We start from the raw sequence: 57,671 nt of genomic DNA, 5'->3' as shown, positions 1-57,671 counted from the left end.
CAACTACGTCCAAGTATACATATCTATTTCCACAAAGCCACTATGCACTGAGAGTAACGTCACTTGACTCCGCATGAGAATGCCAGGGCCGAGAAAAATCCTTGAATCTGTGCGGATTTGTAATCTCAGGCCAGTGACACGACAGTCAGTATTCATCTTTTGTTTACTGAACATGACGCTCGGTCTGGCCCAACATGGGCGGATCCCGGATCGGGCACTTCGGGCGAGGCCCAGATTCCCGTAGACCAGATTCCCCTAGACCAGGAAACAAACACCCCCCCCCGGCCGCCTCCCATATAGCTGACGTATAGTGGTGAAAATATGCCGAGAATCGGCCTAGCCAAGCCCCACGATGCTCCGTGATGAAAGGACCATGCATGCCAAAGCCTGCCTCACTGCTCAGCTTTGTCACCCATGCGGTTCTTTTGGCCCTCACCGGGTTGATGCTTGTGATCGTGGGTTGCACCGGCGCTCAGGCCTCTTCGGGAAATCCGGCAGCCTCCGGCAGCACCTACGAACTCACTTCCACTGCTTTGGATATACACGCGGTAGCGGTACCTGTTTTAGCCGTAACCACGGGGCTCTCCTTACCCAGCACCGCTCAGTTACCCAACACCGTACTGTCACCCGGCACTGATGCACGCCCGGCGTGGACCACCTGTGTACCGGGGCGAGACAAAGTACGGCTGGAACAAAACGCTCTCACTCCTGTCTCGGCACATCTACAACGCCCGCCTTCAGCCCTGGAGTCCGATCTTCTGACGCCTGCGCGTGCTGACGGTGGTGCTGACCAGTTCGCTGATAGGGTTCCAGCGGCGTTGACGCACCTAGATCTTGGGATTGTGCGGACTTAGACCTGAGGCAAGCCGCTTTACCCTGCCCAGAAACTACGGGCTAACAAGCGGCATCCAAGGTGTCCTCTTTATATACGAATATATGCAAGTGCTCTGCCGCCGGTTTGTCTACTGCCGCGGAAGTGCTGCCCTTGCACAAGCTTGAAAGATTATTGATGAAGACGAAGAAGACCAGAAATATCATTATGCTGCTGGCACTGGGTGTTGTCATTGTTCTAGCCATAGTCTTTGTGGGCGCCGCTGCAGGCAAAGACCGTCTAAAGTCCGCGGAAAACCCTGCCAGTCAGAACTCGTCCTCCTCCGGTGGCGCAGCGCCCGCCCCGGAACTGAACCTGGAGCGACGCACACCTTCGGATCCGCAAGCTCTAGGAGACGTGGATGCTGATGTTGTTCTAATCGAGTACTCCGATTTCCGTTGCCCCTTCTGCGGGGTTTACTCCCGCAAAACCCAACCGGAAATCATCAAAAAATATGTTGACTCCGGTCAGCTGCGCATTGAATGGCGTGACCTGCCCCTGTTCGGCGAAGGGTCAATAAACGCTGCCGTGGCAGCACGTGCTGCAGGAGTGCAGGGTTTATTTTGGGAGTTCAATGAGACGCTCTACGCTGCCGCCCCAGAAAAAGGCAAAGCAGAGCTCTCCGAAGCGGAATTATTGAAGTTCGCTGAGCAGGCAGGGGTGCCTGACATGAAAAAATTTGCTGCGGATATGAAAAGTCCGGAGCTTTTAGCCCTGGTGAAAGCGGATGTGGCCGAGGCAACGGCGCTGGGACTAAACAGCACGCCCACTTTTGTCATCAATAATCAAGCGATCCCGGGCGCTCAGCCACTGGAGGTCTTTACCCAGATTATTGATGGCGAACTGGCCAAGGTGAAATAGCCCATGGACATCGGATACACCGGGGCCTTCCTGGGCGGGATACTTACGCTTCTCAGCCCCTGTTCGGTGATGCTGCTACCGGCATTTTTTGCCTACGCGTTCGCCAGCCCTACTAAACTCTTGGGCCGTACGGCCCTGTTTTACGCCGGCCTATTGACAACGCTTGTACCTCTTGGACTGTTGGCCGGGCTGGTTGGTTCCCTGATCACACAAAACCGGTCAGTGCTGATCAATATTGCTGCAGCCGTGGTCATTGTCATTGGAATTTTACAAATCAGTGGAGTGGAGTTCCCTGGTCTGAGCCGCCGCGGAGGCACTGACGGGACCTCAGCAATATCGGTTTTTGTTCTCGGCTCCGTGTATGGAGTGGCCGGGGTATGCGCCGGTCCCATTCTTGGATCGGTGTTGGCCGTGGCTGCCGCTGGCGGTAATCCACTGTATGGCGGGATCATGCTGGCAATTTTTGCGCTCGGCATGGCGCTGCCGTTAGGAATTTTATCCCTGTTCTGGACACGCTTGCGGTTGGGTCAGCGTGGTTGGTTGAAACCACGCCGTTTCCGGCTGGGACCGTGGGAGAACTCGGTGTGGATGGTGGTCTCCGGGGTGCTTTCCATCGGTATTGGTGTCCTACTGCTACTGACTCAGGGCACGGCTTCCTTGGGCGGTCTGCTGACTATTGATGCTCAGTACGAGGCGGAATCCTGGGTTGTTGGGATCTCATCAAAGATCTCCAACGTAGGCTTCGGTGTCGCCGCGCTGCTGGTTCTTCTTCTTGCGGGCGGACTCTATTTGTGGCGTTCACGCCGCGCAGAGCAGGCTTCCCGAACCGCCAGATTCCACACCGTCTTCAGAGAGTAGCTAGCGTGTTTGCCACTATTGTCTCTAATTTGCGTCTGTGGCCGCTGCGGCGCTGGTCGGCAGGTGCCGCCACGGCGCTGCTGGTCTACGTATTGGTCGCCATTCCCACGGTCCTTATTCCGAACACCTTCTTTAGCCGTGAGATCCCGCCAACGTGGTGGTCTTACGCCGCGCTGGGCATCAGCTCGCTACTGACGGGGCTGCTGGTAGCCACCTATGTGGCCTCACCGATCACCCGCGCGGGAGCAACCAATAAAGCGGGCGTCTTCGCCTCATTTTTGACCTTCTTTGCCGTGGGCTGCCCTGTCTGCAACAAAATTGTGCTGTTGGTGTTGGGTTCGGCAGGCGCGATGAAGTTTTTTGAGCCCGTGCAGCCTATTCTGGCGGTGCTCTCCATCGGACTGCTGGTGTGGGCTTTGCTGCGCAGAATCTCTCAAGAGAATTCGTGCAAGGTACCTGCCGCGGTTTAGGCTCGCGTGAGTATCCCCCGCTAAATCGGACGACGGCGAGAGGTTGCCTTAGTTGAACGAGCGGTCCGGTCCCAGCCGGGAGAGAACAAACGCATCGGATACTGCGGCTGGGTCGAACCTCAGCAGCAGCGAGGCTTGCAAGGCAAGCGCCAACTTTTCCACCACGTTGCGGGCCTGCCCGGCAAAATCCTGTGGCGTCGAGTGCATAGGAGCCACCTCTTCCCTGAGCCGGGCAGTGAAGTCATCAAAAATCGGGTGCGTGCTTGACGCGAACCGCAGCTCCTGGAAAAACGCATCCACAGATTCGGGTTCGGTGGCCATCGCTCGCAGTACATCCAGGACAATACATCCAGGGCAATCACATTGCCCGTACCCTCCCAGATCGCCATGACCGGTTGTTCCCGGGAGCGCATAGCCAAAGGGAAGTCCTCAATATAGCCGTTGCCGGCCAAATATTCCATGGCTTCGTAGGCATGATTGGGACCTCGCTTGCACACCCAGTATTTGGTCAGTGCAGTCCCAAGGCGCCGGAAGGCGCGTTCGGAATCTCCGGCGTCGTCATCACAAGCAGAGGAAAGGCGCATGCTCACTGCGGTAGCGGGCATGCCATACGGCCTCGGCCACCGATTGGCGTATGCCACCGATTGGCGTACGCCGCCGGCCGTGCCGAGAATAGAGTCAAAGCGGGCTTGGCCCACCATTGTCAGGATGGCGCGCACCCCGCGGCCCGGCTCGCCCACCCGCCACCCGACGGTGTTGGCAAATTCAAGCTCGGCGGAAGCGTTGGATCTGTTGCCCAGCTTGTCCTTCAGGCGCTGGATCAAGAACGTGTTCCTGCTCGCATCCGGCAGTACTCTGGGCACCAGAAAGCAGCCAAGCCCCGCCTCGTCCCGCGCTAACACCAGAAACGCATCCGACATAGGCGCCGAACAAAACCACTTGTGGCCGGTCAGGCGGAAATGATCCCCCTGAGGCACGGCGCGGATGGTGTTGGCCCGCACATCCAAGGCAGCCACTGCCCCGTTTCACCTGCGCAAAAAGCATAAATTGTGCAGCTCGCAGTGCGCTGGCTTCCTTGCCCGGGAACTCCCATACGGGAGTATGCGCACCAGCAGCGACGGCCTGGGAAATGATGCGATGGTAGAAGGGGTGGCAATCCACCTCATCGATCCGTTGCCCGTATTTGCTGTGTGCGCGTAGAATCGGCGGATTCTTGTGGGCCAGTCGAGCATCTTCCTGAAACTGTGCGGAGCCGACGGCGGCGAGGGATCCGGCGTCGTCTGCGGTCATGGCTACAGGCTATGCCATCTGTGTTGCGGCCCGGTCTAGGAACTGGGCAACCTCTCGCGGGCGCGATAACACGGGGGCGTGACTGGAGGCTATCTCCGTCACGGACGCCCCCATGCGCTCAGCCATTTCGCGCTGCAAAACCGGTGGGACGCAACAATCATCCGTGGCCACAAGATAATGGGATGGCAGCTCCAACCAGGCAGGGGATCCCACCTTCACACGGTCGAGCCCAATCCGAACCATTCCCTGAGTCGCCGCGGCCACGGCGACCAGCTCGGCTGGGGCATCTGCTGCCAGCACTGCGCCAAAATACGGCCGGTCAATATAGGTGTAATCTCCCGCCACCACCACGTGGGCAGGAACAAGACTGCCTGGGTGACGCCGGGACAGCCCGCTGACGGATTCGCCTTCTACTGGGGCAAATGCTGCAACATAGGCCAGCGCTTTCACGGCCTCAACACCGCGAGCAGCTTCTCCGATGACCGCTCCACCATAGGACCACCCCGCCAGTAAGACCGGGCCCGTCACAGTGGCCAGTGCCCGGCGCACGGCAGCGACGTCGTTCTCAAATGACTCAAGTCCCAGCTGAGCGGCAATAGGGACATGCCCCATTGCTTGCAGTTCGGTGATGACCTTGGCCCAACTGGAACCATCAGACCAAAGGCCATGGACCAAAACGATATTTGTCATGTGTGCACCTCTTCTTTGAAGTTTTGCTCAATGTATCAGGACAGAATCCGGCCTATCAGACAGCCCACGAGGGCACGCCCGCAACTACAGTGCTAACAGTTACAGGCACCTTGGTTACAGGCCCTTTGGCTACAGGCACTTTGGTTCTAGGGCCCTAGGTACACAGGAACACTCCGGCGCGGTACCCGTACTGCCGTTCCAAGTTATCGATGCCCTCTGGGTCATGCCCGGTGAGTGCTTCTTGGATGGCTTCTGGCGGCGCCGGGAATTCCGCGTTGAGGTGTTTCAGGGCCCACGTGTTGCTTGTAAATGCCCACTCAAAAACCAGCAGGGCGCCAATCACGGCAGCCCATGTAAGTACGTGTGCCGGTGTCCAAGGAATTTCGCGGTTCAACGGGGCAAACACCATCGTGTGTGTGGTGAGCATCGAGAAACCTGCGGCAAAGAAGCCGGTAAAAACTGCCGCTTCCGTAGCTCCGAACGATACCCCGGAACGGATAAACCAGCGCCTGCGCAACATGAATTGCCAATACACGCCAGCATTGATGATAGTTAGAACCGTGTAGAGCCATAGTGCCGCCAATGTCCACCATGGAACATGATCAATCATGGAGGGAACCAGTAAGGTCCCGGCCAGCGCCAAAAGAGCAATCAAGTTTGGTGGAACACCAATCAGGAAGCGGGTCCGCCGGGCTGACTTAGGTGTGGGGGCGCCCTCTGAGTGAGTTTCATCAGCCATCCACTGCGGAATATGTTCCATGCCAAGCGCCGCGCTGCCCGCAGCTGTCCCGTCTGAGGTTGGTTCCACCTTGGCGGAGGCTTCATCGCCGCTGATGTGATCCGCTGGAAACGGTTCGTCGTCAATGTTCACGAAACTCTGTCCCACGTATCGGCGTTCAAGCAATATTCGCTCCTGCACAAAGGGACGTTCCGGATCAGTCCACACGTCAAATTCGTTGCCTATGGCCGGCGCCCACACTGGATAGTCAAAGAACCGGATCCGGAGAGTTTGTGTCTGATCTTGCACAGGGTATTCCAAATCCACGTGGAACATCGCCCGGCCATCAACAATGAACCTCTCATTGGTCACAGCCACCACAGTGCCGGTTACGTGGTCCCCGCTTGAAACTATGTCCCGATGGATGCGCTGTTCCGCCCTGGCCTGAAGCCAGATTATTTTACCCAGTTTAAGCAGTTTGATGGTGGGCACAATCAGCAGGACCGCCACCCCAGTCAACAGCAGGAAGCCAAGCCCATCTCCAGCAGCAGCACGGATAATCGCAGCCAAGACACATCCAGCCAAGAGCCCGGTGAGCATGGAGGCATAGACCAGACGCCTACCCCGCGGTGGCACCACTGTGTGCCCGTGATGTTCGGAAGTGCGCTTGACTACCCCGTAGCCCATCACATGTTTGAAGTCCTTACCTATCTCTTTGCCCAAATTCAGCGCACCCACCAGCCCAATAACGAACAGCAGGGCAGGCACAAAGTGGGCTACGTCCTCAAACACGCGAGCAACTTCAAGGGGTGAGAAGAAACCGAGCATGGCCACAGCCATGGCCCAGAGGAAAGCCACCAGAGAACAGGCACGGATGGTCTTGCGCACATAGCCACCCCAAATAATCGGGGACGTTGGCAACGGCACACATTCCGAACCCGGCACGGCCCGAGACATCGGATACGCCATTACTGCCCCTTCGTGATAGCTGAACTTTCATTGTGCCCACGGGGGACTGCGATGTCGAGCTACGCCACGCCCGTACCCCCTCCGGGTCCGCCCTGGGCACCTCAACCTCCTGGGCACCTCAGACCACCGTCGAGATTGGAGATGATGACACCCCGGAGGGATGAACTGGCGTCATTATCTCCAATCTCAACCGCCGAGGCTCAACCACCGAGCCGGTAAATCCCATCCCGGTCCTTTGTACATACGCCATTGCGCTGACAGCGGTAAAGGGATTTACTCACGGCTGCCTGAATCTCCGGTCCGCTGCGCGCCCACGAAAAAATCGATCGCAATGCTGTGAGAATTTGCTCCCCGGAGAGGCCCACGGCGTCGCGCAGCACTAAACGAACGGCCTCGTCAAGCTCCTCGGGTGGGATCGCTCCGGCCTTCCGATTCACCCCGGAGGCGCCAGGATGCCGAACACGCACAGCCCCGGGTGGCCCCAAACGGATGAAATCGTCGTTGTCTAAGCGAGCCCTCTCATCCGCAATGATGGATTGTGCCACCGCTTCGAGCAGGTTCTCCTTGATTCGGGATCCCACTCGTCCCATCCCCCAGGTCTCACGCAGCCGTGCTTGGAGCGTATCCAGATGCAGGGGCGCTTCGGCGGCAATCACTTTTTGGCAGAATTCTACGAGCTCCGGCAGTGCCTCAGGTGATCCTGCGGCCACATCATGGCTGGTTCGCAAGTGCCGTGCCTGTTGGTAAGCAATACTCCAACTGGGTGCGGCTAGGAGATCCACGGCCTCAAAATCAAGTCCAGGTTCCTCGCTGTCAGCCAGTTGCTGACCGCCTTTCACAGGCGACCCCATCAGAGCCTCCTCGAGTGCTTGTTGAAGTCTGCCCGCTTGGCCAACCGGATCCCGGTACCAACCCAGGCCCCACACCCGGAACATATTCCAGCCCAAATTTTGCAACACCGAGCCACGCAAACGATCGCGGTCCCTGGCCGTTTTCGCAGAACTGTACGCCACGCCGTCGCACTCCACACCTAACAAAAAGGTGCCGGGCTTGTGTGGGTGTTTGACGCCAATATCTACCCGGTATTTAGCGGAACCAACCCGGGAGAGCGTTTCATAACCCAGCGCTTCAATGCTCTTTCGGACCTGGCCCTCCAACAGAAAGTCACCTTCGCTATGACTGGGGGCTATCCTGTGGGCCAGGGCAGCGGTGCCGCGGGCGGCGAAATCCAGATAGTTGCGCAGATGAAAATTACCCTCAGAGTTGCCCTCACGCATCTGAGAGGCGTGAAAGGAACTGACAATTTCCACGCGTCGACGGGCCCTAGTGATGGCTACATTCAGGCGACGCTGCCCACCTTTACGAGTAAGCGGGCCAAAGTTCATGGCCAAGTGCCCGCTAGCATCTGGTCCGTAGCCAACGCTGAAAATGATGATATCCCGCTCATCGCCCTGCACCGATTCAAGGTTCTTTACAAAGAAACCATGCAACCGGTCGCGGTCATCCAGCAGCCCGGTGAGCGCAGGTTCGTCAACGGTGCGCCGGTCAATGGCATCAAAAATGGCGTCAGCTTGGGCGGTCGAAAACGTGACCACGCCCAGCGATAAACCAGAATTGTTGCGGCGGTGCTCAATGATCCGGTCAACCACCCGCTCGGCCTCAATAGGGTTCATTGCCCCCTTGCCGCGCTGGTAAACACCGTTCACGAACTCGTGATGGACCCCCAAATCAAGTGAGTTTTGCACGGCGCCCGGGAAAGTATTCAACTTGCCGTCATAAAAACCATAATTTGAATAGGTGATCAGATCTTCGTGCAGGCTACGGTAGTGCCACGTCAGTGGCAACGAGGTGATGGCGCCGGATGCCTTACACAGATCCAGCACACTATCGAAGTTGTCAGGGGCCAGCTCGTCATCACTTTCTTCGGCTGTGGTGGTGAAGAAAGCGGTGGGTGGAAGCTGCTTCTGATCCCCGGCAATAATGAGCTGATTACCGCGGTAAATACAGTTTACAGCGTCCGCCGGCATGACCTGGGACGCCTCATCAAAAATGACAACATCAAAACGCATACTGCCCGGCAGGTACTGCGAAACAGACAACGGGCTCATCATGAAGCAAGGTTTCAGCGCCTGCGCCACATCACCGGTCTGCTCCAGAAGTGTTCGGATGGGTTTGTGCCGAGACTTTTTCTCAGCTTCACGGACAATGATGGCCGCCGCACCAAAGCTTGATCGCGGACGCCGGGCCGTGCACGCCTCAACCACGGAACTATAAGCATATTTGATCAGTTTCGCATCAAGGGCGGAGAACTCTTCCACTCTGGCGTTCCGGTTGCCCGGGCGGTACTCCGCCAGCCGGGTATCTCCCGAGATAATGGCCTCTGCCCAGGGTTCAAGCGCACCTCGTTCAAATGCGCCTGGAATATCTGCCGCTGGCGCTGCCGCTTTTTCCAACCCCGCCGCGGTCTCCCCCAAACCGTGTGCAGCGGCCCACTGGCGAATCCGCTTGTACTCAAACCACACGTCGATATCCGTGGCAGCCTCGGCGTCCATCTCCGCGGCCAGCCCAACTGTGCCAGCCACGTCGCGGCCCAGCTCTTCAGTCAACCCGTGCACGCGATCATCCTCAAACCATCTGGCCAGTTCCGCCAGACCGTTATCCCAGCGGGCTGTGCATGCTTGCAGGGAAAGTTCGACGCCGGAAAACTCACCCAGGATTTCCAAGGCTGCCCCGTCAAGGGGAGCGTTGAGATTGCTGCGGGCAACCCGACACCAGACCAAGTCCTGCTCCAGAAGCGGCCACGGCGTTGCTAACCCAGCGAAATGGTGGCCCAAAAGCTCGGAGTCGGCGGCAGCAACGGCGTCGTTCGCGGCATCTATTTCAACCAGCCTGGCAATCCGGGACAGGTTCTCCGCGGCTTGTCTGAGCATCAACTTTTTTGCACCCATGGCATTTAGGCGAGCCAGCGCAGGCTCTGCCGTAGTGAGCTGGTCGGCAAAACCGACGCTAACCTGCAACAGCTCGTTCAGCGGAGCTTCGGCAGCCCACAGCTGAAAGTCCGAATCCAATGTTTCGCCCATCAGCTTCTTGAGTTTGTCCGCGCCAGCAGTGAGCTTGTTGGCGATGGGCATGAGCAGCCGGTCAGGTTCAGTGTTGGTAGAAAGCTGCGCGGCCAGGCCCTGCAATCCAACGTCCTTCCCCGCCACCACGGCTGCCTGCTGCGCTAATTCCAGGGCTTGATGCACGCGGCTAAAATCGGTTTGCAGCCCTTGGTAGTAGCTCTTTAGTCGCGGTCCATATATACGCTCAGCGGCGTACAGTTCGCGCTGCGCGTCCTGCCACGCAATAGCGATGGGTAACGCCGCAATGACAGCCCTATTGACCCCACCTGAGACTGTGACCGGGCGAAGAGTGGTGCGATCCGCGCGGGCTTGTTGGGACCAGCGACTAAAGAACCCTGTGTGCTCATTCTCAAAGCGCCAGTGCAGTGCTTTTAGATCCAGACCGAGCACCTGCGGGGTGAAAATGTTCTGCAGTTGTGCCTGCTTTTCGCGCACAGCACCAACAGCGTTGGCCAGTACTTTGGTGCTTTCTTCCAGATCTCCATGGACGGCCGGGTCAAGCCAGTCCGCCTCGGGGCGGTGGCCCGCTTGACTCAACTGCGCCAAGGAGCAGAGCACCGAGAGGGTGCGAAGGCTGAGGGTGGAACTGTCCGCCTGGAACAGATCTGCCAGCCTGTGCGCCTCCGGCAGCAGCTGCTGAATCTCCGCATTGATCGCATTGATCTTTGCCCCCAACCCGGAGGCGGCTTCAACCGTGGCGTTCTGCAAGCCGGCGTGTACTGGAATGGCGCCTGCATAGGCGGCAAACGCTTCTATACTGGACAGAATTTTATGGTCTTCGGGAGTCCACTTCGTGAACTCGCTGCCAAGAACCCTTAGAAGCTCCCCTCTGAGTGCCAAGCTTTTGCGCCATTGATTGACCCGCTGTTCCACCTGGGCAAAAGGTCCTGTGAGCCACGCATCAGGGATAGTGGGCCGGTGTGCTAGAAGCCGCACCACAGTGTTGCGCTGTTCCACGCCAGTACGGCTGCGGGGTAGGTCCAGAAACGGCAGCTTGCCATCAAAACGCAATGATTCTTCTGCCAGCTGTTGCGAAAGTTCGGATAGGTGCCCGGCAGCGCGTGCACAATCCCGAATACTCCCAGCGTCCAGCTGCTCACCAGCCAGCCCTCTCCAGATAAAATCTTCCTGTTCTAGCGCTGGACGCCAAGCACGCGCAAGCGCCCCACCTTGGTGCTTTATTTCAGCGAGAAGTTCAGGGGTCAGCGCCGTGAAATAAGTGCTATCACCCACCGGGTAATCGGCCAGGGCCGCTGCTCCCCCTGCCTCGTCCCCCAGGCCGCCAAGTTGTAATAGCCGGCCCAGCACATTGTGGAAGCTGCGTCCCAGTGGGTGGCGGGTCTCATTCATGGCAGCCGCATATTCGCTGAGTCCTAGACGGGAGCTCTCCAGTAGCGAGAGGTCAGCCTGATCCAGGTTGCTGCGCCCTATAGGTTTTTGTGTCAGTTCCTTATTAAGGGTTGTGACTACTTGTTTCCGTGTGGCTTTGTGGCTGTGGAGTTCCAGCAGAAAGGGCTCAAGATTTCGTGAGGCGAGCCTGTCGCGCACCACATCCAGCGCTGCCGCTTTTTCGCTAACAAATAGCACCGTTTTCCCCACGGCCATCAGCTCCGCGATGATGTTCGCAATCGTTTGACTCTTGCCTGTGCCGGGAGGTCCGTCCATGACAAAGCTGCGGCCTTCTCGGGCAGCAATGATGCACTTGCGCTGGCTGGCATCTGCATCCAGAATGCTGTGCAGGGTTTCCGGTGGCACCAGTTCATCCAGCTGTTCACCGTCCGCCAGTTCAAAGGCAAAGTTTGCCCCCTCCCCGGAGCTGGGGCCCAACGCCAGGGCCTGGATTAACCCGCTGGCCAAAATCTGTTCCTCATTCTGGATCAGGTCCTGATACATGGCCTCCTTGTGGAAGGTGAAGGTCATCAAGATACTGCGCGGGTCCACGGACCAGCCGGGCTCACCAGCAATGACCTGTTTAACCCCGTCGATGACCTCGCCCACGGTGAAATCCGAGTCTTCGAAGGAGGGCATGTCTATGTTGAAATCGCGGGCCATCGCTAACGCCAGCGAGGAGTTCAGCACTGCTTCATCACCTGTGCGCCGCATCGTGTACCTGCTGCCGGATTTCTCCAACCGCACGGGAACCAGTTTCAGCGGGCTGCAAACCTGTTTTTGGTCCGCAGGATCAATCCAATTCAGCATCCCCAGGCCAATGTAGAGGATCCACACACCACGGTCTGCGAATTCTTGCTCCGAGCGTTGCAGCAAACGTTTGCAGGTGCTGAGGATCTGGGCTTCGTTCTTGTCCTGAACAGTTGCCACGTGCCATTTCCTGCCAGTCAACAGGCCCAGCACTGAAGCATTTGCGCTATCTTCGACATCAGGTTCGTTGGAGACCAGGTTAACGGGGCCACTCTCCAGCCAGGCTTCAAGCTCGGCCATCTTGGGCAGCAAAAATTCAAAGGAGCCTACTTTGGGATGCTGGAAATACAGGAGTTTTTGCCGCCGATCCAGCGCCAACAAGTCCTCACGCCACACCTGCATTTGGCTCTGCAGTTTGACCAGCTGCGCCCCCTCGGGCATGTTCTCCACCGCAAGAACCACTGTGCTTCCCCTTTATACCCTGTCAATACACTAGCCCGCTGCAGCGCAGCAGCCTCGAGACCTGCTGTTGTCCCCATTCTGCCATTTCGCCCATCGGCTCCGGTGTTCATCAGCTAAACCTGTGTGGGTGTCAGCGACTCGGCGCCAAGGGGTGAATCTATGACTCGGGGGTAGTTATTACGTTTCGCACCCCGCAGACATGGTGCTTAAAGTAATAACTACCCCCGGGTCCAACAACGATCCATCTAGAGACGCATATCCCCTGTCTCGATGTAGCGCTGGTGCCACGAGAGCGCCTCGCCCATCAAATGTGGGGTGTGTTTTCCGTAGGAAGAGACGGAGGCGCGGGCAAAGTAGTCCTCGAGCATCGGCTTGTAGTCAGGGTGCGCACATTTTTCGGTGATGACGCGGGCCCGCTGTTTGGGTGAGAGCCCGCGGAGATCTGCCAAGCCCTGTTCGGTGATGATGACCATGGTGTCGTGTTCCGTGTGATCAACGTGGCTGGCCATCGGAACAATCCCGGAAATCTTCCCGGCCTTGGCCACCGACGGTGACATGAAGGCTCCGAGGAAACCGTTGCGCGCAAAGTCGCCGGAGCCACCAATGCCGTTCATGACATACGATCCCACCACATGTGTGGAATTCACATTGCCGTAAATATCCGCTTCGATCATGCCGTTCAGGGCTACGCAGCCAAGGCGACGGATCAGCTCTGGATGGTTGGAAATTTCCTGGGTACGCAGCACAATCCGCTCACGGTAGAAGTCCACGTGGCGGTTGAACTCCTCAATGCCGGCCTCGGATAAGGAGAAGGAGGTTGCCGAGGCAAATTCGATGGTGCCGTCCTTGATCAGTCCAAGCATGCCGTCCTGAATCACTTCGGTGTAAGCCTTCAGCCCTCGATACCCTCCGCGAGATAGACCCGCGAGCACCGCGTTGGCGATGTTGCCCACGCCTGACTGCAGCGGCAGGAGCTTGTCAGTCATGCGACCCGTTTTCACTTCACCGTCAAGGAAGTCCAGAAGGTGATCGGCGATTCTATTCGAGGTGGCATCCGGCTCCGCGAAAGCAGAGAGACGGTCTGGTGCGTTGGTTTCCACCACAGCGATGACCTTATTTACATCCAAGTTCAGGTATGGCTGGCCGATCCGGTCTTCTGGCTCCGTCAGCATGATGGGCTTGCGATGCGGCGGCAGCGCGGTGCCGTAGTAGATGTCGTGCATGCCTTCCATGGCCTCAGACTGCTGGGTATTGACCTCAAGGATGACGGCATCTGCCATGTCCAGCCACGTCTTGTTATTGCCCACCGATGAGGAGGGAATCAGGCTGCCATCCTCACGAATCCCCACAACCTCAATGATGGCGATATTAATGCCACCGTAGAAACCAAACCAGGTGTGCTGGGCAACGTGGCTTAGATGGATGTCCATATAGTCGAGTTCACCGTCGTTGATCCGCTTGCGCAGCGCCGGGTCTGACATATATGGAAGACGCAGTTCCATGCCGCCAACCTTGGCTAACACGCCGTCGAGCTCGGGAGCTGTGGAAGCACCGGTGAGCACCTTGATCTTGAATGATCCGCCCTGGGAGTGCACTTCTTCCATCTGCACGGCCAATGCCTGTGGAACGGCTTTCGGGTAACCGGCCCCCGTAAAGCCACTCATGGCCACCGTCATTCCGGGCTTAATAAGCGCAGCAGCCGCCTCGGCCGACATACGCTTTTCCAACAATCCGGCGTGGCGGATACGATCGTGCACAACGGCCCACTTCCAAGAAAATTCCAGACATCCATCCAATGTCATCCAGACCACTATAGACGGTGGCTCGATGCAGCCAGACGCCACATCGAATACGCCATTCATTGGACTAAGTGCCGCGTTGAAGCCCATACTTGAGCATGCCCAAAGACAAAAAACCTCATTTTTTTGCTCAACGGGGCTGGATTTCCCACGATGCAAACACCAGCCGGCCTTCCCCCACACAGGAAGGGCAAGAAGCGCAGGATACCCCGCAAGCAGATGCCCCGGAAGCACTGAATAGCTCACCTGCCAGGCGAAAACCCAAAATGGGTCTGGGCGTTGGGCTGGCAATGGGAGCCTGGTTTCTGGGAACTGTGCCCATCTTGGCGCTCAGTGCGTACATCCAGCTAGTTGACCAATGCACCTCATCTCCGGCGGACCTTTGTACCTCCGCTTCCGAGCGCAACAATATTCCCGTTGCCATCCTCATCATCGCGTGCATGGTGCTGGGACCACTGTTCCTAGGAATTGCGGCGGCTACTAAGGAGTCCTGGGCATGGCTGGTCACTGTTGTCCTGGCATTGCCTGTGATCTTTGGCGGACTCTTCGTAATTTCATCCATGCTTGGATAGAAGTGCCTGAACGGGCGCCCCAGTAGCCATGTTGCACTGACACCGCAAATTCCCCGGCAACGCAATGGCACTGTGCTTAACCAACTGAAAATCCCCAGCTAATGCTGATAGAAATAGAGCATGACTGAGAGTTCTAGCCACCCCGCACCCCACGGCGAGCACCTGGCTCCGCAGCGTTCCCAGCTGGCCGGCACGGTGGTGTCCCTGATCGGCTGGGTAGTAGTGGTTCTGCCGATTGTCATGATGTCCGTGCTGATTTTTGCAACTGTCATGGACCCCTCCAGCGGCATGACAGCGCCGGGAAATATAGCACTGATTTTCCTTGGCGCAGTCCTGCTTTTCTGCATGATCGCAGCGCCGCACTTACTTGGGCAGGCAGTGATTTATCGCGAACGGGCCATGTGGCGCGCGGCCCTGGTAACAGGCCTCCCCACCGTATGCGTCATTTTGTACCTGGCGTTCCGTTGGGTGAGCAACCTCGGCTGACGTGAGAACCGTTCAGCAACGCATGCCAGAATAGAGCAATGCCCCGACCCCACAGTGAGATTCCGTCCCAGCGCTTGGCCGTCGGCCGTGCGCAGCCGTCCGCAACTCCCGCTAAGCCGTACCGTTCCAACTGGTGGAGCGTGGCCATCATTGTGATTGGCTGGACAGCGCTGGCCTACCCCATTATGTTGCTGGGGCTGCTTTCCTTCATTTTCATGACGGGCACCTATGACGGCTCCGTCACGGTGGGCAGTGTGGCATTTGGCATTCTTGGTGTGCTTCTTACCTTGTCCATGCTGGCTTTCCCGGTGCTGTTGGGCATGGCGGTTAAAGTGCGACGCCGGCGACTCTGGATCTCAGCGATCGTCACCGGAGTGCTGACTGTAGCCGCGTTCCTCTACCTCACCTCGCAGTGGATCATTCCCCTGGCCGGAGCCTGACCAACGCTCAGTCCCAGGGAATTACCACGCGGCCATAAGGGTGATCGACTGTACTGCTTCCCAAAGCATTATTTTTCGGCGACGTGCTCAATGAAAGTGACTTTCGCCGGGTCCAAACGGGTACGCATAACTTCGATGGCTTCTGAATTCTGATCAACCATGACGAACCGGCGGTCCAGTTCCAGTGCGGCTGCACCGGTGGTGCCACTGCCTCCAAAGAAATCTAGAATCCAGTCGCCCTTCTCGGTGCTGGCTTGGATGATCCGGCGCAGGATGCCCAACGGTTTTTGAGTGGGGTAGCCTGTCTTTTCACGACCGCTGGGTGAGACGATGGTGTGCCACCACGTGTCGGTGGGCAGCTTGCCGAGCGCAACCTTTTCGGGGGTGACCAAACCCGGTGCCATATACGGTTCACGATCCACCTCAGCGCTGTTAAAGTAGTACGTTTTGGGGTTTTTGACGTACACAAGAATGTTGTCGTGTTTAGCGGGCCATTTCTTTTTGGAGCGTGCACCGTAGTCATAAGCCCAGATGATCTCGTTGAGGAAGCATTCGCGGCCGAAGAGCGCATCGAGCAGGACTTTCGCGTAGTGAACTTCGCGGTAGTCGAGGTGCAAATACAGAGTTCCATCGTCTTTGAGCAGACGCCACGCTTCTTCGAGCCGAGGTTCTAGGAATTCCCAGTAGTCGCCGAAGGAGTCGTTGTAGCTGAGGGTTAAGCCCTTGATGGTGTCATAGCTGCGACCTTGGAAGCCAACGCGTGATCCGTTTTCACTGCGGATATTTGTCATATTCTGACGTGCTTGGACCTTGCCTGTGTTAAACGGCGGGTCAATGTAGATCAGCCGGAAGCTCTCATCCGGCAACGTCCCCAAGAAGCTGAGGTTGTCCCCCTCGGCCACCAAATTCGCCCCTGTCGCCTGCCAGATTGCCGCCGAGGCAGGGCTGATCGAGGAATCGTTTGCATCCGTTGTCATGGACCAAGGTTAGCCCGCTGCATGGGCCTGCTGAAACCGGGCTCACTTCCGCCGCTGTGGGCCTTAATGCTGAGCGTATTCTTCCTGCGTCACCAATAGTTGTGAAGTGTGGGTTAGCCGGTGGACACTGAGCAATCCGTGTCCAAGACCTGTGCAAAACCGGCGGCCTGCAAGAGCGGCTTGATGGCCCCTAAGACGGTCTTCCAGCCGCCGGCAAGGCTCGGCAGTAAATCCTGAGAGCGCAACCTAGTTATGGTGAGAAAGCACCTACCGTCATTGTGTTTGCTCAGCCGGGTTCCACGATTATCTACTGGCAGCCATGGCTCACCGAGAAATTTCGTGGCCAGAGTGTCACTGATGTCTGTGGAGAGCTACTGGTATTGCGGCCCAGCCTCGGCTGCGGTGAGTAAGTGGGCTGTGCTACAGGCGGTGTTGATCAGCACGGCGGAATTCAGCACGACGGAGATCAGCACGGCGGAGATCAGCTCGGCGGAGAGGCGTACCGGCGGGCGGATCACTTTGAACATACTTCAACTCTAGTGAGCAGGCAGCGAAGGCATGATTGGGTGTTTTGAGAAGGCCAGGTCGGCCAATACGGCATCATCGGTTCCACAGAAACACGCGACACTCCTGTCCCCGGACGGTTAGGCTCTCAGCACGTCCTTGGTGGCGTGGTCGTAGCGGAAGGTTACAGTTCCACCGTTGTGAGAGAACTCGTGATTGGCGCCGTTATTGATACCGAACGCACCGTAGTTTTCATCCCAGGACCCGTTCACCACGGCCTTGTAACTGTACTGGCCCGCAGGCAGCTCGGCGGTGAGGAGCCATACGCCGTGCCGGGGATCCAAATTCATCTGAACAGCGTCGTGGCTCGGATCCCAATTTTTTGCTCCCAGCCCTTCCCCAAACGTCCCGGCCAAGGCCACTGACGCGGGCTGGTTTTCTAGTCCTCGGCCGGATACTGCCTGTTTTGGGGCCACCTTGGCAGCCGGTTTTTCCGGCAAGGCCGTTCCGGCCGGGATCAAGGTGTCATTGTTCAGGGCATCGGTGAGCTTCTCAACCGTGTCAAAAGCCACGGTTGCGCGAAGCCCGTTCTCTGTAATTTCCCAGCCTCCACGTCCTTTAGACATCCAGCCAGCCTTGACCAGACCAGCGGTGGCCTTGGTGAGGTTCTTGTGTCCGCGGGGAATACCACCGCTGAGAAGCTCTGACTCTTCCTTGGTGAACGGGATTCGAGCCACTGCTTCAGCTAAGACCACTCCCCCATTGGGTTTCTCATCCAGCCAGGAACCGGCTGCCATGATCTCCAGAACTTCTTTGAGTCGACGGTTGGTGTTGTCGCGAACGGCCATGGTGATCCTCAAGTAGACGCGGGTATCATTCCACTCTGGCAGGTAGCAAAGTTACGCGACAGTACATGACGGTAAATTCCAGATGATATTTCCGCTGGTAGCACTCCTCGGCTCAGTTGCCTCCTGTGACCATTTCTCATTGAGCCACGGCGGCCGCATCCGCAAACACATCTGCTGGCATGGGCCGTTGCAGCTTCCACGTGATGGCGATGGGCTTCTCGCCCTTGTGCTGGAGGTAGTCAACCTGGCCAAGACATGTGTACGGCATGGTTAGTGCGGTCTCATCTTCCGCGGTTTCCCTTGTAAATAGCAAGATCTGGGTTCGGTGAGATTTTCGGTCCAAATAGCGTCGTCCAGTGGGACTAGAAACAGATGTCGCGTTCTGCGATTCCCAGTGAAATAACTCAGGACTTGTCGCATAATCCTTGTACATGGTCGTCGCCGAATGATTGGCTTCATCCTTATTCAAGGTCACGAAGAACGCGTCCGTCTTCGTTTCCGGGCACCATGCAACGCCTTCCCGGTGACTAACATTCTTGCCCTTGGCGAGAGAGCCAAACTGCAATGCAGCAAGGATTTCCTCCCGCCTGTAGGTGGCATGCGACAGCAAAGGAATACCTGCCAGCTCCATACCTAGACTCTTTCCGCTCCTTTTCGAGGCGCTGGCACTCAAAGCAACAAGCTGCTGAATCTCGTGACACACATACGGGTATTGGCGCAGGTAATTAAGGCCCGCATCATAAGAAGTAAAGCCTCCAGCATCGACCCACAAGGTATAGAAAAGCATCCGAGCGAAGACTTGTTCACGAGGCGCCAAGTCGTCATAGGATGGCGCCTCACCCGATACCAACATTGAATACGCGTCCGCACGTTCCTGGTCATCAACATGAATCAGCGCTGCCATGCGGGACAGCAGCTTATTCTCAGCCGTGTACGACAATTCCGTAAGTTTTTCCGCAACTAGGTTTTCTGCGGGTGAGAATCCCTGAATTAGCTCAGCTTGCCGCAAGAATCCTGTCCAGGAATCTTTCGTAGAGCGGTAAATCGTCTTGACGTTGTGATCCGACTTCGCCAAGTATCGGGCAAGGAGCACTTCAGCATGGGACTTTATATCCTTGACCAGGCCTGGCCTGTTTAACTTCAGCTGGGTTTTCAGGCTGGCCAAAATAACGTCCTTGGCTACCCGATCAAGCATGATCTGGGAGCCCGACGGTAGAAACGGGAAATCATCAACAACGGCTTTCGTCAGCTGTTTCTTTCCGTAGCCCGTCAGTGCCCGGTACCGGACATCGAAACGGAACTCGCGGTGCTGTTGCCCGATGAAGTCCAAGACAGTAAGTACTGCCTTGCCCGAAGCCCTCCGCAGTCCCCGCCCGAGTTGTTGGATGAAGATCGTGGAACTCTGCGTGGGTCTAAGCAGCAGAATTGTATCCACCTGTGGCAGGTCCAAGCCTTCATTGAACAGGTCGACCGCAAAAATGCAGTTGATCTCCCGCCTGCTCAGCCTGTCCAGCGCAAGGGCACGTTCGCCGTCGTCTGTCTGCCCCGACACGGCAACCGAGGCTATCCCGGCCTTGTTGAACACGTCAGCCATGTAGACGGCGTGCTGCACGGAGACGCAGAATCCAATGGCGCGCATGTCCGAGGTACTTGTAACTTTGTCACGAAGTTCTTTGATGACCTTTGCGGCGCGTGCGTCGTTGCCGGTGTAGAGCTGGCTCAGTTGCTGGAGGTCATAGGAGCCGCGCTTCCACTCCAGATTGCTCAGGTCAACGTCATCCGAGACCCCAAAATAGTGGAACGGCACCAGCAGGTCGGCGTCCAGCGCGTCCCACAGTCGCAGCTCGCTGGCCGTGCGTCCTTCAAAGAACACATCCGCGACATGGATGCCGTCACCGCGCTCGGGTGTTGCCGTGAGCCCCAGCAGTTCCATGGGTTCAAGATGGTCAATGAGCTTTCGGTAGGTGGGGGCTGCTGAATGGTGAAACTCGTCGATCACGACCACATCAAAACGATCTGCCGGCAATGCGTTGATGCCCTTGGCTGAAAGTGACTGGACGCTGGCGAAGACGTGCTTCCAGAGCTTGGGTTTGTGCTCCCCAACGTAGAGTTCCCCGAAGGTACCGTCCTGCATCACGTTTCGGTAGGTCGTCATTGACTGTTGCAGGATTTCCTTACGGTGGGCCACGAAAAGTAGGGAGAGTTCACGTCCTGCGGCCTCGCACAGTTGTTTGTAGTCGAGGGCGGCAATGACAGTTTTTCCTGTGCCTGTTGCCGCGACGAGCAGGTTCCGGTGAAAACCCTTTGCACGTTCTGCCTGGAGGTCTTCAAGCATCTCTTCCTGATGGAGAAATGGTTGGATTTCCAGGCCGGTAAGAGTATCTGGGGCAGCCGTGAACCTGCCGCCGTTACGCGCGAGGGCTGCATCGAGCTTGTCGGCATCTTGCTCCGGATCATAGCGCTGGAAAGCCCGTTGCTCCCAATAGCTGTCAAATGTAATCGCGAACTTTTGAAGCAGGGCGGGCGTTCCAACGTTGGAGAGCCGTACGTTCCATTCAAGCCCATCTACCATGGCTGCCTGACTCAGGTTGGAGCTGCCAACGTAGGCGGTGTCGAACCCCGTGTTGCGACGGAACAACCAGGCCTTTGCATGAAGGCGGGTGGACTGTGTCTCATAGCTGATCTTGACCTCTGCCCCATATTCGTTGATGAGATGGTCGATGGCCCGTCGCTCAGTGGCACCCATGTATGTGGTGGTGATGACCCGCAGTTTTCCGCCACGCTCCTTCAGGCCTCGGAGAGCTGAGTCCAAGAGTCGGATACCGGTCCAGCGGATGAATGCACAGAGCAGGTCAACGGAATCTGCCGACTCAATCTCAGTCCTGATCTCTGCAGCGAGGTTGGGATCATCCTTGCCGTTGGTCAGCAGCGCACTATCGCTCAGAAGCGTTGTTGGTCGGCGCAACTGGCGGCGTTTCAACGCGTCAGGGTAATGCAGCGACTGAAGCTGCTGGGGACCTGTTGTGATCCGATTGGATGGATCGATGCTGCTCAGAATGGTGTTTGTCTTAGCGACACGGTCCTCGGCCTTGATCCCGCTCAGTACCTTTTGAACGGCATCTGCAACGTGACGGGCAAGGATGTCCGGTGAGATGTTGTTGTCGACATGGATTAGCTCCTGCTGCAGCTCCGGTACCAACTGAAGCCGGCTTCCCAAGTCATCAGTGTGCAGCAGCTCATAAAGCCCTTCGACCAGCAATTCTGCCGGTTCTCCCCCATCAAATGTGTTCACCAGGCCAGGTTATGCGTTGGGTGGGACATAAACGAAAATGACGCAAGCCATAGCCATTTAGTTTAATTGTTTGTGCTGATTCATTTCGTTGTGACTGCGGCTTGTAATTCAGAGTCGGGAGACACCGAGCATCGCCGTACCTAAAGAAAAGCAAACCCACTGAGGCCCACGAGAGAAGCTGCGCTCCGGGGCAGATCAAGGCGAGCGGACAAACTTCGCCAGCTGGCCGGCGTCGCACATTATCACCGTGGGCACACAACCTCAGCCGAGCTTGCCGCCCAGACGTTGACGCATCAGTGTGCTGACCTCGTTCAAGCCAACAACTTCCACGTTCTTACCGTGTTTGCGGTATTTCTCTGTAATGGCGTCCAGCGCGGCGATCGTGGAGGCATCCCAAAGGTGGGAGCCATGCATGTCGATGACAACGTGATCAGGATCCATGGCATAGTCGAACTGCGTGTACAGGTCATTGGAAGATGCAAAGAACAGCTCACCATTGACAACATAGCTGGCCGTTTCCTGCCCATTGAGGGATTCCACGCTCCGTTCAACCGTCACAAAGTGTGCCACCCGGCGGGCAAACAGCACCATGGCCACGAGTACACCCACGCCCACACCGATGGCCAGGTTGTGCGTCACAACAGTGACAATCACCGTGGCAACCATGACCATCGTCTCGCTCTTGGGCATCATTTTCAGCGTAGAAGGACGGATGCTGTGCCAGTCGAAGGTGGCGATAGAGACAAACACCATCACGGCCACAAGCGCCGCCATCGGAATCAACGAGACCACATCGCCTAGCACCACAACGAGGATGAGCAGGAACAGTCCCGCCAGGAACGTGGAGATGCGAGTGCGCCCTCCGGAGGCTTTGACGTTGATCATGGTCTGGCCGATCATGGCACAGCCACCCATCCCGCCAAAGAACCCTGTGACAATGTTCGCCACGCCCTGACCCCACGCTTCACGGGTCTTGGATGAACGAGTGTCAGTAATATCATCAACCAGCTTCGCCGTCATTAGGGATTCAAGCAGACCTACAAACGCCATAGCCAGGGAAAAGGGGAAGATAATCTGCAAAGTTTCCATACTGAACGGCACATTCGGCATGAACAGTGACGGCAACGAATCTGGCAGCGCGCCCTTATCCCCCACAGTGGGCACAATGATCGCGGCGAAAACAGTGATCAACGTCAACACCACAATGGCTACCAGCGGCGACGGAACGACCTTCGTTAACTTCGGCAGACCAAAAATGATCAGCAGGCCAACCGCAGCCAACGGATACACCAGCCACGGCACACCAAGGAGTTCAGGGACTTGGGACATAAAGATCAGGATGGCCAATGCGTTCACGAAACCCACCATGACCGAACGTGGAATGAAACGCATCAACTTTGCCACGCCAGAGACCCCCAGTATTATCTGGAAGACACCGGCCAAAATGACGGCAGCAATGAGATAGTCAATCCCGTGGCTCTTCATCAAAGGAGCGATCACCAGCGCAACCGCACCGGTGGCAGCGGAAATCATCGCCGGACGTCCGCCAACGAAGGAAATTGTTACGGCCATGGTGAACGCCGCAAACAAGCCGATCCGTGGATCCACTCCGGCAATGATGGAGAAGGCGATAGCCTCCGGGATCAGCGCCAGTGCAACAACGAGTCCGGCCAGGACCTCGGTCTTGAGCCTGCGCGGGGACTTCAAAGCACGCAGCACCGATTGGAGCTGTTCGGGAGTTATAACCGGTGAATCTGCGGCAGTTTTGACGGCCATTGCTGGCTCCGTTCATGGTCAGGACGACGCAGTACGACGCCTTCGCTTTTCAAAATTAGGGGGACGCGACACCGCGCCAAGGTATAAATGGGATGCCAAATGGACTCCCGCTACTCAGCAACTCTACCTTAACGTGATGGTAGGGTTGCATTTGGATCCGAACGGCGGCAGGCATGAGAACGAGAACAGGCATAACTATGCATATTGGGGAACTGGCGGAGCGGACAGGGTTGTCTCTGCGTACCATTCGCCATTACGACGACGTTGGGCTGCTCCCAGCTACGGCTCGCACCGAGGGTGGCTTTCGTGTTTATTCCGAGGAAGACTTCCAGAGCTTAATGGTCATCAAACAAATGAAACCGCTTGGATTTGCACTGGAGGAAATGGCTGAAATACTTGCTCTCCTTGACTCTCGTGATGCCCTAACACCCTCTAGCGAGGGGGACGATAAACTTTCCGGTTTCCGCCAGCAAGCCCTCACCCAGCGAGCTAAAATGGCGCGCAACTTGGCACAAGCCGATGAGTTCATCCAGCGCCTCGAGCGCTGACATACGCGCCACATTGGTGAGTCCCGGCGTCGCACATCCAGATCGGGACGGAACCGGAGCGCGAACCTCTACTGTAGAACTAGCGCGGACCTCTTTGCCGTGATTTCATTCAGCGAAGTAACGGAGCACTTAGCGTGAGGGACCTTTCAAGGGCTGGCGGCACCATCCTGATCGCCGATTTCGTGAACATTGACGCGGCCGGGAAGGTCAATATCATTGGCGGCGGGGTGCAGTTTCTGGGCTTCGATCCGGATACCGGGATCACCGCACCATTCTCGCTGTTCGCCAATGTCACAGTGAGCCTGCCGAGTCTGGATGACGTCACTGCCACCGTGGAAGTTGCACTTATCGATGCCGACGGACAGCCCGTAACGGTGCCAAGTCAGGATGGTCCGGCGCCCTTGCAGTTCACTCAGACGGTTGATTTTGCGCACACAATCAACCCGGAAATTCAGGCCCCGCCGATGGGCTTCCCGGGAAGCTCAAAAGTGGTATTGAATTTCCCCAGTGGTCTTCCGCTACCGGTGGGCACCACCTATGAATGGGTGGTGCTGATGGACGGTATACGGCTGGCATCCACAACGTTCTTTGTGCCCGGCACGGTTGAGGCCTAGCCACAGTTCAACCGGCTGGCAGCCCCTGAAAGCCTCGATGTTTCATGCCGACGTTGGTAGTCTTTGGCTCAATGGCAGCTCTGCCTTGGACCAGATTAGGAAAGGCCCTTCACATGAACGGGTTTCCGTTGGACTACGAAATGTACGAACTTGGCAATTTGATACTTCAGGGCGGTGCAACGCTCCGAGGGGCGCGATTGGCCTATAAAACCTATGGCAGTCTCAACGCCGACAAGAGCAACGCAATTGTCTACCCCACCTGGTACTCCGGGCGACATTGGGACAACGAATGGCTAATCGGGGAAGATAAAGCGCTAGATCCCACCAAGTACTTCATCATTGTCCCGAATATGATTGGCAATGGTCTTTCAAGCTCCCCCAGTAATATGCCAGCGCCCTATAACGCAGGCAGCTTCCCCAACATCACCTTCTACGACCAAGTTCAGGCGCAGCACCAGCTAGTAACTGAACACTTTGGCATTGAAACCTTGGCCCTTGTTACAGGGTGGTCAATGGGCGCCGGCCAAACCTACCAATGGGCTGTCAGCTACCCCGACATGGTGCAACGGGCACTGCCGTTCTGCGGCTCGTCCAAAACCAGCGAGCACAACTTCGTGTTCCTCGAGGGCGTCAAGGCAGCCTTGCAAACCGACTCCTCCTTCCAGAACGGCTTTTACACTGAGCAGCCAACTCGTGGGCTTCGCGCAGTTAGTCGCGTGTATGCCGGCTGGGGCTTCTCGCAAGCGTTCTACTGGGATCAGGTCTATAAGGACATGGGATTTTCAGCGCGTCTGCGCGCGGATCTTTCGTACTCCTCACTTGAGGACTTTCTAGTGGGGTACTGGGAAGGCCACTTCCTAGGCCACCGAGATGCCAACGACCTTCTCACCCAGCTGTGGACTTGGCAGCACGGCGACGTCGGGGCGACTCCCGGATTCGGCGGCGACCACATCAAGGCGTTGCAATCCATCAAAGCCAAGCTGATAGCGCTGCCGGCAAAAAAGGATCTTTACTTCTGCCCAGAAGATGAAGAGTATGCCTCCCAGTACATTCCCAACGGAGAGGTTCGCGTCATCACGGGAGTCTGGGGACACTTTGCCGGAAGCGGAGACAGCCCCGTAGATGCGGCCTACATCAACAGTGTTGCCCAAGAACTATTGGATAGCTGACTCGCTTAGACGGTGCCCACTGCATCTTGCGGCCAGGCCCCCATGAGCGTTCCCCTGCAGTTCATCTGCAGTTCATCTGGCCCACATTGCAGTGGCTTGCTCTGCAGGGACGTGAACTCCATACTCACGCAGATAGCGCCCATATGCCCATATAGGTGATCCGCTAGGGTGAAAAATGCGGAAGATGAAGAACGTACCGGATCCGGAAGCATGGACTATTCGAGATGGAGCATTGTGGAAAACCGCAGAACTTGCCTCCGCAGTCCTAAAGCGCAAACTCGGGGAGGAACCAACTTTTCCTGTCCCTTTTGCACTCCGCTTTGGTGGCGCCAGCGAGGGAGTTTATGCCCACGGCCCCTTCCAATTATTTGAAGTCCGCGCTGGCGGAGATGGAAGCTACGTGCACAACAGTTCGGTGGTGGCCGCTCCTGGTCGCGGAGCTGTCCCCTTCATGCTGGGATTTGTTGCCACCCAAGCTATCGGAAATGCTGCACGCCGAAACCATGCAAACAACCAGGCCCAGTTACAGTTGCAGACCATTGACCATGGGACTGTCGGGGTCAGTAATTACGGTTCCTACCTGCACACACCAGCGGCAGTTCATGCGTGGCAGTGGCGCGACGTCACTCTCGCAGAACTCACCGGCCCCGGGCAACTTCGTATTCAAGGCCAATCCAACCGTGGGTCCGTCAACTGGATCTTGGAATCCGACTGGGCTGAACTCATCTTCGTTTTTTGGGCCAGTGTTTGCAATCCAACAAATCAACAATTCGTTACGAGAACCTGGCTGCCCCAAGAATGGGTAACGAGAGCATTTATTTGGTCAAAGTCCAACTCATCGGCCACTAGCGCAGGGTTCAAGGACCTTTACGACGGGCTGGAATCCTAAGCTGGCCTTCCACGTAGTCCCGTTCGCGTTGTTCTTAGCGCTGTTCTTAGCGAGCGGCTGCACATCCCCAAGCACCGGGGCTACCATAGTGAACATGTGCGGAGCCTGCGATCCTAGGTCAAATATAAATCCCGTCAAGCCCACCGTTGGCCTGTCTGACGCGCCAGCCCCACCGGGCCAGCGCGGCACTCACAAACAACACGGCCGCCGCAGTCAAAGCGGTCAACACCTAAAAGCACTTCCCGAGCAGTTGGATCCCACACTGTGGCAGGACGGGCCAGCCGAAGCTGAGCTATTGATCACCGGCGGCCCCGTCATCACCATGGACAAAGACCGTCCCAATGCAGAAGCGGTTGCCATCCGCCAGGGACGAATCATGGCTGTTGGCTCAAAGGAAGAACTGCGCTCCCTAACAGGCACCAAAACAGAGTTCATTGATCTTGATGGCCGAACGCTGCTGCCAGGGCTCATTGATCCGCATATGCATTCCTCCATGGTCCAGCTCAACGACTGGGTTGATGTGAGCCCAATGAAGACACCAACGCAGGATGAGGTATTTGCGGCTCTCCGCAATGCCCCCGCAACCTCAACCGGATGGGTGTTGGCTCAGCAGTTCGACCCCAGCATCACCGAGGGCCACCCTGTTTTGAACCGTGAAGTACTTGACCGTCTGGTTCCTGACCGCCCTCTTCTGGTGCTGGAAAGCAACGGGCACATCGCCTACGTAAATTCCGTGGCTCTAGCCCAAGCCGGGGTGGACAGGGAGAGCCCCGACCCGCCCGCAGGAAGGTACACCCGCGACGAACGCGGTGAACTGACCGGACGCTTGGAAGAGTCCTCAGCCCTGGCTGCTTTCCGCCAAGGCATTCCATTCGTTACCGGAGATGCCGCCACAACCCGCATTCGCGAACTGCTATGGCATGCAGCAAAAAAGGGCGTCACCCTGCTTCACGACTGCGGAATTGGTTCAATCGCGGGCACCTCAGACTTAGCAGGATTACAAGATGCTCTCGATGCTGATTCACCCGTGCGATACCGGGGAATGCTTGTTTCAACCGCCTATGACGCGTGGATGGACATGGGAATCCGGCCAGGATTCGGCAACGACCTGTTCAGGGTTGGCGGTATCAAGGCCTGGTCTGACGGTTCCAACCAGGCTGGCACAGGTTACCAACGCGAACCCTATCTGGGCCAGACAAGCCGGGGTTCGCTGAACTACTCACCCAAAGAACTAGCGGACGTAGTGCTGCGCGCGCACCTGGACGGCTGGCAGGTTGGGGTGCATGCCAATGGCGATGCTGCCATCAACGTGACCATCGATGCCTTTGAACAAGCGTTGCGCAACCATCCCCGTTCCGATCACCGCCATAGGATCGAGCACTGCAGCGTTATGCGCCCTGAACACATCGAGAGAATGGTGGCACTGGGGCTGTCACCGTCATTTTTGATCGGGCATATCCGCTGGTGGGGTAAGGCTTTCCAGGACAGGCTGCTGGGCCTTGAACGGGCCGCATTTTACGATCCGTGCGCCTCGGCTCTGAGCGCGGGCTTGCGAATTTCCCTGCATAGTGATTGGAACGTCACTCCGCTGGAGCCACTTCGCTACGTCCAAGATGCTGCCACCCGAATCATGGCCGAAGGTGGGGACGTCTTGAATATTAACGAACGCATTAGCGTAGAGGCAGCCCTTCGGGCCGTCACGATCGACGCCGCCTGGCAGTGCGGTGCTGACACGGTCACCGGCTCAATCCAGACTGGTAAATACGCTGACCTTCTGATGTTGGAGGAAAACCCGTTGGAGGTTCGGGCCACATCGATCGACGCCATTGCCGTTTCCCAGACTTTCCTGGGCGGCAAAGTGTGCTCCCGGTAACTTCGTCCCCGCGCAGGCACTCGCGTGGACCGCTCAGCTTGGAAGCAGGAGGCGTTGCACAGTAACCTCAACCCATGACCGCCAACAAAGCCGACCCCAAAAACACCGCTGCTAAGAAGAACGCGCAAAAGCCAAGTAAGGAATCAACCACCGAGGCCGGGCGCCCGCAGTTCTCCCCCGGGGACCTTGCACCAGCAACAGCTGTGGCATTCGTTTTTTTGATTCTACGAATCTTTGCCGTATCCGGCTATGACTGGAATACAGCGTTCGCGGTGAGTACCACGCTGCGTGTCAGTGATGGATTGGCTTTGGTCTTTGGTTCCCTCATGGCAGGTCATGTTCTTGTGGAGATTTTATTGGTGGGCGTTCTTCCGCTTCTGATCGCGACGTTCTTGTGGTCCTCGAGCGGGCACCGGGCCACAGTGCTGTTAGCTACCACTTTAAGCGCCGTGACACTGATTGCGTTGACAGTCAGTTTCCAAATTTGGTGGTTGCCGATAGCAACGGCAGCCGTATTCGTTGTGTTCGCGCTAACCCACAGGCTCTCGGCAAAGCACTGGCTGAGCCGCGTGTTTTCAGTGGCCATGGCCAGCGTTGGCGGCGTGGCCGCAGTGGCGGTGTTGCTTATTGCTGCTTTTGTCCAGACACCGTGGGTTCCCCAAGAGCACATCCAAACCACAGATGGCATGCTCATTGGCTACGTTCTCAGCGTGGATTCCGGATACCTGAATGTGTTGACGCAGGAGCATGAATTTGTGATCCTGAACAGCGGCGATGTGCTTTCCCGCAAGTAGCACCCGCACGCAGCACCACCGCAGATAGTGAGAAAAAAGAGGGCACCGCAACCGTCGAGTAAATACTCAACGGTTGCGGGCCCTCGTTTTCGCAATCCAACGTTCCCTTTCGGAGACGCCGTTGGCAGGTGGGGTGGGACTATTCCGCCGCCACCATGACAGGCTTCTTGTCGCTTGAATCTGCGAGCATCGCCGTGAATTCCTCTTCGATGACCGGGTTCTTCTTGTAGGTCATCTTAGAGATGACTACTGCCAACAAGAGGTTGATCAGGAATGCAGGGACGATTTCATACATGGCATCATGGAGCACCGGGGTCTTGCCCCAAGCAAACACCACGATGGTTCCTACGATCATGCCCACCAACGCGCCGCGGGCAGTGAGCTTGCGCCAGTAAAGGCTCAGCAACACGATGGGACCGAATGCGGCACCAAATCCTGCCCATGCGAAGGACACCAACTCTAGGATGCTTGCTTCACGGTCCAAGGCAATAACGGCAGCAATAACAGCCACCACCAAGACGCCTAGGCGGCCCAGGGCAACCTGGCGCTTAGGTGAGGACTCCCGGCCGGTCATGTTGTAGAGGTCTTCCACCAAGGCGGAGGAGCAAACAATCAGCTGTGAGGAAATGGTTGACATGATGGCAGCCAATACTGCCGCCAGAACCAAACCAGCAACGAACGGGTGGAAGAAGATCTGACTCAGTCGCAGGAAGACCGTTTCTGGGTCATCAAGTCCCATGGAGGGATTCTCAGCAAAGTAACCGATACCTACAAGAGCGGTGCACACTGCACCGGTTGCGGCCAGAACCATCCAGCCAATTCCGATCCGGCGGCCAACTTTGGCGTCCTGCGGTGAGCGCAGAGCCATGAATCGCACAATGATGTGCGGCTGGCCGAAGTAGCCCAAGCCCCATGCCGCGGTGGAGAAAATTCCCACCGCCCATACCAGTGAGTTTCCGTCGCCGAAGCCGGCGAACAGATTTAAGTTATCCGGATCAATGTTTTGCAGCCGGGTCACAGTAGCCCCAACGCCACCGGTTTGAACAACGGCAATGATCGGTACCACTATGAGAGCAACAAACATCAAAATACCCTGGGCGACGTCGGTTAAAGTGGCTCCAATGAAACCGCCGAAGAGAGTGTAGGTCAAAGTGATAATCGTGACCACACCCATGCCGACCAAATAGGGCCAGCTGAAGGAAGCTTCAAAGAACTTTCCTGCCGCTACCATGCCTGAAGATACGTAGAAGGTGAAGAACACCAAAATGATCAGCGATGAGGCAATGCGCAGCCAGTGCGAGTTCTCCTTGAGCCGCTTCTCAAAGAAGCTCGGAATGGTGATTGCGTTTTGCGAGATCGCCGTGTAGGAGCGTAGCCGGGGGGCTACAAACTTCCAGTTCAGCCACGCGCCAATGGTCAGTCCAATAGCAATCCAGGCCTCCACCAAACCACTCAGGTAAATGGCGCCAGGCAGACCCATGATGAGCCATCCAGACATATCTGAGGCGCCTGCTGACAGAGCGGCAACGCCTGGCTTTAGTTCACGTCCTGCCAGCATGTAGTCATCGAGGTCATTCGTCTTCCTGAAGGCGAAATAACCGATGGCGAGCATTCCCGCCAGGTAAACCGCTATCGCAAGCAGTTGAAAAGCATGTTCAGTCACTAATTGTTCCTTTACATTCTTTGACGCATCATTGCGTTCATGGATAGCACCCAGAACAGCTGGATTGTCACAATGAATGGCGGCCAATATTTTTGACAAGTAGTTCGAACATACCAAAATCCTTGTTCACACGCGATGCTAGACGCAGAGGATTATAACAATTCCCGGCCAAGCTGGCCATTTACCAGAACCGTGTGAGACCCTGCCCCAACTCTCTTAAGAAGATAATGTGGAGACATGAACCAGACCTCAGCCAGAAGCGATAAATTACGTCAAGTGGTGGTGGCCATCAGCGCCGTGGTAGCGCTCATCGGTTCTTTTATTGGATCCGGGGCCGCCGGTGGCACCCCGATACAAAATGCCTCCAACGGCGCATTAGCCGCCGATGCCACTCTTATAGCCCCCGATGGTCCCGCTTTTTCAATCTGGAGCGTAGTGTATTTAGGCCTGGTGGCCTACGCAATCTGGCAATTTCTGCCAGCCCAAACCAAGCAAATCCGCCACCGCCTGCTGGGATACCCCGCAGCGGCATCACTGCTCCTGAATGCGGCCTGGATCCTGAGTATTCAGTTCGATCTGCTCTGGCTGAGCGTTCCAATTATTGTTATATTGCTTGCGGTGCTGGCATGGATCTTCGTGCTGCTCTTGCGCTACCGTCCAAGCAACACTTGGGACGCTCTGATCACTGACGGCACAATGGGGCTTTACCTTGGGTGGGTGTGTGTGGCTACAGCCGCCAATGTTTCTGCCGTTCTTGTGGCCTCTGGCTTTGCTGGATTCGGGCTCAACCCCAATATCTGGTCTGTGCTAGTTCTCGCCGTTGCCGCAGCTGTGGGAATCGCCTTAGCCCTGTACGGTAAGGGCCGTTTGGCGCCCACAGCGTCGCTATGCTGGGGCCTGGTATGGGTAGCGGTGGCAAGGCTCACCGGTGATTTACTCTCTACTCCTACGGCAGTTGCGGCACTAGTGGCCACCGCTTTGGTACTCATCGTCACCCTCGCTGCACGCTTCCGCGCAACAAGTTCAACCCGTTCAAGCCGTTCAAGCCGTTCAAGTGGGCCAGCTGCCACGGCCTGAGCCCGAAGCCTGAGCCCGAAGGCAAAACTCAAAAGTCAAAAGTCAGAGAACTCTAGCGAACGCTCCTGCCCACAGCTAGGGTATGGGCATGAGCAAGCATCCAGATGACAACGACAAAGACTTGATCAACGGCGCCCCTGCGGGTGACCCGCTTACCGAGGCCTATACAGGGATGGTTTCCCCTGACATCGAGGAAATCAACGAACACGCTGCACGCCGCGCCAAGGAAGATCAGGTGGAACCGGACAGCATGTAGGAGCGAATCTGCGCTGGGGATGCGCCAAAGTCTGGCATTCTTGAATGATCATGGACATAGCCCCGAAAAGCCAGCGTACAGTGACCGTCTACTCCGCTCCGACCCGCGTCCTTGCTGCGGTTGCCTGGGCGTTTTGTGCTTTCTTTGCGGTGAATTTGCTCTTCACAGGCAGCCCTCTTTCCATTTGGCATTTCATGCCGTGGCTGTTCTTCGTGGCGTGGGGCATCTTCATTTTGCTGTGGCGCCCGCAGCTGCTGATTCACCCTGAGGGCCTATCCATCCGCAACCTTCTGCGCGACCACGAAGTCCCGTTCAGCGAACTCACCGCTCTGCGCGTCATGCAAACCGTCAGCTTTGACACCAGCGCCGGGCGCATTTCTAGCTGGGGCGCTCCGGGAGCCGGCAAATTGGGTCCTAAAATGCTCACCGGGACCGGAGGCGTGCGCACTATGGCGTCCCTACCCCACACTCAAGCGATGGTGCAAGCCGCGTGGGATAGCTGGGAGCAGTCCCACACTCCCCTTCAGCAGTACGACGCCGGAACCTCCGTCCCCGATCACTCCGGCTACCAGCCCGGTGCACAACCAAAGATGACTAGTAAGTGGAATGTACCGGCCGCCGTCGCCGGTGTCATTGTGCTAATTTTGGCCATTCTCAGCACGTTCATCTAGAACAGAGTTGGCCTAGAACAGAAATGAAAGGCCCGGCCCGCTCAAGGAGAGCGGACCGGGCCTTCATGCTGCGTTGTGAGTTAGGACTTGAAGCCCACAGTTGTCCAGTCAATTGATTCGAACTGGGCCGCACCGTAGTTGACCAAGCCCGTCTTGACACCCAAAGTGTTCGGGGTAGGGGTCATCGGGATCACGGGGGTGTAATCAAAGATCGTCTTGTCGATCTTGTTCGCCAGTTCAATGCGTTTGGCCGGGTCCAGCTCTGCGTTGGCCGCGCTCCACATCTCACCGAGCTTCTCATCTGTGATGCCGGTGAAATTCTGACCGGCATCCACCGGGTAGAAGATCGACTCCGAGGAGGCAACCGGGTAAGCGGTCCCTGACCATGCGAAGCCGGTCATGTCGAAGTTGGACTTCAGCACGTAGTCCGCGAAGAACTTATCAGCCGGAACTGTGTCATTCTTCAGCGATATGCCCACAACTTTGAGGTTGGCCTGAAGCTGCTTGAAAATCTGCTCTGATACCGGGTTGTTGGCATCCAGAGTGTACGTGATTTCCAGCTTGGCGCCGTCCTTTTCCTGGATACCGTCGGCACCCTTGGTGTAGCCGGCTTCCTTCAGCAGTTCTTCGGACTTAGCTGTATCAAAACCAATAACAGCCGTGGCGTTATCTGTGTAGCCCTTCTGGCCAGGCATGTAGATGTAGCTGTTCTGGCTCGATACCGGTGCCCCGATGGGGCTCAGACGGCTAGCGGAAATGGTATCCCGGTCAACAGCGCGAGCCACTGCCTGACGAACCAACACATCCGCCAGTGGTCCCTTGGAACCATTCATGGTCACGTGGTTCCAGGTCAGGCCGCCGGACTGCTGGATGGCGCCGTCGGCACGCTTTTTGGCGGTGTCGTAGTTGTTCTTGTTGGTGCCGATGCTAAAGGCATCCAGTTCCTTGTTGGCGTAGGCCTGGGCGAGGGCATCACGAGAAACAACCTTCATGATGATCTTCTCCAGCTTCGGCTTTTCACCCCACCACTTCTCGTTGGGGAGCAAAGTGATTACCTGACCGGCGGTGTCTACCTTATCCACCTTGAAGGGACCACTTGATGGCAGGGGCTTTGACTTGTAACCCTCGTTGAACGCCTTCACGTCGGAAGCAACAGCGGCAGGAAGCACAGCTGTTTGCACCGCACCGGCGGTGCTGCCGCCGAGAATGGAAGGCCAGTCAGCGTTCTTGTTCTTGAAGGTGATCTTGAAGTTGAAATCCGAGTCTTCTTTGGTGACCGACTCGATGTCCTTGTAGACGTTGTCGCCAACAATCTGGTAGTCAGCGTTGGTGCCGTTGTTTGCCTTGATCGTGGCGTCGTAGTCCTTATAGGTGATGGGAGTGCCATCCTCCCAGACTGCCTTCGGATTCAGCTTGATCTCAACGACCTGGGGATCTTCGCTGGCCAGTTTAACTTCCGTGGCGTAATCCGGGTTCAGTTCCCAGCCACCATCGACGGTGTTGCGAACCGGGCCACCCGTTGTGGGGTCCAGCACCTCGCTACCGGCTTTGACGTTGCCGTCCACCTGCATCGTGTTCCAGTTATCAGGCATCTGGTCCACGGCAAGTGTCAACGATCCGCCATCTTTCACATCAGCGTAATCAGCCACGGTCCAAGCCGTTGTGGGCAAGGCCCCCGTTTCAGCAGCGCCCTTGCTACTGTCCACGTTGGGCTTGCTGTCACCGCCACCGCCGCCTGCACTGCAGCCTGTGACTGTGAGGGCCAGAGCTAGAACTCCGGCGCCCATCATCTTCTTGATTTGTTGCATTATTTCCTCCCATTGGTGTTCCCCGGCGGATCATAGGTCTTGTTCCGCGGAGACTTTGGCTACGGTAAGTCTTTGAGGTTTTTCATGACGGTTATCATGAGGTTCGCAAGTTCAAACCCTTCCGGGCGTCATGAGTTCAATGTGCTCAGCGTGGTGGCATGCCACTAGGCTGCCGTCCATCTCGCTGCCTGCCACGTGACGTTGCGCCGGGTCCTCGGTTCGGCAACGTTGCTGGCCGGCCGCGTCCATCAGCTTGTACAGCGGGCACCTGGTCCTGAAATTGCAACCAGTAATGTCCTCCGTGGGGCTCGGCAGGTCCCCTTCGAGGATGATCCTGCTCCGGCTGCGTTCCACTGTGGGGTCCGGGACGGGCACTGCTGACAGCAGGGCACGCGTGTAAGGGTGCTGGGGGTTGTCGAAGATCTGCTCCGAGGCTCCGCTTTCCACGATCCGTCCCAAATACATGACGGCAACCGTGTCCGCGATCTGCCGCACCACCGCCAGGTCGTGTGCCACGAACAAATAGGAGAGTCCCAGTTTCTCCTGCAAGTCCTGCAGTAAGTTAATGACACCGGCCTGGATGGAGACGTCAAGGGCTGACACAGGCTCGTCAAGGACCACAATCTTGGGGTCGGTGACAAGGGCCCGGGCAATACCGATGCGTTGGCGCTGACCGCCGGAAAATTCGTGTGGGTACCGAGAAGCCATCGAAGGATCAAGACCCACCAGCTCCAAGACGTCCCGAACTTTTTTCAGGCGCTCCTTTGCGGGAACCCCGTGGACGCTTAGTGGCTCCCCCACCAGGTCTTGGACAGGAAGCCGAGGATCCAAAGACGCCATAGGGTCCTGGAACACCACTTGGATGTCCCGGCGCAGCGCCTTGCGCTCCTTCCCCGACAGCGTGGCTACGTCACGACCATTGATGGTGACTTTCCCGGCCTGCGGCGCGGTAAGTTCCAGAATCTCCATGATGGTTGTTGACTTGCCACAGCCAGACTCGCCCACCAAGCCCAGCGTTTGCCCGGACTTGATCTCAAAGTTGACCCCATCGACGGCCCGCACGGTGCCGATGGTGCGTTTGAACACCGAGCCCTTGGACAGCGGGAAGTGCCGTTCAAGCGCAGCTACTTCCAGCACGCTTTCTGAGGCAACCGCGGCCCTTTCAGCAAATGCCACCGGTTCAGGCACGGGATAGAGTTCAGCACGGTTCAGCGCACCGCTGGCAATTTCGCCAACCCGCAAACAAGCCGAAGAGTTCCGCGGATCATCAGCAATCACGTTTAGTGGTGGTTCAGTAGTGCGGCATTCGTCAATGGCCACAGGGCAACGCGGTGCAAAGGGGCATCCGGGTGCAAGATTGCTGAGCTGCGGTGGGCGGCCTTCCAGCGGAACCAAGCGGGTGTGCCCGGCCGTGGCCAGATTGGGCATGGAGCGCAGCAAACCAATGGTGTAGGGCATGGAGGGTGCGTGGAACACCTGATCAACGGTTCCGGTTTCAACGATTCGCCCGGCATACATCACGGCCAGTCTGTCCGCATTGCCGGCCACAACACCCAAATCGTGGGTGATGAGCACAACCGCAGCCCCTGTCAGGTCCTTGGCTTTCTGCAGCACTTCCAGGATCTGCGCCTGGATGGTGACATCCAAGGCGGTGGTGGGTTCATCGGCAATGATGAGGCGTGGATTGTTGGCAATCGCAATGGCAATCATGGCGCGTTGGCGCATGCCACCGGAAAACTCGTGCGGGAATGCCTGGGCGCGGCGCTCCGGGTTGGGAATGCCCACCACTTTGAGCAGTTCCACCGCACGGACATTGGCCGCAAGCTTGGAGAGCTTCCTGTCGTGAAGCTGCAACGATTCCGCGATCTGCGAACCGATCGTGTAAACCGGGGTCAGCGCGGATAACGGATCCTGGAAAATAATAGAAATGCCATCGCCACGCAGCTTGGACATTTCCCTGTCATTGCGGCCCAGTAACGATTTCCCCTCAAAAAGGATGTCCCCGGTGACTTTCGCAGACGAGGGCAGCAACCCCATGACGGCCAGCGACGACACTGACTTTCCGGAGCCTGACTCGCCCACAATACCCAGGAATTCCCCCTTGTCCACGTGGTAGTTCACCCCACGTACAGCTGTGACGGCACCGTTGGGCTGCGGGAAAGTAACACTCAGATCCCGCACTTCCAAGAGATGCTTGGACGGGTTCGACGGCGTTGGTTCAGTGTGTGCACGGGTTTGCGTTACCGCTGCGCTCACGTTTGGAGAGGCGTTCTTGGTCAAATTATCAGTCACGGTTGACTCCGGAGGTTGGGTCGACGGCGTCGCGCAAGGCATCGCCGACAAGGCTGGCCGAGAGCACCGTAAATACGAGAATGGCGGCTGGGAAGATGAAGAGCCACGGACGGGTGGAGGCAGCACCCTGGCCTGCAGAGAGCAAAGTACCCAAGGAAACATCGGGTGCCTGAATGCCGAAGCCAAAGAAGCTCAGTGTGGTTTCACTGAGAATTGCCCCACCAACGCCGAGCGTTGCATCGATGATCAGTAGCGAGGACACGTTCGGCAACACGTGCCTGCGGATGATGGTCCACGTGTCAACACCCATGAAGCGGGCCGCTTTAATGAAGTCTCGATCACGCAGGGACCGGGTCTGTGCCCGGATCACTCGAGCCATGATCATCCAGCCAAAAGCTGAGAGCAAGAAGATCAGCGCCACCCAGGACAGCGACTTGAAGATGGGGCTGAGCAGGATGAACAGGAACAAACTCGGCAACACCAGGAGCAAATCGATGACCCAGACAATTGCGCGGTCCCACCAGCCACCAAGGTAACCGGCCACGGCTCCCACCACACCGGCAACAATCGCCGCCAGTGGGCCCACCAGCAATCCGATGATGAGCGATTTGCGCAAGCCAACAATCGTTTGGGCGTAAATGTCTTCACCAATGTCACTGGTACCAAACCAGTGCAGGCCTGTTGGGCTGGAGCCCATGTTGTAAACGTCAAGATCGGTGGCATTCCACGCGTTGGGAACCAACCCAAAAATGGCCCACAAGATGATGGTGAGCAGGCCAATGATGCCCACCCAGAAGCGCGGCGTGCTGCGCAGACGGGACACCACCAGGCGGAGTCGGGACACGGGCTTTTTGGAATGGAGCACTTCGGGGTTGGCTGCCGCAGTGTCTGCGACCGGGATTTCTTCAAGCATGGCCATGGTTACACCCTCACTCTCGGGTCAAGGGCTGCGTACACAATGTCGGCAAGTGTGCCGGCGATCAGGATCAGGATGGCATTGAATAAAATGGCACCGGTAAAGGCATTGATATCACTCTGGGTGATTGCTTGGACAAGCATCTCCCCCATGCCGTGCCAGCTGAAGACCAGCTCCGTTACAGCCGCACCGGCCAGGACGGTGGCGAAGGAGTAGGCAAAGTATGTTGACATGGGAATCAGAGCCACCCGGACACCGTGCCGGACCAGGGCAGAACCGCGGGTTCGCCCTTTGGAACGTGCTGTACGGATGTAGTCAGCAGCGAGTACGTCCAACATGGCGCTTCGCTGGTATCTGGAATACCCGGCCGCGCCCAAGAGTGCCAAGGAAATGGTGGGAAGCAGCAAGTGAGCGGCACGGTCCCAGAAGTGGACCCAGAAACCGCCATCCAGCCCTGCCGTGTATTCGCCCGTGAAGTTGATCAGTTGCAAGCCCAGGAAGTTGTTCAGCATGGTTGCCACGATCATCAGCAAAATACCCAACACAAATGAGGGTGTGGCAAGAACAGTAAAGGATGCGTAGGAGATGGCCTGGTCACTGAACTTGTATTGGCGCACAGCACCCCACACACCGATGGCCACGCCCACAATAGCGGCGATGATGGTGCCAAGAATCAGCAAACGGAGGCTGGTGCCTGCTCGTGCTGTCATTTCACTGATAACAGAGGTGTTGTGGATGGTGTCCCCGAGTGAGCCATGGGCTACTAGATTCACGATCCATGCCCAGAGCCGCTCAATCACAGGAGTGTTTGGGTTGACGCCCAGATTGTCCAGAATCGCGTTGATGGTTTCATCGGAAGGCCGGGGGTTTCGTCCCAAGTACCTGCTGGCCGGGTTCAGGATCACGCTAGCCAAAACATATGCACTCAACGTAGCGATGGCTGACAAGATCGCGTAGTTGATAAACCGTTTTGCTATGAAACCGATCATGGGATCAGCCTCCACAGCACAGCAGATGCGGCATCAGTGTGACGATGCGCCATCCGCTGTTTGGGTGGGTGCAATGGCATTTAATCATCCTTAAAAGCTGGCCCGGCACACTGACCGTGGTTGACGATCTGTTAGCAACGGGGGTTTGTTCGGTTTCTTCGTGAAGTGGGAAATGTGATCTCACCAACACGTCGTCAGGCAAATGTACCCCAGCTCACACCGGGCTTTCTCGAACAAAAAGTGCGGACTATCCAAAAGGACTACTGTTCGGTAACCCCCGGCAGTATCGCCAATCATGGATTCGCTGCCATGACGCGGAAGCTGCCGTTTAGCAGCAGCAAAAACGTGACAGAAGCGTTATCTGCCCCAAGCCATCTGAGCACCGACACTGATCCGGCCAAATGGAACCCTCGATGCGCTTGTTGACACATTTTCAAGAATATGGAGGCACTTCTACGTGAAGGTACACCCCGGATGTAAGGTAAGTCACTAGAACTATCCGGAAATTGGCAACCGGAAAGGAGAGTTCATGCCTGCACAGAAAAACAGGAACAAGCTCTCCGTGCCGGAGGCCCCGGAGGCGTCAGGCGTACCTGCTGCACCGAACGGCACAGAGGCGCAGACGTATGCAGTGCACAGAGAGAATGGGAGCGTTCTGGCCCAGATTTTGATGGATCCGCGGCGGTCCTTCACGGTTGTTGTCATCTCCTATATCAATGCCGATGTGCTGCGCATAGATGCTGCACGGGTTGCTGCGCAGGTGGGAAGCGCAGCACAAGTGTTTGAAGTTGCCAACGGTGTTGAGACGCATCGCTTAGAACGGGCGTTACCTGAACTGATGCACATATTTGGCACCGGGGCCCGTGTGTATCCCCACGGACACCAGTGGACCACCAGGACACCACGGCCGCATGTTCCCCGGCGCCGCGACCAGGTGGCTGCCCTGTACCAGGCCCTTGAGCTGGAAGTCTTGGCAGCAGAGTACTCAAATGCCCCCGCCACCCTGCCGGTCTCAGTTATTTCCGAGGCTTTGGTCATGGGCTTTCCGGCCGCAGACAGGGCTGTGGTGGAGGTGCTTCCCGGTGGGGAACAGGCTGTTATTCGCGGTGAAGACCTTCTGCCGGGAGTGCCAGTGAGCTGGCTCGTGAACAAGGGTCAACGGCTGACGGGACTCCACAACCCTGGGACTCACGTTTTCGACATCAACTCACTCCTGCTCCCCCGGCCCTCTCCGGTGTCCGTCTACAAGCATGGTGATGTGGCACTTGCTCGGGTCAACTCGGTGTGCGCGGAACTCGCCCTGGTGCATCTGTGGCCCAATAACGACTTCCGGATTGGAGTCGAGAGTATTTCATCCAATGATTTGGACTCCGCCGAAGACCTCCTGACTGAGGGTGAGGTGGTACGGGTGCGGGTCTTATATGAGAACGGTGCCGTGCGTCTGTCCATGCTTGACGTGGACGACGACGAAACGGCAGTACCAGCCCCGGCGCTGGTTCATGGGGGCCCGGCCTGGCTTGACTACGACAGACCCTATACGAGCATCTTCACCGCAGGTTCCGCCGTTACCGGCACTACCCCAGACGGACTGAACGCCACCTCGCAGACTGGCTCTTCCGGCGTCGACCATGACGAAAAAGAGTCACTGCTCAGCCCGGCCCAACGCCGCACGGCCCTGCAAAGCACACAGATGCAACTGGTTTCGGCACGGCGCACCATCGATGATCTTGTGGCGGCGGCCAAACAGCAAGGCGCCACTGACAAGGTGGCACGGGCATTGCAGGACCAATTGGAAGATGAGCGCCGGGATTCTGCTGGATTGGCGCGTCGCCTGGACACCGCCGAACACCAAATTGAGGCCATCCGGGAAGAGCTGGCTAGGACCAAGACTGCGCTGGTGCAGCTTCGCCAGCAGCGGCGTTCAGCAACCTCGCGCACTGAAATGGCAGCGGAGACACTGTTTACGGATCCTGCCGACCAATTCACTTACGATTTATTGCAGGCATGGGCTAGGAGTGTTCCCCCTGCTGAGAAGGACGCCCATCCGCTAGGAACATACAGTTGCAACCCGCAGTTTCTGGCCTCGTGGCTTGCCATCACCGAGCAGCAGCGCAGCAAAACTCTCCGGGCAGTGGTGGATCTGGTGGCGGAGAGAACAGGAGCGCTGCGCAAGCGTGAACCACATGTGCTTCGCCTCAATGAAGGTGCCCACGCCAAACCAACCATGCGTGGGGAAGACGTCTGCATGAGGCTGTATGTGGAACAACGAACTGCTGGGGCACTGCGCCTGCACTATTGGAAACTACGCTCCGGCGGCGTGGAACTCCATGAGGTGGTCTCGCACAACGTAGTCAAGCCATAGACTGATCTTGGCTCGAGCCACCAGCGGCTCCCGACGGCTACACTGGACCACGCTGCTACGCGCCAGGTGCGAAAAACGTATCGGCCCTGTTGAGCGTGAAAAAAGTGGAAGGAATTGTGCCCGCTATGGATGAAAAAATTGAGTTGGTCAGGTTGCTGGATGACAATGGTACTGAAATAGGCACAGCCAACAAGGCCCTTGTGCACACTCCTGACACGCCTTTACATTTGGCCTTCTCCTGCCACCTTTTTGACGCCGAGGGCCGGACGCTACTGACCCGGCGGGCCTTGTCGAAAGTGACGTGGGCAGGAGTCTGGACAAATTCTTTCTGCGGTCATCCAGCACCCGGTGAAACCTTCGAGGAGGCAATTATCCGGCGCGCAGCGGTGGAGCTGAACATTACAGTGAAGAACATTCAACCAGCCCTTCCCGGCTTCCGGTACCGGGCCACTGATGCTTCCGGGATCGTGGAAAACGAAGTATGCCCCGTTTACACGGCCGTCTATGCTGGCGAAGGCCAAATTTCACCCAACCCTGAGGAAGTGTGCGACTGGGCTTGGGCAGCTGTTGTTGACGTTGAAGAAGCCGCAACAGCTACGCCTTTCGCCTTTAGTCCATGGCTGGTTGAGCAGCTTCACGAAGGTGTCTACACGGGCGGGCGCCTACCTGTTTGAACGTCGCGGCAAATCCTCAGCCCTGGCGCACCATTGCTGCGCTGGTGTCCCATAGCTGCTGAGCAAGATGCGGATCCTCGGCTAGCTTATTGGCCTTGGCAGGTTTCCGTCGAACATAGTATTCCCCAGGCTCCCAGTCTGTGCCCGGCTGTGTAGTAGCCAGCCAGACTAGCGTGTCTGCTCCTTGCGGAGGTGAAAGCATAAATCTCCGGCCAAACAAGCTGTAAATCATCCGCAAGGAGCCCGCTGACTCAGACGAAAAGTTGGTCCCCACCATTCCCGGGTGGAAAGCAGCAGCGTTCACACCATGATCGCCGTACCGTCGGTTTAGTTCCTTGGTGAATAGAATATTAGCTAGTTTTGCATTTCCATAGGCTGAATTGGGTGTGTAATGCTGCTGGGCGTCAAGATCATCAATATTGAACTTAGCCATAATTTTATTAGCAGCACTCGAGGTGTTAATAATCGTTGCTCTGCTCTTCACCAGTTGGTCTATCAATAACGTAGTAAGTAAGAACGGGGCCAGGTGGTTCACCTGAAATGTTTTTTCATGCCCGTCAACTGTCATTTCGCGTTGACCCATGACGCCGCCAGCATTGTTGGCAAGCACATCAATACGCGGGTACCTGTGTGCCAAGTCCGCAGAAAGTGCCCGCACTTGGGCCAGGTCGGCGAAGTCCGCAAGGAAATAGTCAGCGTCTAGCTCTTGAGCAATGGCTTTGGTTTTTTCCTCTGAACGCCCAACCACCACCAAGGTATGCCCTGGGTATGCGAGCATTTTTGCTGCCGCAGCACCGATTCCATCGCTTGCGCCGGTAATAACAGTTGTCCGTTGCATCTTGCGTCCTTAGAATAATTTTCAGCTTACATCTTCTAGCTGCGAGGAAATGCTGAAGATTTGTTTATTAGGCGCCGTCCAGCATACGCGCCACTTTTTGCTCCAGAGCGGCGATGGTTACATCGGGAAGAACTATCAAACCATCGAGTTCTTTGCGGGCCCTCTTGTACGCTGTTTGCCGCTCAGCGGGGGTTGCCCCCTCATTTTCTGCGATTTTGACGAGTTTCCGTGCTGTACCCAGGCGGTGCCGCTCTTCTTGGCTGAACGCTGAATCCTTGATTCTGTGCGCCTCCTTTTCAGCAACTTCGAACGCAACCGCATAAGCATTGACGGAATTGCGGTAGTCATCCCACCGGCTTTTGGCAGTAATCTCGGTGCCGTTCAAAGGGCGCAGTCCATCAGCATCCCGTTTTGCCCGGAGGAAAGCAACTGTCAAAGGTTCACGGACGTCACTCATCATAGGAAAGTCAATCAGTTTCCCGACGTCAAGCTCATAGTCCAGCCAGCGTCGGTTGACGGCGTCGTGCTCATCCCTAACTTTGGCGACGTCGGCCTCAGAGTAACCTCGGTCCTGCGGCTGCTGCTCGGAAGGAGGCTGGCTGCTCGTTGGATGCGCTACGCCATCCGGCACGGGGTGCTGGAGCTTGTACATTTCAATGTTGTTTTGGTGTTGGCGCTCCCGGGAGGCTAACAAGCCCTTGAAGCCTGCGCCTATCAGCCCTGCCAAGGGAAAGAGCAACCACCAATACGCGGCAAACAGTTGAGGGAGTGACATGTCACTATCCTGCCACCATGTCAGCGGCCCACCAACTGTTGCGGGCAGTCCTGCGACTAGACCAGCCCGGCCGGTTCGCCTTGAGCAGCGAGCGTTCTGACGCCAGTTGAGGCGTTGTAAGTCAGCTGGTATGCGACCTCAGTGATCCGTTCCGTGTTGGCGGTGGTCTCGGAGAGCAGAGCATCACAAAGCATATTGTTCACTCCGCCCACTATTGACATGGCCGTGAGTCGAGCAAAGTCCAAGACCTCGGCCAGTAACCCATCTTCGGCGCAGGCCGTGAGTGGCCTTTGTGCCTCTGCTGGATCAATTCCACCTAACAGCAACAGCTGACGCATGGTTATTTTGGCAAATTCAGTGAGGGAATGATGGCGTTTCGATTCAAGCTCAGAGGAAACACCCACAATTTCCACCAAAATGATTCTGGCATGGCGAGGGTCCCCCAACATGAAATTTACTACCACTGCCAAGCCGGCCCTGACTGCGTCTTTGAGTGCCATGCCCGGCACCTCAAGGGCCAGGACTACCTCGCGCATCAAAGTGCTAGAGAGATTGTCATAGATAGCAGTCAGTAATTGTTCGCGCGAGTCAAAGGACTCATAAAAATAACGTTCGCTCAGGCCCGCGCGCTGGCATATTGTCTTGATCCTGGCTGTTGAATAGCCTGCCGTACCAAAGATCTCTATTCCTGCTTCAACGAGGCGCCCGTAGCGTTCTGTTGTTCGTTCGGAAGAGTGCATGCCAGAGTAGAGGCGGCCTACGGGCACCTCTTTAGAAGATTGTTTCAGCGGGTCGGCACTGCAGGCCTGTCGTGTCACGCTCCCACTCTAGTAGACGGAAATAGCGCCCCTGTTGCTTTAGCCCTTATATCTAGATTGCAGGCTATCCATATCCGTGCCTGCAGGACCGTGCCTGCGGGGCAATCCAACTACGACAGACCGAGCACGTGCTCTTTCAAATCATTCAGCGTTTGTGTCATGTGATTATCCATGGCAATTCTGGCGCGTTCGGGCTCCCGCAGGGTAAGGGAATGAAGAATTTTTTCATGCATATCAATTGCGTTTGACTGTATTTTCGGTACCCGTGAGGTTTCCTCCCGGCGGCTCTCCAAAACCCTGTGAAGCGGATCAAAAAGCACTGCGACAAAGACATTCTCTGATGCGTGCAAGATGACGTCATGAAACGCCAAGTCCGAGTCAACAAATAATGCAACATTGCCAGTCTTGTGCGCTCTACGCATGGCATCAATATGAGCCCGGAGTTTCGCCAGATCCCCATCGCTAATCCGTGCAGCAGCTAGTTCACATGCACCAGTTTCCAGCATGCGTCTGAGCTCAATGAGCTGCACGGCCGCCGTTGCGTCATTCCGACCCTCAGAGAGCACGCGCAGCACAGCCTCAAGTGACCCCCATTGGTCTAGAGGATTCACGAATGTGCCCCGGCCGCGTTCAACTCGAAGAATTCCCTGGGCGGCCAGAGTTTTCATGGCCTCCCGCACTGTCATCCGGCTGACCTCATGCTGAGCACCAAGTTCCAACTCGCCCGGGACTATTGACCCAGGCGCAAACTCGCCGGCCACGATCCTGTCAAGGAGGTCATCGGCAACAACCCCCGTCAGCGATTTGCGTGCCATGCTCCTCCGTTGCCAGTTTGATTACTGCTTATTTGTGATGACCATTGTATGGTTCGGCGGGGCAATACCAGTGTTGTTGCCGAGAAACATGCACAACTATTTGCTGCATTTGCGCTCCCTTTGTGCCATATGCCACAATAACACTCAAATGCAAGATGTCAGACATCTTACAAAAGACACAATTCACGATGAGGTGCCCCGTGGTTCTTGAATCCGATTTGCTATCCCACTTTCCCTCCGAGGTTCCAGTGACGGCCGCAACAGTGGCACAGAAGGTGATCGAATCCGGTCGCGTCCTAGTAGTCCTTGACGATGACCCGACAGGCACCCAGTCAGTCTCAAACCTCCCCGTTTTAACACACTGGGACATTGCGGACTTCCGCTGGGCTTACGCACACCTCATTGACGGCCACCGGGCCAACGCCATCTACATCCTGACCAACACCCGCAGCTTGGACCCTAGTGAAGCGGCGGCCCGAAACGCCCAGATCGTCAGAAACGCACTAAAAGCGGCAACCGAGGCGGGAGTCACACTCGGCTTTGTCAGCCGCAGCGATTCAACTCTCCGCGGGCACTATCCACTCGAGCCGGACACCATCGCCGCGACATTACTGGCAGAGGGTGCCGGGCAAGTTGACGGCGTCGTCATGGTTCCAGCGTTTCCCGACGCCGGGCGGATCACCATTGGTGGCATCCACTACACACGAGCTGATGCCGGGTCCCTGATACCGGTTGGCGACACTGAATTCGCCAAGGACGCCACCTTTGGTTTCACAAGCTCTCGACTGGATGCTTATGTGGAAGAAAAATCCCAGGGACGTTTTGGAGCTGCGAACGTGATCCCCGTTGACTTGTCCCTATTACGCACTGGCACGCCAGCCCAAGCCGCTATGGCAATTGCCGACGCCATCGAGGCAGCGCAGGATTCCTGCCCTATTGTTGTAGACGCCGTGAGCGAAAATGATCTTCGCGTGCTGGCTCTGGGACTTGATGAGGCTGAACGCCGAGGCAAACACCTCATTTATCGTGTTGGTCCGCCTTTTGTCCGGGCTCGCATTGGCCAGGAGATCCGCGCCGAACTGACACCTTCGGAGATCTATTCCTCTCCCGCCCCTGCCACCCAGAGTGCTGGTGGGCTCATAGTTGTTGGCTCTCATGTTGGTGTCACTACCCGCCAGCTGAAGGCATTGACGCAACAGCACAGCGCCGCACGCATCATTGAAATTGACGTGAAAAAGCTGTTGAAGGCCGACGGCGGGACTCACCTGGACGACGTCGTGGAACAAGTTGGTGCCGCACTGGCTAGTGGCGACGTGATTGTGCATACCAGCCGTCTACTGATTAAAACGGACGAAGCCGCAGCAAGCCTGAAGATTGCGCGCACAGTCTCAGCCGCTGTCGTTGAGGTGGTCAACCGGACGTTGAAGGCTACACCTCCCCGTTTTGTCATTGCCAAGGGTGGCATAACTTCCTCTGACGTGGCCGCGCATGGATTGGAAATCCGCCACGCAATTGTGCGCGGTCCGATGCTCCCGGGCATTGTCTCTCTTTGGGAGCCTGTTGATGGGCCCGCCGCTGGTATCCCCTACATCGTCTTCGCCGGAAACGTTGGCAATGACCAGTCCTTGGCCGATGTGACCCGCAAGCTCAGCAGCACTTTCTAAAACCCGCTGGTCGATTCCGTACCAAGTTCACATAATTTCAAGGAGAACACCATGTCAAAAAACTACACCGTTGCCGTGCTGGGCCTGGGCGCCATGGGCCTTCCCATGGCCACCAGACTAACCACCGAACTCACCGTCCATGGCTTTGATATTGCCCAGTCACGGCTCAATTTAGCGACAAAGGCCGGCATTAGAACCTTTGATTCTGCCCGCGCAGCTGCGGACGGGGCTGATGCCTTGCTATTGGCCGTTCGAAATGGCGAGCAACTCAATGAGGTGCTTTTTGGAACCAACGGTGTTGCCTGCGCCATGGCGAAGGGCTCGGTTGTTATTCTCACCAGCACTGTAGGAACCGAAGCGATTCCGGACACTGTGGCACGGTTGGCGGAGTACGGCGTCGAACTTGTTGACGCACCACTGTCAGGTGGGCCTATTCGCGCCGGGGAGGGCGATCTGCTGATCGTTGTTGGTGCCACCCCGCAGGCACTCAAGCAGGCAGGGCCTGTTCTGGATTTGCTCGCCTCAACACTTTCGATCGTCGGCGACAAGCCCGGTGACGGCCAAGCACTAAAAACAGTGAATCAGCTCTTGTGCGGTGTGCATATCGCAGCCGCCGCCGAAGCACTGGCTTTGGCCGACGCCATGGGTTTGGACCAGAGTAAAACCCTTGCAGCACTGGAGGCAGGCGCTGCAGGTTCCTTCATGCTCTCCAACCGTGGACCGCGCATCCTTGAGGCATACAACGAAGGTGGGGCCGAGGTCCTGAGCCGTCTAGACATCTTCGTCAAAGACATGGGCATCGTGGGCAAGGCCGCCCGCGCAGCAGGCATGGCGGCCCCCGTCGCTGCCGCGGCCGAACAACTGTACTTGCTGGGCCAAGCCCAGGGCTTAGCCGCAGCTGACGATTCTGCCGTCATTAGAGTTGTTGCTCCTACCCAGCGCCATGCTCGCTGATCCACGCACACAAGCACTGATTCATAGCGTGTCGAAGGAGAATACCTGTCAATGAACACCCTGATTATCCCCGCGATGCTTCGTGCAGCGGACACGCCTGTCATTAAACCAGCAGCCGAACTAGGAACCCCTCTGCTGCTCACCATCGCAGCAGCAGGAGTTATTCTGCTGCTGATCCTGATTGTACGTTTTAAGATTCACGCCTTCGTGGCGTTGCTAGCAGTCAGCATTGCAGTGGCCGTAGCGGCCCAGATCCCCCTGCAAGACATCTTCACCGTGGTATCCGCCGGCGTTGGCGGAACAATGGGTAAAGTTGCCTTGCTGATAGCACTTGGCGCCATTTTAGGACGGATGATCGAAGTTTCCGGCGGAGTCCAGTCCCTGGCTGACCACTTCACAGCAAAACTTGGTCCCACACGAGTTGCCATTGCATTGACAATTGTGGGCTTCCTTGTGGCTGTTCCGGTCTTCTTTGAGGTCGGTGTCATTGTATTGGTGCCGGTGGTTTACGCTTTCGCTAAGATCGCCGGGGTACACCCCGTCAAGTTCGGTCTACCCATGGCCGGAATCATGTTGGCGATACATGTGGCTGTCCCGCCACACCCCGGCATCGTGGCTGGCGCCGGAGTTCTCGGTGCAGACGTGGGGCTGATCATGATCATTTCCCTGCTGATCTGCATCCCGCTGGGGTTTCTTTCCTACGGTGTTAGTGCCCTGCTGAATCGCAGAAGTTATGAACTGCTCCCGGCAGTGAAGAAGATAGTCGAGGAATTTGGCAGTCCCGAAACCCTCATCACTTCACATAAAGGCGGGATCGCACCCCCGCGTCCACGCCTAATCATCTCCTTGGTGGCCGCCCCAATTGTCCTGATTTTATTGGGCACAGTGGGCACCCTGACGATCCCGAAGGAATCGTTTTGGTATGGTTTCTGCGCCTTCATTGGCAACCCGTTCTTCGCTCTCTTGGTAGCCGTGGGCCTCTCGTTCTTCACTTTGGCAGTACGTCGCGGTTGGTCCTTGCAAGAAACCAGCAACGTCTTTGAAGAGTCCCTGCCACCCATCGCATCAATCTTGATGATTGTTGCCGGTGGAGGGATTTTCGGCACCGTTCTGCAGGTCAGTGGAATTGGTGCTGCACTCTCCAAAACTTTAGATGGTTGGGGCTTGCCCATCCTGCTCCTGGGCTTCCTTATTTCCTTGATCCTGCGAGCCGCCCAGGGCTCAGCCACGGTAGCAATCGTCACCACAACTGGGCTGCTTTCATCCGCCATTTTGGCTGGGGGCTATACTCCGGCACAGATTGCAGTCATTACCATCGCCATCGGATTTGGTGCCCTTGGGCTCTCCCACGTGACCGATGCCGGTTTCTGGGTAGTTGTGCGATATTACGGCTTAACAGTGGCTGACGGATTAAAAACCTGGACGGTGCTCACAACCATTTTGGGTGTGGCGGGGTTCCTCTTGACATTTGTGGCATGGATTCTAGTTGGAGGATTGAGTACATAATGAGAGCTCGTTTGGATGATCTGGTGAACAGTGCCTTGGCGGAAAAAGCGGCGGTACCGGCGTTTACCTGCTACGACTTCACCACCGCACTGGCCGTGGTTGAAGAGGCGGAAGCCAAGGGCCGTGGTGTGATCCTTCTGGTTGCACCTAAAACAGCTGCGGCTCGCTCAGGTCTGCGGCTGATTGCTGCCCTGCGCGGTCTTGCCGATGCAGCCACCGTGCCGGTGGTAGTGCAACTTGACCATGCAACCAGTATCGAAGCCATCACAGCGGGACTTGCGGCCGGGGCAGATTCAGTACTGGCGGACGGATCGGCCCTCGATTTCGAAGAGAACATTGAGTTTGTTGCAGCTGTGCGTTCCTCATTCGCAGATCCAACGATCGTGGTGGAGGCCGAGCTCGGCGGGCTTGCAGGAAACGAAGACCAGGCGTTCGCTCTGGAAGCCGCCGGACTGACAGACGCCACGCAAGTGGCCGATTTTATAGCCCGTTCAGGAGCCCAGCTACTCGCTGTGGCTGTGGGCAACGTCCATGGAAAATACGCTGGCGAGCCACTCTTGCACTGGGACCTCCTGGATCAGATATCCGCCCAGTCGGCAGTGCCTCTTGTCCTGCACGGCGCCTCCGGCATTCCGGCGGAGGACTTGGCCAAAGCCCCCGCGGCACGGATAGGCAAAGTAAATTTTAATACTGAACTGCGTACCGGAGTCCTGCGGATGCTTGAGTTGGAAACCACGGCGCACCGGATGGCCGGTGAAAATCTAGTAGACCTGTTGGAGCTGTGGAGGGAGTCGGTCCGAAATTTCACGGACGGCGCGCTCACCATGCTTCAGGCTGAACCCAAGGGATAGATTGCCTGGCTTTCACGCCGAGGAGCCCTTGCGCGAAGAAACTACCCCTCAGTGCTGTTGTAACGTGAGGGCTTCATCCAAGATTGCCCCGAAGTTCACGGGATCGTGGACAAACCTTCCCAGAAACAGACCAGAGACATGGTTCAGCTGCGGCAGCAGGCCGGGTTTGGCGGAACCACCATAAACTATGGGCAGATCGGAGAGCCCATGCTCGGCCAAGAGTGCGCGCACGCCCTGAATAACGCCGGAGATATACCCCGGTGCCGCAGGCTCTGCGGCACCGATCGCCCACACTGGTTCATAAGCGATGAACAATGACCGTGCGTCCAGCCAGTTACCTGCAACAGCCGCGAGAATCTGCTCATACACAAACAGTGCCGCCTTCTCAGGCGTTGAATTCTCGCTTTCTCCAACGCACAACAACGGTTTAAGTCCTGCCGCTAGGGCCGCCGCGACCTTGCGCGATACAACGTGATTGTCCTCCGCAAAATGTTTGCGGCGTTCGGCGTGACCTATTTCAACGAAATCAACTCCGAGCTCTGCGAGCATTGACGGCGCCACCTCTCCGGTCCAAGGCCCGTCGGCCCAGCCACAATTTTGGGCGCCAAGGAGCAAAGCGGTTCCAGCAATGATCTCCTGCGCCTTGGCCAACACCGGAAAAGATGGGATGACAAAGGGGATAACCCGCCCGGCCGTAAGGCCGGGTCGGGCTTCCACTTCATGACGCAGCGCCCGCAGCCAGCACAAACTGCTCTGGTAGCCCATATACATTTTGGTGCTTGCGCCAATGTATATGGCCGGGCTTTGCAGATGTGGGCCGATAGTACTGGTGGGATGCGTCATGAGTTCTTCACTTTCATTCACTTCGTAAAGCCGGTGTTTACTTCTCGAGTAGATCGTCGGCCTTATTCTTGAATCGGCGGGTGCCCCACATCATCAAGGCAGCCACAAACGGCAGCACACCCAATGCCATGATGCCCATGGCTCCGGACTCGGAAGCAAACGTTTCATTGACGCTTGTGCGCAGGATTGGGGCAACGAATCCGCCCAGGTTACCCAATGAGTTGATCAGACCAATACCTGCTGCTGCCGCGGTTCCGGTGAGGAACGCCGTTGGGTAGGACCATGCGATGGGTCCAATGGATAGGAAGCTGCACACCGCCAGGGTAATGAAGATGATGCCCAGAGCAGGAAGGCTGTTGGCACCTGCCCATGCCGACCCAAAGATACACAAACCGGTGGAGACGAACAACCAAGTCCCCAGGACACGGCGCCGAATAACAGTAGTGGCGTAGCGGCCAATAATGATGCAAGCGAACATCCCGAAGAACCACGGGACAGCGGCCAGCAAGCCCACCGTCATACCAACTTTTTGCCCGGTCAGTTGTGCCACCTGCTGTGGCAGGTAGAAAGTAACACCGTATACGGCGATCTGGAGGCAGAAGTATATGGCTGTGAAGTACCAGACACGGCCATTGGCTAGTGCTGCGGCCACTCCCGAGGGGCCTGACTCTTTCTTAATGGTGTCCTCTTGGCGCATCGCCGCCGTCAGCGCATCCTTCTCATCCTGCTGGAGCCACTTAGCTTTTTGTGGTCCGTCAATAAGCAGGAAGAAGGCAAAGACTCCGGCAACAACGGCCAGCATTCCTTCTACGAAGAACATGACTTGCCAGCCGTGGACTCCGGGGACAGAGTCACCAATGTTTATCAGCCAACCAGATAGTGGAGAGCCAATAACCTGCGAGAAAGGCTGCGCCAAGTAGAAGATAGCGAACATCTTCACCCTGTGCTTGTTCGGAAACCACTCCGCCAGGAACATGATAACTCCGGGGAACAGCCCGGCTTCCGTGACACCGAGCAGAAAACGCAAGGCGATAAAGGAAGAATCACCTTGAACAAACATGAAGCATGCTGACACTATGCCCCACGTGATGGCGATCCGGGCCAGCCATATTTTTGCCCCGACTTTTTTCATCATCAAGTTGCTGGGGATCTCAAAGATCGCATAGCCGATGAAGAAGATACCAGCACCAAGTGCGTATGCTCCTGCGGAGATACCCCGGTCTGCCTCTAACGCTGCTTCAGCGAACCCCACATTGGTGCGGTCAAGAAAAGCGACGACGTAAAGGATGACAAGCATCGGCATGAGCCGAACGGTCGCCTTTGATATTGCTGATTTTAGTGCTGGACTCTCCAGCAGTTCCTTGCTTGCCTTGATTTCAGCAGCCATAAATAACTCCTCATTGAGTATGAACTTTGCAAAAAAAATTAACGGATTGGTTCTTGGTGCAACGGTGATGTTTTTATCGAGGGTAGGTCATCAGCAGAATGGCAAGTCCGCAAACCACGATGCCGACAACGAGGTAGAGTTTGCGCGCAGTGCTCCAATTAGTGGAGTTATTGGTATTCATGTTTTCCTTAATGCATGTACAGCCCGCCATCCACATTCAGCGTCTGACCGGAGATGTACCCCGTGTCCTCGCTGATCAAAAAGTGGATAGCTGCGGCAATGTCCCTGGTGGTACCCACACGGTTGACGACAAGATCCTTGACCATTTCATCTTTACGGTCCTGGGATAGTGTCCCGCCCATGATGTCGGTGTCTATAGGCCCGGGTGAGATGGCGTTGACGGTGATGTTGTAAGGGCCAAGTTCCCGCGCAGTTGCCCGGGTGAGGCCAATAACGCCGGCCTTGGCCACCGAATACGCTGTTTTCGAGAACGTTCCTCCACCGCGCTGAGCAGATACTGAGGAAATGTTCACAATGCGCCCGATGCGGTTTTTGACCATGGACTCTGCCACACGGCGGGTGGCGTAGTGGACCCCATTGAGGTTAATATTCAAAACCCGATTCCATTCTTCGGGCTCCACTTCCAAGTAGCCGATCGGTGAGCTGACGCCGGCCACGTTTGCTAGCGCTACGATCTGGGGCAGCTCTTCTTCCATCTGGTCAATGGCGCTACGAACTGACGACTCGTCACCGATATTGGCTCCGACTCCATGGGCTTTGACCCCAAATTCTGCTGTGATACTTGCCGCGACCGCTTTGCATGCCGCATCATCAAGGTCTATGACACCGATGCTCCAGCCACGCTCAGCGAGGTAGTTCACTGTGGCCCGTCCAATCCCGCGCTCTGAGACGGCACCCGTGACAATTACGGTGCGTTCCGTCGGAAAAATTACAGGGTTTTCAGTCATTGCTTCTCCTAGTGTGTTATAGAACTAAGTGTTGATTAATTGATGGGTGCCGGGCCAAGGTCGTCAAGAAGCTGTGCCATGGCCACATATGCCTTGTTGCGGTATGCGATAAGTTCTCCGTTCGTTCTTGCGGTACGTTCAGGAATCCAGCGCCAGTTTTTGTGCCCAATTTTCCTGCTTCAACCAGGTCACGCAGGATCTTCGGTGTGGCAAATCGTTGCGGGAAGCTGGTTTGTAGAGATTTGTAACAGAAATCGTAGACGTCCAGCCCAGCCATGTCAGCAATGGCAAACGGACCAAAGAACGGCAGACGAAACCCAAACGTGGTGCGCACCAAAGTGTCCACATCATCCGCCGTCGCAATTCCCTGCTCTACTAGTTGCGCCGCTTCATGGAAAAGCGCGTACTGCAGCCGGTTCAGGACAAAGCCTGTAACATCCTTGACCACAGCAGTTTGCTTGCCAGTGGAGTGCACCATGTCCCGTGCGGCACCTACCGTTGCGCTGGATGTTTCAGCGTGCGGAATGATCTCAACACCAGGGATGAATGGTGACGGGTTTGAAAAGTGCACGCCCAGGAAACGTTCCGGGTTCAGGACAGCCACGGCCAAATCGGCAATCGAGATGGTGGAGGTGTTGGAACCAATGATTGCCTCAGGGCGCGCTGCTGCACTAATCCGTGCGAGAGATTCATGCTTGATGGAAAGCACTTCAGGGACAGCTTCTTCGATGAAAGCAGCCTGCGCAACGGCCTCTTCAATAGAGGCGGCCGCCCAGAGGTTTTTGCGAAGAAGGTCCGTGGAGCCTTCGGGAAACAGGCCGTCTTTTACAAACTGGTCTGATTCAACCAACAGACGCTCATAATTTTTTACGGCTATTTCGCCCGAGACATCCGCCAAAGCCACGCGAGCTCCACCAAGTGCGAGAACTTGGGCGATTCCGCCGCCCATATAGCCGGAACCAACCACCGCGAACTGCAATTGCGTTTCCGAACCCTCTTGGTTACTTCCCATAATCAGTCCGCCTTAGTGTAGGTAGGTTCGTAGGAGCAGATTGCGTCAACCTTTTCAGCCGATGCCGATGACTCATCAAAGGTGTAAGCAAGCCATTCTGTGACGAGCTTCTTTGCCAGTTCCAGCCCGATAACTCGTTGACCCATAGTCAGAACCTGTGCGTTATTGCTCAGTACCGAGCGTTCCACAGAGTAGCTGTCGTGAGCTGTCACTGCCCTGATACCTGGCACCTTGTTAGCCGCAATAGCCACACCCAAGCCCGTTCCGCAGATCAAGAGGGCACGGTCTGCTTCTCCGTCAGCTACCTTGCGAGCTGCGTCAACTGCAACGTGGGGGTATGCCCGGCAATCATCAGGACCAACGCCAATATCCAGAACAGATTCAACCCTGGGGTCTTTCTCAAGCAGGGCCTTCAACGCGTTCTTATATTCAACGCCCGCCCCATCATTTCCAACAACGACTCGAAATTCCTTTGTGCTATGGCTGGTCATGCTCATACCCCGCTTTCATTTGATGTGTTCAAAAGATGCTGGCCGAACCGCTCCACGATGAGACCAAAAGAAACAGCCCCGGGATCGGGGTGTCCTAGACTCTTTTCTGCCAACGGACGTGCTCGGCCCTTGAGCGGGCGAAGCCGGGCAGTTTCTTCAGCGGCTGTGCGAGAAACGCCGGCTGCTGTCTGGAATGCGTGCCCCAAAGTGGCGTCTCCAGCAAGCGCATCAAGGAATGAATCCCGGAATGGGACCAGGGCATCAACCATTGTTTTATCGCCTACTTCGGCTTTTCCAAGTTCCGTGATTGCGCTGGCAAACATCGTGACGGCCTCGCCGGCGTTTTGCTTGCAGTAGGTGTCCCTGTTGCCCAGCGCGGCGCCTGCGGCGATCACTGCTGTACCCCACAGTGCCCCGGAAGTACCCCCAGCCTTTTCGGACCAAGCTTCACCGGCTGCGGTCAGGACGGCACCGATGGACGCCCCGCCTTCTGTTGCCGCCATGTTTTCCGCGGCTGCCGTTGCAGCCTCAACTCCACGGCGCATGCCGATCCCGTGGTCTCCGTCGCCGGCAATGGCGTCCAAAGCTCCCCATGCTTCTTCGTTCTGCACAACAACGTCTCGGATAGCTGAAACGACTGACACAGCAGCGCGGCCCAAAGCTGCAGCAGCCGGAGTTGGTGTTTCAACGCTGGCGCTCACATTCTCGGTGACCTCAACCATGTTCCGGCGTGCTCGTGGCACTGAGTTACCTTTGCGGTACGCCGGTGCGTCGGCGGGGGCATGCCAATACTGTTTAAGCTCCTCGTCCAGCCAGAGCAGTGTCAATGAGAGACCGGACATGTCCAGGCTGGTCACTAGTTCACCGCACTCTGGTTCAAAGATGCTCAGCCCTGCTTCGTTCAGCAGGGTATTCACCTTGCCAAACAGTAAGAAAAGCTCGTCATACTTCACCGTGCCGAGGCCGTTGACGATGGCAACTACTTCGCTACCGGCATCATCCGGTTTGTCAGCGAGAAGTTTGGAAACCAGCAACATTGCCAACTCGGACGCTGTGGGCATGGCATGCTCGGATATTCCGGGCTCACCATGAATGCCCAGGCCAAGAGCCATTTTTCCTGCTGGCACACGGAAGAGCGGCTCATCAGCACCTGGCAGGGTACAACCATCAAAGGCAACGCCAAGAGAACGCGTGCGGTAGTTAGTCTTGATTGCTAGGCGCTCAACTTCGTCAAGATTAAGTCCTGCTTCGGAAGCTGCGCCTGCGATCTTGAAAACCGTCAAATCTCCGGCGATCCCGCGACGCTTTTCCAACTGGTCAAGAGGGGCGCTGGCGATGTCGTCAGTGACCACAACAGTCCGGGTTTGAATTCCTTCTGCATTGAGACGCACTTGAGCTTGACCGAAATGCAGAACATCTCCGGCGTAGTTGCCGTAGCTTAGTAGCACTCCCCCACCTGTATTAGAGGCTTTGGCAACGCGGTATACCTGACCGGCTGCGGGAGAGGCGAACATATTGCCACAGGCAGATCCTGCGGCCAGACCGGCTCCAACCAAACCTGCGAATGCCGGGTAGTGCCCGGATCCACCGCCAACCACAAGGGCAACCTGTCCCTTGTTCATCTCCGTGGAACGGACCACGCCGCCATCCACTCGGGCAACATGCTGCTGGTTTGCGGCAACGAAACCTGCAAGGGCCTCATCGGCAAAATCAGCCGGGTTGTCGAATATCAGAGTCATAATTCCTTCTCGGATTCTTTGCGATTATTCATGGCACAGTTTGCTTTCTCAAGCAGTTGCTTGGTTGCTTTCTTAGACAGCAGACAAGGAGGATGCGGGGGCGGGCTCCTGCCGCCCTTGGGCTACCTGGCTGGCACCGAGAACATAACCGTCAGTTTTTGGCAGTACTTGTGAACGCAAATACGCTTGATTGCTCGCCGTCACGCTGAGGCCATCGCCACCGTAGTGCTCGGTGCAGATGATGCCCTGGTAACCAACCGACAGGGCCACCTTGAAAGCTTCGCGGTAGCTGATCAAGCCGCTTTCCATCGGGGCAGGCATGGTGACATAGCTGCCACGTGCCACATTTTCATCCCGAATGTAATTCTTGACGTGCCAGTAGTTGGAATATGGCAGCGTCTTCGCCACCATTTCCCGCCAGTCTTCAATGGGGCGGTGCAGTCGCACCAGATTCCCCAAATCGGGATTCAAACCAACGTTGGCCAAGTCAATATCCTGCACCAATTGCACGGAAGAGTCTGCTGTTCCAAGGTAGGTGTCTTCATACATTTCCAGCGATAACAGGATGCCTGATTCGGCCGCATGCTTACCGAGTTCGCGAAGTCGGCTAACTGCCTTGTTCCAGGTCGCTTTATCGTCCACAGGATCGGTGTGGCCCTGCACAGTCCAGAACCATAGCTGTTTTTGCTGCTCGGCTGTCAGCGCTTGATGTAAACCAAAGGAAACAACTTCACAACCCAGTGCTGCTGCAGCGTCAATGGTGCGGTGACTGTAGGCAAGGTTATCTTCCCACTTGCTTTCATCGATCACGCTGCGGCGGATTGCCGAAATCACGGGAATACCGATTCCCGCATGCTCGGCGGCGGCCTTGAATTCTTTGAGGCGGGCAGCGCTCAGGTCACCGGGGCGAACCCAGCTGTCGGTCAGGTCTGCATTTGAAAAGCCTGCATCCTTTACCTCCTGGAATACTTCGATCCAGGCCGAGGCGTCGGCATCGTTGATGTGCTGCCCTGTGGCATCTACGCCCGGGAACTGCAAAAGGGCCGCCGTAATGGGCCAGTTTTCCGCTGTGTATGCCATCTACTTTTACTCCAAAATCGTAATCATGTTTCCTATAGGATCTATCATTACGAAGGAATTGGAATATGTCAAGCATCACACTTTTGGCAATACTGGGGTCATGGCAGAGTGCTCAAAAGGGGGCGGAGGTGCCCGCGTGGCACACGACAGTCGGCCAGGTTTAGGCAGGCCAAAGAGCACAAGCGTGGATT

At 56.7% G+C, this 57,671-nt stretch carries 48 protein-coding genes and 1 pseudogene; 22 read left to right on the top strand and 27 right to left on the bottom strand.

Annotation, left to right across the window (positions count from 1 at the left end):
* The first annotated feature begins 377 nt into the window (after nucleotides 1-377).
* The 4 genes from AAFM46_RS03840 (at nucleotide 378) to AAFM46_RS03825 (ending at nucleotide 3,060) form a co-directional block, all read left to right on the top strand.
* Nucleotides 378-854 (top strand): hypothetical protein, encoded by a 477-nt coding sequence (locus AAFM46_RS03840; protein ID WP_283530631.1) that lies wholly within the window; start codon nucleotides 378-380, stop codon nucleotides 852-854.
* A gap of 155 nt (nucleotides 855-1,009) precedes the next feature.
* Nucleotides 1,010-1,732: a thioredoxin domain-containing protein gene (locus tag AAFM46_RS03835; protein WP_343319667.1), complete on the top strand. Its 723-nt coding sequence runs from the start codon at nucleotides 1,010-1,012 to the stop codon at nucleotides 1,730-1,732.
* Between the two features lie 3 nt (nucleotides 1,733-1,735).
* Nucleotides 1,736-2,590, top strand: a complete 855-nt coding sequence (locus AAFM46_RS03830; RefSeq protein ID WP_343319666.1) for a cytochrome c biogenesis CcdA family protein — start codon at nucleotides 1,736-1,738, stop codon at nucleotides 2,588-2,590.
* 5 nt (nucleotides 2,591-2,595) lie between these two features.
* On the top strand, nucleotides 2,596-3,060 hold the full coding sequence (locus tag AAFM46_RS03825; protein WP_343319665.1) for a hypothetical protein: 465 nt from the start codon (nucleotides 2,596-2,598) through the stop codon (nucleotides 3,058-3,060).
* Nucleotides 3,061-3,108: 48 nt separating this feature from the next.
* Here AAFM46_RS03825 and AAFM46_RS03820 read toward each other — a convergent pair whose 3' ends face one another.
* The 6 genes from AAFM46_RS03820 to AAFM46_RS03795 all read right to left on the bottom strand — a co-directional run bounded on the left by AAFM46_RS03820 (nucleotide 3,109) and on the right by AAFM46_RS03795 (nucleotide 14,252).
* Nucleotides 3,109-3,381: a hypothetical protein gene (locus AAFM46_RS03820; protein WP_343319664.1), complete on the bottom strand. Its 273-nt coding sequence runs from the start codon at nucleotides 3,379-3,381 to the stop codon at nucleotides 3,109-3,111.
* A gap of 444 nt (nucleotides 3,382-3,825) precedes the next feature.
* The gene (locus AAFM46_RS03815; protein ID WP_343319663.1) at nucleotides 3,826-4,350 is read right to left on the bottom strand and encodes a hypothetical protein; all 525 of its coding nucleotides are present in this window, start codon (nucleotides 4,348-4,350) and stop codon (nucleotides 3,826-3,828) included.
* A gap of 9 nt (nucleotides 4,351-4,359) precedes the next feature.
* Complete coding sequence (locus AAFM46_RS03810) at nucleotides 4,360-5,040, bottom strand: alpha/beta hydrolase (protein ID WP_343319662.1); 681 nt, start codon at nucleotides 5,038-5,040, stop codon at nucleotides 4,360-4,362.
* A gap of 154 nt (nucleotides 5,041-5,194) precedes the next feature.
* Nucleotides 5,195-6,727, bottom strand: coding sequence for a hypothetical protein (locus AAFM46_RS03805; RefSeq protein WP_343319661.1), 1,533 nt, complete (start codon nucleotides 6,725-6,727; stop codon nucleotides 5,195-5,197).
* Between the two features lie 200 nt (nucleotides 6,728-6,927).
* Entirely contained in the window at nucleotides 6,928-12,450 is a 5,523-nt protein-coding gene (locus AAFM46_RS03800; protein ID WP_343319660.1) for a DUF3320 domain-containing protein, read from the bottom strand.
* 245 nt (nucleotides 12,451-12,695) lie between these two features.
* Nucleotides 12,696-14,252 (bottom strand): acetyl-CoA hydrolase/transferase family protein, encoded by a 1,557-nt coding sequence (locus AAFM46_RS03795; protein WP_343319659.1) that lies wholly within the window; start codon nucleotides 14,250-14,252, stop codon nucleotides 12,696-12,698.
* A 95-nt stretch (nucleotides 14,253-14,347) separates the two neighbouring features.
* Here AAFM46_RS03795 and AAFM46_RS03790 point away from each other — a divergent pair, with 95 nt between their 5' ends.
* The 3 genes from AAFM46_RS03790 to AAFM46_RS03780 all read left to right on the top strand — a co-directional run bounded on the left by AAFM46_RS03790 (nucleotide 14,348) and on the right by AAFM46_RS03780 (nucleotide 15,747).
* Nucleotides 14,348-14,821: a hypothetical protein gene (locus tag AAFM46_RS03790; RefSeq protein ID WP_343319658.1), complete on the top strand. Its 474-nt coding sequence runs from the start codon at nucleotides 14,348-14,350 to the stop codon at nucleotides 14,819-14,821.
* A 120-nt stretch (nucleotides 14,822-14,941) separates the two neighbouring features.
* Nucleotides 14,942-15,307, top strand: coding sequence for a hypothetical protein (locus AAFM46_RS03785; protein ID WP_283530656.1), 366 nt, complete (start codon nucleotides 14,942-14,944; stop codon nucleotides 15,305-15,307).
* A gap of 38 nt (nucleotides 15,308-15,345) precedes the next feature.
* Nucleotides 15,346-15,747, top strand: coding sequence for a hypothetical protein (locus AAFM46_RS03780; protein WP_343319657.1), 402 nt, complete (start codon nucleotides 15,346-15,348; stop codon nucleotides 15,745-15,747).
* A 68-nt stretch (nucleotides 15,748-15,815) separates the two neighbouring features.
* On the opposite strand, the gene AAFM46_RS03775 is transcribed toward AAFM46_RS03780, so the two are convergent.
* The 5 genes from AAFM46_RS03775 to AAFM46_RS03755 form a co-directional block, all read right to left on the bottom strand.
* Nucleotides 15,816-16,724 (bottom strand): site-specific DNA-methyltransferase, encoded by a 909-nt coding sequence (locus tag AAFM46_RS03775; protein ID WP_343319656.1) that lies wholly within the window; start codon nucleotides 16,722-16,724, stop codon nucleotides 15,816-15,818.
* A 371-nt stretch (nucleotides 16,725-17,095) separates the two neighbouring features.
* A complete protein-coding gene (locus AAFM46_RS03770) occupies nucleotides 17,096-17,251 on the bottom strand; it encodes a hypothetical protein (RefSeq protein WP_343319655.1) in 156 nt (51 codons plus the stop codon).
* Nucleotides 17,252-17,368: 117 nt separating this feature from the next.
* Entirely contained in the window at nucleotides 17,369-18,076 is a 708-nt protein-coding gene (locus AAFM46_RS03765) for a glycosidase (RefSeq protein ID WP_283530665.1), read from the bottom strand.
* Nucleotides 18,077-18,212: 136 nt separating this feature from the next.
* Nucleotides 18,213-21,368 (bottom strand): DUF3427 domain-containing protein, encoded by a 3,156-nt coding sequence (locus AAFM46_RS03760; RefSeq protein ID WP_343319653.1) that lies wholly within the window; start codon nucleotides 21,366-21,368, stop codon nucleotides 18,213-18,215.
* A gap of 261 nt (nucleotides 21,369-21,629) precedes the next feature.
* Nucleotides 21,630-23,144 carry a SulP family inorganic anion transporter gene (locus tag AAFM46_RS03755; protein ID WP_343319652.1) on the bottom strand — a complete coding sequence of 505 codons (1,515 nt, stop codon included), beginning with the start codon at nucleotides 23,142-23,144 and terminating at the stop codon, nucleotides 21,630-21,632.
* Between the two features lie 173 nt (nucleotides 23,145-23,317).
* On the opposite strand from AAFM46_RS03755, the gene AAFM46_RS03750 reads away from it, so the two are divergent.
* From AAFM46_RS03750 to AAFM46_RS03725, 6 genes are all read left to right on the top strand, one after another.
* Nucleotides 23,318-23,692, top strand: a complete 375-nt coding sequence (locus AAFM46_RS03750) for a MerR family transcriptional regulator (protein ID WP_343319650.1) — start codon at nucleotides 23,318-23,320, stop codon at nucleotides 23,690-23,692.
* Nucleotides 23,693-23,826: 134 nt separating this feature from the next.
* On the top strand, nucleotides 23,827-24,306 hold the full coding sequence (locus AAFM46_RS03745; RefSeq protein WP_343319649.1) for a hypothetical protein: 480 nt from the start codon (nucleotides 23,827-23,829) through the stop codon (nucleotides 24,304-24,306).
* 113 nt (nucleotides 24,307-24,419) lie between these two features.
* The gene (locus AAFM46_RS03740; RefSeq protein ID WP_343319647.1) at nucleotides 24,420-25,475 is read left to right on the top strand and encodes an alpha/beta fold hydrolase; all 1,056 of its coding nucleotides are present in this window, start codon (nucleotides 24,420-24,422) and stop codon (nucleotides 25,473-25,475) included.
* 184 nt (nucleotides 25,476-25,659) lie between these two features.
* The gene (locus AAFM46_RS03735; RefSeq protein WP_343319646.1) at nucleotides 25,660-26,364 is read left to right on the top strand and encodes a hypothetical protein; all 705 of its coding nucleotides are present in this window, start codon (nucleotides 25,660-25,662) and stop codon (nucleotides 26,362-26,364) included.
* Between the two features lie 94 nt (nucleotides 26,365-26,458).
* Nucleotides 26,459-28,237 carry an amidohydrolase gene (locus AAFM46_RS03730; protein ID WP_343320346.1) on the top strand — a complete coding sequence of 593 codons (1,779 nt, stop codon included), beginning with the start codon at nucleotides 26,459-26,461 and terminating at the stop codon, nucleotides 28,235-28,237.
* 74 nt (nucleotides 28,238-28,311) lie between these two features.
* Nucleotides 28,312-29,031 (top strand): hypothetical protein, encoded by a 720-nt coding sequence (locus AAFM46_RS03725; RefSeq protein WP_343319644.1) that lies wholly within the window; start codon nucleotides 28,312-28,314, stop codon nucleotides 29,029-29,031.
* Nucleotides 29,032-29,170: 139 nt separating this feature from the next.
* On the opposite strand, the gene putP is transcribed toward AAFM46_RS03725, so the two are convergent.
* Nucleotides 29,171-30,694 carry a sodium/proline symporter PutP gene (gene putP / locus AAFM46_RS03720; RefSeq protein WP_343319643.1) on the bottom strand — a complete coding sequence of 508 codons (1,524 nt, stop codon included), beginning with the start codon at nucleotides 30,692-30,694 and terminating at the stop codon, nucleotides 29,171-29,173.
* A gap of 237 nt (nucleotides 30,695-30,931) precedes the next feature.
* On the opposite strand from putP, the gene AAFM46_RS03715 reads away from it, so the two are divergent.
* From AAFM46_RS03715 to AAFM46_RS03705, 3 genes are all read left to right on the top strand, one after another.
* On the top strand, nucleotides 30,932-31,771 hold the full coding sequence (locus AAFM46_RS03715) for a tryptophan-rich sensory protein (RefSeq protein WP_343319641.1): 840 nt from the start codon (nucleotides 30,932-30,934) through the stop codon (nucleotides 31,769-31,771).
* Between the two features lie 88 nt (nucleotides 31,772-31,859).
* Nucleotides 31,860-32,027: a hypothetical protein gene (locus AAFM46_RS03710; protein WP_343319640.1), complete on the top strand. Its 168-nt coding sequence runs from the start codon at nucleotides 31,860-31,862 to the stop codon at nucleotides 32,025-32,027.
* Between the two features lie 50 nt (nucleotides 32,028-32,077).
* Nucleotides 32,078-32,698, top strand: coding sequence for a PH domain-containing protein (locus tag AAFM46_RS03705; protein WP_343319639.1), 621 nt, complete (start codon nucleotides 32,078-32,080; stop codon nucleotides 32,696-32,698).
* A gap of 80 nt (nucleotides 32,699-32,778) precedes the next feature.
* Here the strand turns inward: AAFM46_RS03705 and AAFM46_RS03700 are convergent, their stop codons facing one another.
* The 4 genes from AAFM46_RS03700 to AAFM46_RS03685 all read right to left on the bottom strand — a co-directional run bounded on the left by AAFM46_RS03700 (nucleotide 32,779) and on the right by AAFM46_RS03685 (nucleotide 38,703).
* Nucleotides 32,779-34,506, bottom strand: coding sequence for an ABC transporter family substrate-binding protein (locus AAFM46_RS03700; protein ID WP_343319638.1), 1,728 nt, complete (start codon nucleotides 34,504-34,506; stop codon nucleotides 32,779-32,781).
* Between the two features lie 111 nt (nucleotides 34,507-34,617).
* Nucleotides 34,618-36,687, bottom strand: coding sequence for an ABC transporter ATP-binding protein (locus AAFM46_RS03695; protein WP_343320344.1), 2,070 nt, complete (start codon nucleotides 36,685-36,687; stop codon nucleotides 34,618-34,620).
* Between the two features lie 103 nt (nucleotides 36,688-36,790).
* The gene (locus AAFM46_RS03690; RefSeq protein WP_283530695.1) at nucleotides 36,791-37,717 is read right to left on the bottom strand and encodes an ABC transporter permease; all 927 of its coding nucleotides are present in this window, start codon (nucleotides 37,715-37,717) and stop codon (nucleotides 36,791-36,793) included.
* Between the two features lie 2 nt (nucleotides 37,718-37,719).
* Nucleotides 37,720-38,703, bottom strand: a complete 984-nt coding sequence (locus AAFM46_RS03685) for an ABC transporter permease (protein WP_343319636.1) — start codon at nucleotides 38,701-38,703, stop codon at nucleotides 37,720-37,722.
* A 529-nt stretch (nucleotides 38,704-39,232) separates the two neighbouring features.
* Between AAFM46_RS03685 and AAFM46_RS03680 the strand changes: the two genes are divergently transcribed.
* The gene (locus AAFM46_RS03680) at nucleotides 39,233-41,065 is read left to right on the top strand and encodes a hypothetical protein (RefSeq protein WP_343319635.1); all 1,833 of its coding nucleotides are present in this window, start codon (nucleotides 39,233-39,235) and stop codon (nucleotides 41,063-41,065) included.
* A gap of 125 nt (nucleotides 41,066-41,190) precedes the next feature.
* Nucleotides 41,191-41,739 (top strand): isopentenyl-diphosphate Delta-isomerase, encoded by a 549-nt coding sequence (gene idi, locus AAFM46_RS03675; RefSeq protein ID WP_343319634.1) that lies wholly within the window; start codon nucleotides 41,191-41,193, stop codon nucleotides 41,737-41,739.
* Nucleotides 41,740-41,755: 16 nt separating this feature from the next.
* On the opposite strand, the gene AAFM46_RS03670 is transcribed toward idi, so the two are convergent.
* The 4 genes from AAFM46_RS03670 to AAFM46_RS03655 form a co-directional block, all read right to left on the bottom strand.
* Nucleotides 41,756-42,577, bottom strand: coding sequence for an SDR family NAD(P)-dependent oxidoreductase (locus AAFM46_RS03670; protein ID WP_343319633.1), 822 nt, complete (start codon nucleotides 42,575-42,577; stop codon nucleotides 41,756-41,758).
* A 67-nt stretch (nucleotides 42,578-42,644) separates the two neighbouring features.
* A complete protein-coding gene (locus AAFM46_RS03665; RefSeq protein WP_343319632.1) occupies nucleotides 42,645-43,352 on the bottom strand; it encodes a hypothetical protein in 708 nt (235 codons plus the stop codon).
* A 56-nt stretch (nucleotides 43,353-43,408) separates the two neighbouring features.
* The gene (locus AAFM46_RS03660; RefSeq protein WP_343319630.1) at nucleotides 43,409-44,170 is read right to left on the bottom strand and encodes a TetR/AcrR family transcriptional regulator; all 762 of its coding nucleotides are present in this window, start codon (nucleotides 44,168-44,170) and stop codon (nucleotides 43,409-43,411) included.
* Nucleotides 44,171-44,280: 110 nt separating this feature from the next.
* Nucleotides 44,281-44,985 (bottom strand): FadR/GntR family transcriptional regulator, encoded by a 705-nt coding sequence (locus AAFM46_RS03655; protein WP_283530710.1) that lies wholly within the window; start codon nucleotides 44,983-44,985, stop codon nucleotides 44,281-44,283.
* A 200-nt stretch (nucleotides 44,986-45,185) separates the two neighbouring features.
* Here AAFM46_RS03655 and AAFM46_RS03650 point away from each other — a divergent pair, with 200 nt between their 5' ends.
* The 4 genes from AAFM46_RS03650 to AAFM46_RS03635 are packed head-to-tail and all read left to right on the top strand — an operon-like array spanning nucleotide 45,186 to nucleotide 49,960.
* The gene (locus AAFM46_RS03650; protein ID WP_343319629.1) at nucleotides 45,186-46,649 is read left to right on the top strand and encodes a four-carbon acid sugar kinase family protein; all 1,464 of its coding nucleotides are present in this window, start codon (nucleotides 45,186-45,188) and stop codon (nucleotides 46,647-46,649) included.
* A 51-nt stretch (nucleotides 46,650-46,700) separates the two neighbouring features.
* The gene (locus tag AAFM46_RS03645; protein WP_343319627.1) at nucleotides 46,701-47,603 is read left to right on the top strand and encodes an NAD(P)-dependent oxidoreductase; all 903 of its coding nucleotides are present in this window, start codon (nucleotides 46,701-46,703) and stop codon (nucleotides 47,601-47,603) included.
* Between the two features lie 51 nt (nucleotides 47,604-47,654).
* Complete coding sequence (locus tag AAFM46_RS03640) at nucleotides 47,655-49,109, top strand: GntP family transporter (RefSeq protein WP_343319626.1); 1,455 nt, start codon at nucleotides 47,655-47,657, stop codon at nucleotides 49,107-49,109.
* Complete coding sequence (locus AAFM46_RS03635) at nucleotides 49,109-49,960, top strand: class II fructose-bisphosphate aldolase (RefSeq protein WP_343319625.1); 852 nt, start codon at nucleotides 49,109-49,111, stop codon at nucleotides 49,958-49,960. Before AAFM46_RS03640 ends, AAFM46_RS03635 begins: the two co-directional genes overlap by 1 nt.
* Before the next feature lie 48 nt (nucleotides 49,961-50,008).
* Here AAFM46_RS03635 and AAFM46_RS03630 read toward each other — a convergent pair whose 3' ends face one another.
* The 7 genes and pseudogenes from AAFM46_RS03630 to AAFM46_RS03600 form a co-directional block, all read right to left on the bottom strand.
* Complete coding sequence (locus AAFM46_RS03630) at nucleotides 50,009-50,803, bottom strand: triose-phosphate isomerase family protein (RefSeq protein WP_283530716.1); 795 nt, start codon at nucleotides 50,801-50,803, stop codon at nucleotides 50,009-50,011.
* Between the two features lie 37 nt (nucleotides 50,804-50,840).
* The gene (locus tag AAFM46_RS03625; RefSeq protein WP_283530717.1) at nucleotides 50,841-52,190 is read right to left on the bottom strand and encodes an MFS transporter; all 1,350 of its coding nucleotides are present in this window, start codon (nucleotides 52,188-52,190) and stop codon (nucleotides 50,841-50,843) included.
* Between the two features lie 188 nt (nucleotides 52,191-52,378).
* On the bottom strand, nucleotides 52,379-53,158 hold the full coding sequence (locus AAFM46_RS03620) for an SDR family oxidoreductase (protein ID WP_343319624.1): 780 nt from the start codon (nucleotides 53,156-53,158) through the stop codon (nucleotides 52,379-52,381).
* Between the two features lie 35 nt (nucleotides 53,159-53,193).
* A pseudogene (locus AAFM46_RS03615) lies at nucleotides 53,194-54,170 on the bottom strand (3-hydroxyacyl-CoA dehydrogenase family protein).
* Nucleotides 54,171-54,172: 2 nt separating this feature from the next.
* On the bottom strand, nucleotides 54,173-54,661 hold the full coding sequence (locus tag AAFM46_RS03610) for a ribose-5-phosphate isomerase (protein ID WP_343319622.1): 489 nt from the start codon (nucleotides 54,659-54,661) through the stop codon (nucleotides 54,173-54,175).
* A 2-nt stretch (nucleotides 54,662-54,663) separates the two neighbouring features.
* Nucleotides 54,664-56,400, bottom strand: coding sequence for a dihydroxyacetone kinase family protein (locus tag AAFM46_RS03605; protein WP_343319621.1), 1,737 nt, complete (start codon nucleotides 56,398-56,400; stop codon nucleotides 54,664-54,666).
* Between the two features lie 72 nt (nucleotides 56,401-56,472).
* Nucleotides 56,473-57,480: a sugar phosphate isomerase/epimerase family protein gene (locus tag AAFM46_RS03600; protein WP_343319619.1), complete on the bottom strand. Its 1,008-nt coding sequence runs from the start codon at nucleotides 57,478-57,480 to the stop codon at nucleotides 56,473-56,475.
* Between the last annotated feature and the right edge of the window lie 191 nt (nucleotides 57,481-57,671).

It is taken from the genome of Arthrobacter sp. TMP15, from assembly GCF_039529835.1.
Taxonomy (GTDB): Bacteria; Actinomycetota; Actinomycetes; order Actinomycetales; family Micrococcaceae; genus Specibacter.
The sequence above is the reverse complement of the archived record's forward strand: the minus strand, read 5'-3'. Positions and strand labels throughout refer to the sequence as shown.

Bases quoted from the DNA above. Each gene is read 5' to 3' on its own strand.
- AAFM46_RS03790 (WP_343319658.1), top strand. From the start codon at position 14,348: ATGCCCAAAGACAAAAAACCTCATTTTTTTGCTCAACGGGGCTGGATT.
- AAFM46_RS03655 (WP_283530710.1), bottom strand. From the start codon at position 44,985: ATGGCACGCAAATCGCTGACGGGGGTTGTTGCCGATGACCTCCTTGAC.
- AAFM46_RS03725 (WP_343319644.1), top strand. From the start codon at position 28,312: ATGACCGCCAACAAAGCCGACCCCAAAAACACCGCTGCTAAGAAGAAC.
- AAFM46_RS03630 (WP_283530716.1), bottom strand. From the start codon at position 50,803: ATGACGCATCCCACCAGTACTATCGGCCCACATCTGCAAAGCCCGGCC.
- AAFM46_RS03815 (WP_343319663.1), bottom strand. From the start codon at position 4,350: ATGACCGCAGACGACGCCGGATCCCTCGCCGCCGTCGGCTCCGCACAG.
- AAFM46_RS03605 (WP_343319621.1), bottom strand. From the start codon at position 56,400: ATGACTCTGATATTCGACAACCCGGCTGATTTTGCCGATGAGGCCCTT.
- AAFM46_RS03810 (WP_343319662.1), bottom strand. From the start codon at position 5,040: ATGACAAATATCGTTTTGGTCCATGGCCTTTGGTCTGATGGTTCCAGT.
- AAFM46_RS03670 (WP_343319633.1), bottom strand. From the start codon at position 42,577: ATGCAACGGACAACTGTTATTACCGGCGCAAGCGATGGAATCGGTGCT.
- idi (WP_343319634.1), top strand. From the start codon at position 41,191: ATGGATGAAAAAATTGAGTTGGTCAGGTTGCTGGATGACAATGGTACT.
- AAFM46_RS03620 (WP_343319624.1), bottom strand. From the start codon at position 53,158: ATGACTGAAAACCCTGTAATTTTTCCGACGGAACGCACCGTAATTGTC.
- AAFM46_RS03805 (WP_343319661.1), bottom strand. From the start codon at position 6,727: ATGGCGTATCCGATGTCTCGGGCCGTGCCGGGTTCGGAATGTGTGCCG.
- AAFM46_RS03715 (WP_343319641.1), top strand. From the start codon at position 30,932: ATGAACCAGACCTCAGCCAGAAGCGATAAATTACGTCAAGTGGTGGTG.
- AAFM46_RS03795 (WP_343319659.1), bottom strand. From the start codon at position 14,252: ATGACATTGGATGGATGTCTGGAATTTTCTTGGAAGTGGGCCGTTGTG.
- AAFM46_RS03730 (WP_343320346.1), top strand. From the start codon at position 26,459: ATGTGCGGAGCCTGCGATCCTAGGTCAAATATAAATCCCGTCAAGCCC.
- AAFM46_RS03705 (WP_343319639.1), top strand. From the start codon at position 32,078: ATGGACATAGCCCCGAAAAGCCAGCGTACAGTGACCGTCTACTCCGCT.
- AAFM46_RS03640 (WP_343319626.1), top strand. From the start codon at position 47,655: ATGAACACCCTGATTATCCCCGCGATGCTTCGTGCAGCGGACACGCCT.
- AAFM46_RS03740 (WP_343319647.1), top strand. From the start codon at position 24,420: ATGAACGGGTTTCCGTTGGACTACGAAATGTACGAACTTGGCAATTTG.
- AAFM46_RS03750 (WP_343319650.1), top strand. From the start codon at position 23,318: ATGAGAACGAGAACAGGCATAACTATGCATATTGGGGAACTGGCGGAG.
- AAFM46_RS03785 (WP_283530656.1), top strand. From the start codon at position 14,942: ATGACTGAGAGTTCTAGCCACCCCGCACCCCACGGCGAGCACCTGGCT.
- AAFM46_RS03755 (WP_343319652.1), bottom strand. From the start codon at position 23,144: ATGGCCGTCAAAACTGCCGCAGATTCACCGGTTATAACTCCCGAACAG.
- AAFM46_RS03635 (WP_343319625.1), top strand. From the start codon at position 49,109: ATGAGAGCTCGTTTGGATGATCTGGTGAACAGTGCCTTGGCGGAAAAA.
- AAFM46_RS03775 (WP_343319656.1), bottom strand. From the start codon at position 16,724: ATGACAACGGATGCAAACGATTCCTCGATCAGCCCTGCCTCGGCGGCA.
- AAFM46_RS03780 (WP_343319657.1), top strand. From the start codon at position 15,346: ATGCCCCGACCCCACAGTGAGATTCCGTCCCAGCGCTTGGCCGTCGGC.
- AAFM46_RS03710 (WP_343319640.1), top strand. From the start codon at position 31,860: ATGAGCAAGCATCCAGATGACAACGACAAAGACTTGATCAACGGCGCC.
- AAFM46_RS03625 (WP_283530717.1), bottom strand. From the start codon at position 52,190: ATGGCTGCTGAAATCAAGGCAAGCAAGGAACTGCTGGAGAGTCCAGCA.
- AAFM46_RS03840 (WP_283530631.1), top strand. From the start codon at position 378: ATGCCAAAGCCTGCCTCACTGCTCAGCTTTGTCACCCATGCGGTTCTT.
- AAFM46_RS03830 (WP_343319666.1), top strand. From the start codon at position 1,736: ATGGACATCGGATACACCGGGGCCTTCCTGGGCGGGATACTTACGCTT.
- AAFM46_RS03610 (WP_343319622.1), bottom strand. From the start codon at position 54,661: ATGACCAGCCATAGCACAAAGGAATTTCGAGTCGTTGTTGGAAATGAT.
- AAFM46_RS03680 (WP_343319635.1), top strand. From the start codon at position 39,233: ATGCCTGCACAGAAAAACAGGAACAAGCTCTCCGTGCCGGAGGCCCCG.
- AAFM46_RS03820 (WP_343319664.1), bottom strand. From the start codon at position 3,381: ATGGCCACCGAACCCGAATCTGTGGATGCGTTTTTCCAGGAGCTGCGG.
- AAFM46_RS03690 (WP_283530695.1), bottom strand. From the start codon at position 37,717: ATGGCCATGCTTGAAGAAATCCCGGTCGCAGACACTGCGGCAGCCAAC.
- AAFM46_RS03600 (WP_343319619.1), bottom strand. From the start codon at position 57,480: ATGGCATACACAGCGGAAAACTGGCCCATTACGGCGGCCCTTTTGCAG.
- AAFM46_RS03765 (WP_283530665.1), bottom strand. From the start codon at position 18,076: ATGGCCGTTCGCGACAACACCAACCGTCGACTCAAAGAAGTTCTGGAG.
- AAFM46_RS03735 (WP_343319646.1), top strand. From the start codon at position 25,660: ATGAAGAACGTACCGGATCCGGAAGCATGGACTATTCGAGATGGAGCA.
- AAFM46_RS03835 (WP_343319667.1), top strand. From the start codon at position 1,010: ATGAAGACGAAGAAGACCAGAAATATCATTATGCTGCTGGCACTGGGT.
- AAFM46_RS03685 (WP_343319636.1), bottom strand. From the start codon at position 38,703: ATGATCGGTTTCATAGCAAAACGGTTTATCAACTACGCGATCTTGTCA.
- AAFM46_RS03645 (WP_343319627.1), top strand. From the start codon at position 46,701: ATGTCAAAAAACTACACCGTTGCCGTGCTGGGCCTGGGCGCCATGGGC.
- AAFM46_RS03700 (WP_343319638.1), bottom strand. From the start codon at position 34,506: ATGCAACAAATCAAGAAGATGATGGGCGCCGGAGTTCTAGCTCTGGCC.
- AAFM46_RS03770 (WP_343319655.1), bottom strand. From the start codon at position 17,251: ATGTTCAAAGTGATCCGCCCGCCGGTACGCCTCTCCGCCGAGCTGATC.
- AAFM46_RS03665 (WP_343319632.1), bottom strand. From the start codon at position 43,352: ATGTCACTCCCTCAACTGTTTGCCGCGTATTGGTGGTTGCTCTTTCCC.